The organism is Ruegeria haliotis (assembly GCF_013377785.1).
In the GTDB taxonomy this organism is placed as follows: Bacteria; Pseudomonadota; Alphaproteobacteria; order Rhodobacterales; family Rhodobacteraceae; genus Ruegeria; species Ruegeria haliotis.
The window spans coordinates 1-57671 of sequence record NZ_JABXWT010000014.1; the positions used below are offsets into that span (position 1 = coordinate 1).

A 57671-nucleotide genomic window follows, 5' to 3' on the forward strand; every position below is an offset into this window, starting at 1 on the left:
CCACAGCTTCTTGGCATCCGACACGTTCATGCCGCCAAACTTTGCTTTGTATTTGTAGAAAGTCGCATCACTGATGCCGTAGCGGCGACAAAGCTCCTGGGCTTTCACGCCCGCCTTGTACTCCTTGATCATTCCAATGATCTGTTCGTCTGAAAATCTGCGTTTCATGATCCATCCTTTTCTTGGACGGATTACTAACACCTCAAGGGCCTGATTTCAGGGGGCTGGGTCATGACCTGTCAGGCGGTGAAGAAACTGGAAGGCAGCAGGCGAAAGCTGCGTTATCGCCTGAACATTGACAGTGCACGGGTAGTTCAATTGTCAGGGCAAGTGTCGGGCATCCTGAGTGCAGCTAAAAGGCACTTGCTCAGGACACCCGGCTTTGACTAGCAAACTGTTCGTCTTGTCCGGCGCGACCCGGTGTCAGTTCTGGCGTTCAATCGGGGGGCAATTCCTGACTTCGTTCAAAATCAACTCAACCAATTCGAATTGCGACTGTCCGTTGACGTCTTCGAAATAGATATGGCTTGGCCAGGACTGTCCCACGTGGTTGTCATCGGGCAGATCCACGGATTCGCAGACCCGCTTGATCGCCGCCACGAAAAGCCCGGCCTTCGCCGCTGTCTCGGTCTTTACGGCCTGCAGGTCTTCGATGCTGTTCCGGTCGATCTCAGGCGAGCCGATGCCAATGGTCAAAGGCATGTTTCGCTGGATCGCCTGTTCTTCATAGAAGGACACGTCTACCTTGTCGGCTTCCAGTCGCATGATAAACAGCGGATTGACGCTGACCTTTGCCTCTGTCAACTCCAGCAGTCCGCCTTTGTCTCCAGCAGCTGTGTCGGCACTGACAGCCCCACGGCGGCGTGATGATCGGCCCTTTTTCTTGACCTCGGCTACGAAATCACCGCGATAGTTGTTGTCAAAAACACGGTCGGCATAGGGTCTGTCTCGGAGCATGTGCCGGATCGAACGGATCGACATGGTCTTGCAGTTCTCGGGCCCGATGAAAAAGGGTGAACCCGACGCGTCCGACAGTTCTACCCAGCCGTCGGGGAAGGTCTCGAAGTGGTGGTCCATCCAAGGCACCAATACCGTGTCGCCCAAGTGGTTTAACAGGGCGTTCACGTTGTCGGGATCATTGACGACATCGGCCAGCAAAGGTTCCTGACCGTAGATATCCGCAGCCAGGCTATAGGGGGCCGTAATCTGCAATGTCGGGCTGGCCCCCGTCAATTCCTGTGTAACCCGCAGGATATTATCGATTGCCAGCGGCACACCCGATGTGAAATCTGGCGTTGTCAATTCCCGCCAGTTGTCCTTGTTGATCAGCATGTTATCGGGGTCAGCGCCGGGTGGAAATTTGTCCGGATACATCATTGCCTGTCCCAGGGGTTCGCAGGTCCAGGCGTAAAGGGCCCAGGTCATGTAAAACTTGCTGATCCCCAAAAGGCGGCTGATGGCGAGATTGGCCCGCACATAACGATAGGGGTCTTCGTGGTAATACTCGTGCGTTTCAATTCCGTAGAGGTCATGCAGAATGGACAGTGCCAGCATGTGGACTGAAGCGGTTGAATGCACCTTGTCCGCAGGCGCATCGATTTTGAAATTCTCGTCGAATTCACCTGCGATGGCAGAATCAAGAAATTTGGTGATTTCTTCTTTGGCGGCCGGGTCATCAGCTTGCCAGCGTCGCAGAAGATGTAACCCCTTTGGGAATGGATAGTCTTCCAGATCGGTCATGGTTCAGCATCGCCTTTTGTCTTACTTCGGTCGCAACGGACCGGACCTAATTTTACAAAACGGCTATTCTGAATTGGATAGATAGAATATACCCAATTCAAGAATTTCTATAGACCCATTCTGAGAGCACTGATGCTGAAGCCTCCCAAAGACGCGTTACTGCAGAACATTCGCATAAATCGTGCTGCGCCCGTCCCGATATATCGTCAACTTGATAGTGCTTTGCGCAGGCTGATCCTTGATGGGACGTTGCGACCAGCACAGAAACTGCCGTCGACGCGCGACTTGGCGCTAGGCCTCGGCGTGTCACGCATTACGGTGAAATCCGTATATGAGCAGCTGGTCGCCGAAGGATATGTCGAAGCAAGGACCGGTGCTGGGACTTTCGTATCCCACGAGCTGGATCTGAAAACTGCGCCTGAAAATCAGCGACCACGACGTCGGATAAAATCGTCGGGCGTTGAGATTTCCGGGCGGGCAAGAACGATCATGTCGTCCAGAGCCACAGCCCGCCACGGAGAAACGGACCCGTTTCGGCCCGGCGTACCCGCGCTGGATTTGTTCCCCGTGAAAACATGGAACAGGTATCTTGCAGAGGCGATGGCCTGCGATGAGCGCCGCAATCTCAGCTATGGATCAGTCACTGGAAGCGCGGCTTTGCGGGCATCAATCGCCCGGCATCTGACGGACGCGCGCAGCATGCAGGTCGATCCTGATCAGATTGTCATCACATCTGGCGCGCAACAGGCATTTGTATTGATCTCCTTTGTGTTGCTGAACCAAGGAGACACAGTCTGGTATGAAAATCCCGGTCATATTGCCGGGCGCGACGTCATGCAGGCCATGGGGGCAAAGATTGCGCCCGTACCGATTGATAACGAGGGGCTGGATCTTGACCATGCGATATCCCGCCACCCCAGACCCACGATTATTTTCACGACCCCGTCGCACCAGCAGCCTTTGGGAACCACAATGTCCCTTACACGGCGATTGGCGCTCCTGAACTATGCGCAAGAAAACGGCGCGTGGATCATTGAAGATGATTACGACAGTGAGTTCCGGTACCGCGGTAGACCTTTGCCGGCCCTTAGCGCGCTGGATACGGAACGACGGGTTTTCTATGTCGGGACGTTTTCGAAATCGTTGTTTGCCTCTGTTCGGATTGGATACATCGTACTGCCCCCCGGGCTTACCGACACGTTCGCCAAGGCGCGAAATCTTCTGGGCCAGAGTTCCTCGGCGGTTGTCGAACACACTCTGGCCCGGTTCATGGATGATGGGTGTTTCGTCGAGCATATCCGCAGAATGCGCAGAATCTATCGCGATCGGCGCGACACCTTGTTTCAGTGCCTGAAGCAGGATTGTGCAGATCATGTCGATGTTCAGCCAACAGACGCCGGCATGCACATGCTGGCATGGCTCAGGGGCGGTTTAGATGATCAGGTGGCGCATTCCGCCCTGCTGGAGGCCGGGATAGACTCGTTGCCGCTGTCGGTCTACGCGACCGAGGCCATTGCCGATCCAGCCCTTGTTCTGGGTTTTTCCGGAGTCAGTGAAAACCGTATTCCGAAACTGGTGAAACGCCTGTCTGAAACGCTGGCTGACCTAAAGCGCTGGCGATAAATGCCGGTGAGGGTTGATGATGCTTACGATTGCCATCAGGGCGCTTCTCGCGTCACAGAAGACGGAGCGCCTTGCGTGTCGGTAAGCTCGGGTCGAAAGTCGACTGTTCCGCTTAGCAATTATGTCAGATCAAGCGCGGGCAGCGTGGTAGTTACCTCCTTGTCGTAGCGGAATGACCGAACATGGATCTGAACACGCAGGCCTTAAAGCCAGAGTATACCTGTGACACAAGGTTTTGCCCCACACCGACCCTCTTGAGACCCGAGGCAGAGATTTATGCTTCGACTTCGGCGCCTGGTTCGTGCTTTTTGAATTGCTGATCGAACAGGCTGCGGAACCTGCCATTCTTTTGCATCAGCTCATCGAGATTGCCTTGCTCGATAACCGCGCCGTCCTGTACGACCATGATATTGTCCGCCTCCAGAATAGTGGACAGACGGTGGGCAATCACGATCACGGTCACATCCTGCGTCAACGCATCAAGAGCCTCTTTGACCAAAGATTCGGACTCTGCGTCCAGCGCGCTGGTTGCCTCGTCCAACAGCAGAATTTCAGCTTTTCGCAATATGGCTCGGGCGATTGCAATGCGCTGCTTCTGACCGCCGGACAGGAACGTTCCGTTCTCGCCAACATGCGTGTTGTATCCTTCGGGCAGCTCACTGATGAATGTGTGCGCGTGGGCGGCCTGTGCTGCGGCGACGACTTCTTCATCCGTGGCATCCGGCGCGGAACAGCGCAGGTTCTCCATCACAGAAGTTGAAAACAGGAAGGTATCCTGTCCAACATATGAAATCTTTCGGCGCAGCGATGCAAAACTGATGCCACGCAAGTCCTGACCATCGATTTCAACGCCGCCTTGGTCGGGGTCATAAAACCGCATGATCAAGCCGAAAATCGTTGATTTGCCGCCGCCGGATTGCCCCACCAGCGCGGTTGTTTTGCGGGCTTCGAAGGTCACATCCATTTCTTCGATGACCGGAATGGCGCCGTGGTAGCCAAAAGTCACGTTGCGCAGGGCGATCTCACCCGGTCCGTCGAGCAGATCATGCGCGTCAGGGCTTTCCTGCATCGTGTCTTCCTGATCCAGCAATCCGAACAGCATGCCAACCCCGACCATACAGGCCTCGATCTTTACGCGCATCTTTGACAAGCGTTTGGCAGGCTCATACGCCATCAGCAATGCGGTAATAAAGGACATCAACTGACCGGCCGTGGGTTGCTCGCTACCTGCAAGCCCCATAGTGCTGACGACCAGAACGCCGGCAATGGCCAACCCGGCCAGAAACTCCATCAGCGGGCTGGCGATGGATTGCAGTTTGGCGATGTCGTTCGAGCGTTGTTCGACCTTGCGAATTGCGGTTTCCATGCGGTCGATCATCCGGTCTTCCAGCGAAAATACCTTGATTATTTTGATGCCAGCGGATGTTTCTTGCAGGACACGGATGATTTCAGCCAGCGATTTGAACTCTGCCTGCATAATGGCGCGCACGCTTTTCAACAGATAGCGAACCCCCAACAAGGCCACCGGACCCATGACGAAGAACATGATCGACAGTATGGGTTGTTGATAAACCATGACAACGACAAGCCCCACCAGCGTCAGCGCATCACGTACGAAACCTGTGACCAGCACATCGATAAGTTGACGCGCGGCTTGCGCGCCGTTGGTTGTTCGCATCAAAAGATCGGACGACTCGTTCGCACTAAAGAATGCGATGCCATGGTTCAGCAGTTTGCGGTAAACTCGTTCTTGTTGCGCAGCAACAATCCGATTGCCCGCGCGGGCAAGATACATGGACTGGATATACGACGCGACCGCCTTGGCAAGGAATAGGCCAACAACACCCAGAGCAATTATATGAGCCCAACCACGCATCTCGGGGTTGGTCATGGCGTCAACAATGTACTCCATCATGAAGGCCGAGCCTGCGGTCGTCACTGCGACCATGATCATTGCAAAAATCGCAACGCCGTACAGTCCGCCCTGCGCATAAAAGCTCTCGCCGATGAGGCGGCCCATATAGCCTGATCGCCACTTGTTCCAAGCGCGCTTTACCATTGCATTCTCCAGATCATGAAACCATGCGCTCGCTCAGATAGCCTATAATCGTTTCAGCCTAAAGGGTAGATGATGCAAGGTGGCGGACTTGCCCTTTCCGAACGCTTAGAGATCGCTAGTTAGTTACTGGGCTCGGGATAAGCAAGCGTGCAGAATTTAGCCGGGTTACCTGATACCGCCAATACGACGTCCGAATCCTTTCTTCGAGTCGTGTAAATGCCATGCAGTTGAACGGCCAATATTCCCTTTCTATTTGGTGCATCGGCCTGTCGATTTTTTGATGCACTTCGCTGATCAGGGTTCTGCGCGATTTACCTTGCGCAGATTGGGTGACTTCGAAGCCACAGCGACTTTTGCATCGGTAATTCAACTGCCATCCAGGATTTGATTTGGAAGTCTCAGTGTGGTAGTTTCCCGCAAGCTCTTTGTTGCACTATATTTTTCTGGATTGTCCGGTAAACTGCAAGTTTGAGTTGCAAATCAGAGCGGATTATTGCCGCTATGGGTTGCTGTGTTGGGTATTGGTTAATGGAGCCGTTATTATTGCTTGTACTTGTCAAATACGACTTCTAGTAACGCATCAAATTTTTTTCGGTGGTAGCAATTGTCAATCAAGGCCATCATTCTGAGTCTGCCAAAAGATGTGGCGCGGCGACGCTCCTGTGAGAGCGAGCTTGCGCATCTTGGCTTGGAGCATCAATTCTCTGATGCAATTCCCGGCGATCAGCTGGAAGAGGCTGACATGCGGCGGATTTATGATGCCGAAATGAACCGCAGTAAGTTCAAACGCCCGCTGAGCCGCAGTGAGGTCGCCTGCACGTTGGGGCATCGTCAGATCTGGCAGAAGGTCGCTGCCTCGGAGGATCATCTATGCCTTGTTCTGGAAGATGATGCGACATTTGTTCAAGACCCCAGGCCCTTTCTGGATGCCATTGGTCAATGTCCCGAGTGTTTCGAAGACGTCATGATCAAATTGGATGGCGTGCCTTGCAAAACTGCACAGGTGTTGAAAACGATCGGGAAACAAAACCTTATACTGTCTGATCGCCTGCCACCCAGAACCACAGGGTACATTCTTGGTCGACGCGCCGCAGCACGATTGGTGGAACTTGATGCTCCGATTTCGCGGCCGGTTGACATAGATCTGAAGTTCTATTGGGAGCACAAGGTGCCTATCCTGACGCTTCGGGAGCAGATGGTTGCAGAGCGCGAGGCGTTTGACAGCAATATCGAAGCGTGCCGTCGGGAGGCCAAAACCGGATCAACGCTAAGCAGATTTGTCCGAAACCTTCTCTATCAATCCAGATACACTTATGGACGGTTGAGCCATCCCTTGAAGCCAGAGATGATTGAAGGCCTTGGCCCCTTGTTGCGGGGCGAACATCAGGTTCGGAACCGTATATGAAGAAGAACCTTGTGGTTGTCCGCGCCGGCAGCAAGTCATTGCATCATCGGTGGCAAGAGATCGGGTATGAAGATCGTAACTATGATCTTCTGGTCAGCTATTTTTCAGATGACGCCTACGCAAGATTTGTACCGGAGCCCGGCGTCGAGGCTGTATTGGTAAAAGGCGGTAAATGGGACGGTCTGTTCGGAACGCTTTCTGATCGCGACCTGAGCCAGTATGACTATTTTTGGCTTCCGGATGACGATCTGGATATCAGTGCATCGGATGTGAACGCTTTGTTCGAGTCCATGCTGGTATATGGTTTGCGTATAGCACAACCGTCACTAACCCTGGATAGCTATTTCTCTCACTTCGTATTCAGTCAATGCCCGGGTTTCGTGTTGCGGTACACCAACTACATCGAGATTATGGCCCCGTGCATGCACCGGGATATCCTGATGAAAGCCCTGCCTTTATTCCGAGGCACGATGAGCGGGTATGGGTTGGACTATATCTGGTGTCGCTGGGCAGAAGCCGGAGCATTTCGCACTGCCATTCTCGATGAGATCGCAATGCACCATACCCGGCCGATCGGAAAGAACCTGAAGGCGGTTATGGCAGAGACCAGCAAGCTCAGTTCAGAAGAGGAAGAGGCGGTGCTCAAGGATATGTTTGATCTGTCGCGCCGCACTGTTCCTGTCGTGTATGCGGCGATTTTACAGGGAGGGCAGCCGATTTCGGGCCGGATCCAGGTAGGGTGGCGCATGTGTCGCGGCTGGATGTCGGTTCTGTCCAATTTTCGCAGCGCCAGCGAAGCGCGGGCGGGGATTTTCAAGATCGCCCGCCGTCAGTTGAGCAAGCCATTGGATATGACAACGATTTCGCTGAAATCAGCAAAGGTGCAAAACTGATCTGCGATTAACAGGTCAGTCTGCACTTCAAATAATGTGTTGTCCGCAGACAAAGCGGACGGTCAACGCCGAAATGAGAAGGTATCTAAATGAAAACGCGTCAATTCTTGATGGTTGGTGCCGGACTGTCCGGTGCGGTGATCGGTCGCGAGCTGGCAGAGCATGGGCACGAAGTCACGATCGTGGACAGCCGCAGTCATATCGGTGGCAATTGTCATACGGAACGTGATGCCGACACTGATGTCATGGTTCACGTTTATGGGCCACACATCTTCCATACGGACGACGAAGAAGTTTGGAATTACGTAAATCGTTACGCCAATTTTCTGCCCTACAAGAACCGGGTCAAGACAACCTCCAAGGGTCAGGTCTTTTCGCTGCCGGTGAATTTGCACACCATCAACCAGTTCTTCGGCAAGACCATGCGCCCGGACGAAGCGCACGCCTTTATCACGCAAGAACAGGCCGACACGTCGATCGCTGACCCGCAAAGTTTCGAAGAGCAGGCGATGCGCTTTGTTGGTCGTGATTTGTACGAGGCGTTCTTCAAGGGCTACACCATCAAACAGTGGGGCTGCCATCCGTCTGAACTGCCTGCGTCGATCCTCAAACGTCTTCCGGTGCGGTTCAACTACGACGACAACTACTTCTTTCACAAATTTCAGGGTATGCCCGAGAATGGGTACACGGACATGATCGCGGGTATCCTTGATCACCCGTCGATCACGGTGAAGCTGAACACCACTTTCGAGCGCAGCATGAGCGACGAGTTCGATCACGTTTTCTACTCTGGCCCGCTGGATGGTTATTTTGATTACGAGCTGGGTCGTCTTGGATATCGCACGCTTGACTTTGAACGCTTCACCTATGACGGAGATTATCAGGGCTGTGCGGTCATGAACTACGGCGAGGAAAAAGTGCCATATACCCGCATTACCGAGCATAAGCATTTTGCTCCTTGGGAAGCGCATGATGGGTCGGTATGCTACCGCGAGTTTTCCCGCGCGGCCGGACCTGACGATATTCCCTATTATCCAATCCGTCAGGTGAAAGAAAAAGCACTGCTGAACGAATATGTCGAGCGGGCCAACAAGGCGCAGAATGTTACCTTTGTAGGGCGTCTCGGCACGTATCGCTATCTGGACATGGACGTCACCATCCGAGAATCATTGGATACCGCAAAAGCGGCGCTGGAGGCAGTGTCCGAAGGCAAGGCGCTGACACCGTTTTTTGTTTCGGTCCTCTGAAAGGGTCCGAAATCACCTAATGTTACTAGTTTACGCGGGTTTCTAGGCGGCATCTGCATCTATTCGGAGATGCGTTGTACTTGACTGAGCCGCTCCACTAAGGAGCAGAAATTGAGACTATTCCATTAGTCTGTTTGACAAAGGAGTTAGAAAATGGCCGATCAGAGGCAAACGGGTGGAATGACCACGCTGCAATCGCTGATGTGGCCCGAGCTGGGAATCTGCACGGAACGCGAGCTGTATCTGCGCACCGAAGGGGCTGCGGCCGTCTCGGTCGAGCGCCAAAGCGTTCATTTGGCAACCGGGGCAGGCCTTTCATTTGATACTTGGTTCAACCTGTTCAATTTGGGGCGCTGGGTACAGGATTGTGCCCTTCAATCCCTCGTTTTGCAGTTGGAAGGGTCGGGGCAGTTCGAGCTGGCCGTAACGTTGGCGACAAATGCCGAGTCCAGAGAGCAGGTCCTCTGTGAATATGTCCAATTCCCCAAGGAGGAATTGCTGGAATTGGACCTATCCCATCTACTGCGCGCGCCATTTGGTAATGGTGTGTTGTTTTTTGAGTTGCGCGCGTTGAGTACGGGCGAACTGCGTTCCGCTCGCTGGCAGACTGCTGACCGAGCACAACGCGAGCCCAATATGGCTATTGCCATTACCACATTCCGCCGCGAAGCCGAAGTGACCCGCACTGTTGAACGCTTTACCGCCTTCCGGGAACAGTCATGGTTGAAGGACCATGTGCAGATGATCGTTACCGACAATGGTCAGACGGTTGATTTGTCTCCGCCGGAAGGCGTCAGCCTGATACCCAATGAAAACCTTGGCGGTGCCGGTGGCTTTACCCGCGGTCTTTTGGAAGCGCGCGCGCGCGGAGCCACGCATTGTTTGTTCATGGATGATGATGCCTCGATCCATATGGAAAGCCTTGAGCGGACCTGGATGCTTCTGGCGTATGCCCGTGATCCGAAAACGGCGGTTGCCGGGGCGATGATCAGTGAACACTGCCGTTGGAAGATTTGGGAAAATGGCGCGGTTTTCCGCAGCCGGTGCAGACCGCTGCACATGGGCTCAGACCTGCGGGAACTCGATCAAGTGGTTTCAATGGAAAACCAGACAATCGAACCGGCTCCAGATAATTTTTATGGTGCGTGGTGGTTTTTCGCCTTCCCGCTGGAAGAGGCAAAACATCTGGCTTTCCCATTTTTTGTGCGCGGCGATGATATTTCTTTTTCGTTGGCCAACGATTTTAACATCGTCACCCTCAACGGTGTGGTTTCTTTCCAAGAAAGCTTCACCGAGAAAGAAAGCCCGCAAACTTTGTATCTGGATTTGCGCAGCCATATGGCACATCACCTCAGCCTGCCGGTGCTCGATATTGGCCGTTGGGGCGTTCTGAAAATTGCCGTATCTTTTGTGATGCGCAATCTGCAACGGATGCACTATGACACTTTGGAAGCCCTCAATCTGGCGTTCGAAGACGTGATGGAAGGACCGGAGTTTTTTGATCGCAATGCCGATATGGCGCAACGGCGCGCCGACTTGAAGGCGTTGACCCGGGATGAGGCTTGGCAAGTACTGGAAAGCCCCTCGAAGTTGCGGCAAGTGCGTAAAAAGAAAGCACGTAAAGGTGTGCGATTGCTGGGTAAACTTACCTTGAATGGGCATTTGATACCCTGGTTCGGATACTTTGGTCGTAGGATTACCGTCAGGGCGGATGAGAGAGTCGATATCGCCTTTGCTTGGGGCGCGAGAGAGATCACCTACCTGAATTCTGCACAAGACAGATGTTACACCGTCCGCCATTCAAAGCGTCGCGCTTTGCAGCAGATCTGGCGCCTGATGGGGAATTCGCGGCGTTTTCTCAAGGACTATGACCGCCTGCTGTCCCTTTATCGAGACAAGTATAGTTACCTGACCAGTGAAGGTTACTGGAGAGAGAAACTGGCGATGACATCCGGAAGCGATGGGAAGCAAGAAGCTGCAGAATGAAATAAGCAGGCGGGTGTTTCCAATTTGATTGGCTCCCCGCCTTTTCAAGATGCGCTCATTTTCCACCCGGCTGGTTGCATGTCCATATCAGGGTTGAACAGCTTGGTCATGGCGTAGTGGAGGCGATTGGTATCGGTTGATAATCTACTCCACAATGTTTGAGCAGTTTCCGTATCGGTTCGTCCAATACCTCGCACAGCTGTCGGGGCCCAGTGTGTTTGATGTTCTCCAAAACGAAACCCTGCGAGGGTACCAGCCGATGATCGCGACAACATACAGCACCCCACGATGCATGGGCAGGTAGGTGATCTCGGTACACTAAATTTGGTTGCGGCGTTCGGCCAGCGGCCCTTTTGTTCTTCTCTTTCTGAGGTTCCTTTGTCGCGCTGTTTGAAGATATCAGAAACGCCTACCAACAGCACTCACTTCCAGCCATGGATCATCAAACGGTGCATTCCAACTGACGGACCCGTTCAACCACCGCCCGTTCGCCTTTCAGCGTGGAAAGGCGAACCAGACCTTGAATTCGAGTAAGTGCGTCCTCTGGTTTGGCGGCCGTCCGAAGCCAAGAGGACTTCGTAAATTTACCTAAGACAAGAGCAAGCTTGATAACTTCTGTGCTCCATCCTGCAAAATGTGCAGGAATTGCATCAAGCTGTCCAAATCATGGCGTTGGGTGGGCGCATGAACGGATAATGTAGCGACCAGTCTCTTTTGCCCATCTAAAATCGGAACCGCGATGGCCGCCATTCCGGGCATGAATTCTTCGTTGTCGGTCGAGTATCCGTTCTGCGAAATGCGTTGCATCTCATCGCGCAAAACCTCGGGATCAGTTAGTGTTCGCTCTGTATGAGGAAGCAATTTCCGCGCGGAAAGATAGCCATCCATTGTGTTCTGACGAAGGGTGGACAGATACATCTTCCCACTTGCGGTGCTATGAAAAGGCACCTGGGTCCCAATTGGCAACTGAATTCGCAGCGGCCACTTGGTTTCGACCCTGTCGAGATAGATCATCCCCTCTCTGTCAGGGATAGCAAGATTACAGGTCTCTCCGATCTCGTCGGCGACGCCCTGCAGAATCGCAAGGCGCGCGGTTCGCAGATGCTCGGCGGACATTGTGTTGACCGACAGTTGCCGCATACGGGGTCCGGGACCATAGGACCGGCCATCCAGATCACGTTGGAGAAACCCTTCAGCCTCGGCTGTTTGCAGCAACCGGTGGATCGTCGGCTTTGCCAAACCAAGTGCATCGATCAAATCCGACGGCTTTACTGCTACTCCACGCTTTGCCACTTCCTCGATGATAAGCAGCAAGCGCAGATTGGTCGGTATCTGGGTGTCTTTTTCTGGGGCGTCGGTATTTCTCATCCCGCTACAGTCTAGTTGTTTGGCAGCAGTATCAAGGCCAGATCCGGTACCAGTGAAACCAATATCCATACCGAAAGCAACGCAATCAAATAGGGCACCGTGTACCGCAGCAGGCGGAAGTAGGGCACGCCTGTTACGCCTGATGCGACATAAAGGTTAAGACCGTAAGGTGGTGTGATGAAACCGATCGAAGCGCCGACCAGAAAGATCACAGAGAAGTGGATGGGATCAACGCCGACGGATGCCGCAATGGGCGCAAGGATCGGAGCAAGGATGATTGTCACCGGAAGGCTTTCCAGCACCATCCCGGAGAAAAAGACAATGACCATCGACGTAAAAAGAACCGCGTAATAGCCGCCCATGGAAGTCACAAAGTCTCCGATGGTTTGTTGCGCACCCAGCAGCGACAGGATCTGTTGCATGACAACCGAAATGGCGATCAGTGGCGCGAGGATGCCGGTGATTTGGGCGGAGCGGATTACAATTGAGGGGATTTCCGGGATCGTGAACCCTTCGACGACCAGCATTTCCGCAAAGCTCTTGTCGACCGGCGAGACATCATCGCGCGCGCCCATGATGCGGTTGATCGGATAACTCACAAGGCCAGCAATCACGCAAAAGCCTACGGTAACGCCTGCCGCTTCGGTCGGGGAAAACTTGCCTGTGTAGATGCCCCAAAGCACCAGGCCGATGGCAAAGAAACCAAGCCATGCGCCGAATGCGGTCTTTAGGATGCGGTTCAGTTGCAAGGGGATCAGATAACCCCAGCCGTTGATCCGGCAGATGATCCAGCAGGCAAGCTGCATGCCGATCACCATCAAAGCTCCGGGTATTATGCCAGCTACGAACAATTCGGAAATTGGCAGGTTCATCAGGAACCCATAAACGATGAAGATGATCGACGGCGGGATAATGATCCCGACGGTGCCACCTGCGGCGGCAGTTGCGGCGCTGAAGCGTTCGTCATAGCCGCCTTTGACCATTTCAGGGTGCAACATCGAACCTATGGTCGCGGTGGTTGCCGAGTTCGACCCCGAGATTGCCGCAAACAGCCCGCAGGCCCCAAGCGAGGCCATGGCCAGCCCTCCGCGTAACCATCCCAGACAGGCATATGCAAAATCGCTAAGCCTGCGCGCGATGCCGGACTTGTTGATCAGATCGCCTGTCAGAATGAACAGCGGCATCGCCAGTAGTGCGAAACCTTTGTTGAAAACGTTCAACAATTCCGCGCCCATATTGTCCAGCGTCAGGCCAAGGACAAACGAACAGCCGATCACCCAATAGCCGATGACCAATAACACTGGAACGCCCAGCATGAAAAGAAAAGTAACCCCGAGAGAGATCAGTGTAACCCATGTTCCGTCTGTCATCAGTCTGCCCCGATCACGGCTTGCTTGATCAGCGGCTCACCGGTTTTCCAGTTGTGAAGATCGTCTGCCAGGTTCTGAAACACGCGCCCAACCATAAGGAAAAACGACAGGGGTGCAGCAAGTAAGAACCACCACTGCATGACGTTGTCGGTGCCCAGCACGATCTGAAAGTTAGAGGCCGATAAAGCCACCAGTCGCGAGGTCGTGACGATGACGATGACGGCAAAAATAAACCACAAGACAGCATCCAGAGAAAGGCAAGCCAGTTGCCCGCCACGCGGCATCGCAGAGCGGAATTCACTGAAACTCAGGTGGGTCCGCAAACGTACATTGTAGGACGCGCCGAACCATGCCATGACCATGAACAAAAGCGGGGGAATGGTCGTTGACCATGGCTCTTGATCGTTGAAAACAAAGCGGTCGATGACGCCCCAGAAAATGATCAATGCAATGGCCAGATAAGAATAGACCATCACGGACCGTTCGAAGTGTCGCTCGATGAGCGGGACTTTGCGATAGATCATCATCACCAGCAGCCCGCCTAAAGCGGCCACAACAGCGCCAAAGACCCATGTTGCGTCAGACTCCAATGCGGATTGTATCTCGAACGAATCCTGGCTGAGTAAGGCGCTGAATATTGCGCCGATATCTGCCCAAAACGACATGAACCCCGTCCTCCCAGTCGGTGTTTAGAGGAACCGACTTGATAAAAGCCGGTTCCACAATCTTTATCAGGCCTCGCCCTTCCACCAACGGCGGGGTTCGACGTTTTCGGCGCGGGTGTCTGCGGGAATTTCACGCGCGATGTCGAAGATTTCCTGATAGGTATCAATACCTCCGGCCCATTTGTTCAACCGCTCGCGCCATTGTGCCCAAGGTTCCGGGTTATGGTTCGGGGCACACATCTCTTCCGCCAGTTTGATCTGATCATCCGCCAAGAACGCCGGGCGCACGCCATTTTCAGCGAAAATAGTGTCAGGCAATTGCGGGTCCGAGAAGCCGACGGTATTAATCAATGCTGCCTCGTTGGCACCCTGAATAAGCGCCTGCGTAAAGTAGGACGATTCCATTACTGCGTCCTGAAGCTCACCCCCCAGACTATCAAAGACCTTGGACGACATCGATGTATGCTCGGTTCCGCAGAAGAACTTGAGGTTCACCGACTGCGAAACAACAGGTGACATATTGGCATAAGCGACAGCCGAGGCCCATGTTTCGGCGCCGTCGATCAGACCTGTTTTTAGCGCATCGAGAGTCTCCTCCCATGCCACAGGAACCGGGTTCAGGTTCAACAACTGCATGGCAATCCGGCCCAGCTGCGTGCCCGTCACACGGTTCTTGGTTCCAAACAGTTCCTCAAGTTTGGTCACCGTCGGTTTGTCCGAAAAAGTCGATCCCATCTGCAGGCCGCGCAGCTCGCAATGGGTAAACAGGAACTTCAGACCGTGCCGTTTTTCAAGCGGGTCACGCAGGATGCGCTGGCTCGCCGGGCTATAGAAGAAATGATACTGCGCCGCGCGGCTGGGGAACATATAGGCATAGTCCAGCACGTTCAGATATGGCGCACCACCCGCCGAATTCTGGGTCGACGCCGCATAGATGTCGACGATGCCCTGCTGGGTTTTCTCGACACAGCTTAGCTGACCGCAGATCTGATTGTCGCCGATGAACTCGATGCGAATCTCGCCGTCTGTGCGCTCTTCCAGATCGCGGGCGAATTCAATCGCACCTGCGCGTTCGATCAGCAGGTTACGTGTGTTGAACCCCGATGCTCCGAATTTCAGCGTGTGTTTCGCTTCTTTCGAAAACCGCTTTTCATAGGTCGATTCAGCCGCGTGTGCCAGATTCGCCAGGCTCATCGCCCCGCCAAATCCGCCGGCCGCCATGAGTGTCGAGCTCATGCCATAGCGCCCGGCCACACGGAAAAAATCCCGCCTTGAAATGCCACTTAATTTCTGTCCGATCTCCATTGCTTGCCTCCCTGTTCGCAATTATTGAGACGTTTTGTATCAAAAAAGGCTAGTATAGTTCTGGCAATTTGCATAGAGTTTTTTTCAACAACCTTGGAAGGAGATCGTCATGGAGGTAGATTATGCAGTCGTCGGAGCCGGGTCTTCAGGCTGTGTTGTCGCCAATCGCCTGAGCGCCGATCCCAACACAACGGTAGCCTTGCTTGAGGCAGGCGGGCGCGATTCCAATCCATGGATTCACATACCCGTTGGGTATTTCAAGACCATGCATAACCCGACGCTCGATTGGTGTTATCGCACAGAACCGGATCCGGGATTGAACGGACGGTCGATTGACTGGCCGCGCGGGAAAGTACTGGGTGGTTCGTCTTCGTTGAATGGCTTGCTTTATGTCCGCGGTCAGAAAGAGGATTATGATCGCTGGCGTCAAATGGGCAATGTTGGATGGGGCTGGGAAGATGTCTTGCCGCTGTTCAAGCGCAGCGAAGACCAAGAGAGGGGAGAAGACGAGTTTCATGGTGTCGGGGGGCCGCTCTCGGTCTCGAACATGCGCATCCAGCGCCCGATTTGTGACGCCTGGGTGGCAGCGGCACAGACAGCGGGATACCCCTTTAACTCTGATTACAATGGCGAAAATCAGGAGGGTGTGGGATATTTTCAGCTGACCACACGAAATGGTCGTCGTTGCAGTGCGGCGGTTGCCTATCTGAAGCCGATCCGAAGCCGGCAAAACCTGAACGTCATTACCCATGCTCTGGTCAGTCGCATTGTGCTGGACGGGAAAAAGGCGACCGGATTGGTATATCGGGATCGTTCGGGGAACGAGAAGACGATCAAGGTTCGTCGCGAAATCATCTTATCGGGCGGCGCGATCAACTCGCCGCAGATTCTGATGCTGTCCGGGATTGGCGATCCGGATCACCTGAAGGAAAACGGTATTGAACCTACACACGCGCTGCCAGGTGTCGGCAAGGGTCTTCAGGACCATTTGCAGGCGCGTCTGGTCTTCAAGTGTAACGAGCCAACGCTGAATGATGAGGTCCGAAGCTTGTTCAATCAGGCGCGAATCGCATTGAAATACGCTCTGTTCCGGGCAGGTCCGATGACCATGGCTGCCAGTCTCGCGACCGGGTTCTTGAAAACACGACCCGACGTCGAAACCCCCGATATTCAGTTTCACGTCCAGCCCTGGTCAGCAGACAGCCCTGGCGAGGGTGTGCATCCATTCTCGGCTTTCACGATGTCCGTTTGCCAGTTGCGGCCAGAGAGCCGTGGGCAATTGCGTCTGAATGGCCCGGATCCAATGCAACACGTCAAAATCATTCCGAATTACCTGTCTACTGAAACGGATTGCAGAACCATCGTCGATGGGGTGAATATTGCCCGGAAAATTGCACGTCATAGCCCTCTGATCTCAAAAATTTCAGAGGAGTTTCGACCCACATCCGAACTACAATGTGATGATTACACAGGCACATTGGATTGGGCGAGATCGAACTCGGTTTCGATTTATCACCCCGCTGGTACATGCGCGATGGGCACGTCAGAAAGCTCTGTCGTTGACCCGAGTCTCAAGGTGCATGGTATCGATAACCTAAGGATTGCTGACTGTTCAATCATGCCTGAGATCGTCAGCGGCAACACCAACGCGCCTGCGATCATGATTGGGGAAAAGGCAAGCGACCTGATCTCTGCAGAACCTTAGTTCACCGAGCTCCAAACTTGCAGATAATTAACGTTTCTGCTTCCCGTGCAGCCCTTTCACGGGAAGTCGTCCGTATAGATTGCTCACGCCGTTCCCAAGCTGAAGTCCAAAGGCAAGATGAACGACATCTAAGCTTTTGAAGGTTTGGTGAACCTGCATCAGATTGGCCGGAACCTGGCCTGTGTGAATTCGGTTGAATCTGCGGCCATTTCCTCCTAGTCACGGTCCCACCTCGGGGTGCGCGGTCTGTCGCGCTGAGACGCCTTTTGGTGAACCCGTTGAACCTGAACCGGCTAGAACCGGCGGAGGGAAAGGTGACGGTTTCAACCATCCCCACCCTCTCGCCGCAATGGAGGATGATATGAAACATCTGCTGATTGCTGCGGGGCTCCTGAGTGCGACATCGGCCATCGCTGCCGACAAACCTCAGTTAACCGTTTACACCTATGACAGTTTTGTCTCTGATTGGGGCCCCGGGCCGAAAGTCAAAGAGGCGTTCGAAGCGCAGTGCGATTGCGATCTGAACCTCGTCGGCGTCGAAGACGGTGCGGCGCTGTTGTCGCGGATCCGGCTCGAGGGAGAAAACTCTGACGCCGACGTCGTGTTGGGGCTCGATACCAATCTGATCACGGCGGCCAAGGAAACCGGTTTGTTTGCGCCAAGCGCGGTCAGCGCCGACTTTGCGCTGCCGGTCGAATGGACGGATGAGGTATTTGTGCCCTACGACTGGGGATATTTCGCCTTTGTTCATAATGCGGACGCCTCGGCGCCTGCCAATTTCCGTGAACTGGCAGATGGCGACACCAAGATCATCATTCAGGACCCTCGGTCATCCACACCGGGGTTGGGCCTGCTGTTGTGGGTCAAGTCCGCGTATGGTGACGAGGCCCCGGACATCTGGGCGGGTCTGGCCGACAATATCGTGACCGTCACCAAAGGTTGGTCCGAGGCGTATGGCCTGTTTCTTGAGGGTGAGGCCGACATGGTGCTCAGCTATACCACTTCGCCAGCCTATCACCTGATCGCCGAGGACGACGCCAGCAAAGCCGCCGCCGCATTTGACGAAGGCCACTATATGCAGGTCGAAGTGGCCGCCAAGCTGGCCGGGACCGATCAGCCTGAACTGGCCGATCAGTTTTTGGAATTCATGGTTTCGGATACGTTCCAGCAGATCATCCCAACGACAAACTGGATGTATCCTGCCGTTACGCCGTCATCAGGTCTGCCTGAAGGGTTTGAGACCTTGACCGTACCCGAAAAGTCCCTGCTCGTTGACCCGGAAAAAGCTGCTGTAATGCGGGATAAGGCGCTTGCGGAATGGCTGAGCGCACTCAGCCAGTAAACCCCTGGCCCGGTACCGGCGCGGCGGCATTGGTTGCCGCGCTGATTCTTGGTACATTGGTCACGATCGGACTGCGGGCCGAAACGGGTGGTCAGTTTGGCCCGGCCGATTGGTCCGCTCTTCGGTTTACCCTGACGCAGGCGGTGTTGTCTGCGGTGCTGAGTGCTGTGTTGGCAGTGCCCGTTGCCCGGGCGCTGGCCCGGCGACGGTTTCCCGGCAGACGCGTGTTGATCGCGTTGATGGGCGCGCCATTTATTCTGCCGGTCATCGTCGCCATTCTGGGGTTATTGCAGGTCTTTGGCCGTGCAGGGTGGATATCTGATGCACTGGGTGTATTTGGTTTGCCGCCGATCCGGATATATGGGTTGCACGGGGTGGTTCTGGCGCATGTGTTCTTTAACCTGCCGTTGGCAACGCGTCTCGTGCTGCAGGGGTGGCAAGAAATCCCCGCCGAAAGATTCCGGCTCGCCGCGCAGTTGGGATGTGACGGAATGGCGATGTTCCGTCTGATCGAATGGCCGATGTTGAGACGCATTCTGCCTGGCGTATTGGCTGTGGTTTTTGCTATATGCCTGACCAGTTTTGCCGTTGCTCTTACATTGGGTGGGGGGCCCCGTGCGACCACGATCGAGCTGGCGATCTATCAGGCCTTCACGTATGATTTTGACCTTGGCCGCGCCGCGCTTTTATCAGGGCTGCAATTGGTGTTGACCGTTGCAGCCGCAATGGCCGCCCTGAGGTTTTCGCGTGGCGACGGGTTGGGTGCCGGGCTTGATCGTGCGATCCGTCGCTGGGATGGGGGTATTCCGGTCGCTGATACACTCTGGATTGCAGCAGCCGCAATTTTCCTGCTTTTGCCTCTGGCTTCAGTGGTGATTTCCGGATTTGCAGGGTTTTTTGACATGCCAGTGCTGGTGTTTCGTGCAGCCCTCACGTCAATTCTGGTGGCTGCAGCCAGCACCGCAGTTTTGCTGTTGCTGGCCTTGCCAATGGCAACTGCAATAGCGACCGGACGTTATGGAATTATCGAGCTTTGCGGCATTCTTGGTCTTGCAGCTTCTCCACTGGTGATTGGGACGGGGTTGTTCATTCTCATCCGCCCTGTGGTCAACCCCGCGGCGCTTGCGTTGCCTGTGACTGCAGTTGTGAATGCGGTCATGGCCTTACCATTCGCATTACGCATTCTTGTGCCAGCCGCACAAGATAACGTAGCACGGTACGGACGACTGGCGCTTTCGCTGGATATGAACAACCGAACCTTCTTTTCACGAATTCTGTTGGCCCGCATGCGCCCGCAGATCGGCTTTGCCGCAGGTCTTTCGGCGGCGCTTTCCATGGGGGATCTTGGTGTAATCGCGTTGTTCGCGGACCCTCAGATCGCCACATTGCCCCTGCAGATTTATCGCTTGATGGGGGCTTATCAGATGCAGGCGGCAGCGGGTGGCGCGTTGTTGCTGCTGATTTTGTCGATGGGGGCGTTCTGGATTTTGGATCGCGGAGGGAGGCGTCATGCTGAAACTTGATGATTGCAAGATCGCAAACGGTGATTTTGTACTACGCGCCAGCCTTGGTATCGAGGTCGGAGCTAGTGTTGCGATCATAGGACCTTCGGGGGCGGGAAAATCCACACTTCTTGAGGCGATAGCTGGTTTCCGCGACCTGAAAAGCGGTCGAATCTTATGGAAGGGCAAAAACCTGACGGATTTGCCGCCGGGGAAACGTCCATTGGCCATGCTGTTTCAGGATGGCAATACGTTCCCTCACCTGACTGCTGATCAAAACGTTGCCTTGGGCGTGCGTCCAAACGGACGCCTGTCCCGGGCCGAGGAAGCCAGAGTTCAGTCGGCTCTTGCCCGCGTTGGTCTGTCCGGATTGGGTGCGCGTAAACCTTCCGAGTTATCAGGCGGGCAGCAAAGCCGAGTGGCTTTGGCCAGAATTTTGGTTCAAAGGCGTCAGGTTCTTTTGCTGGATGAACCCTTTGCGGCTCTGGGACCTGCGCTGAAGGCTGAAATGTTGGATCTTGTCGCTGATCTTGTTGCAGAGACCGAAACCACCCTGCTGATGGTCAGTCATGATCCGGGGGATGCACGTCGTATCGCTGGGCAAACGATATTGGTTGCAGACGACATGGCACGTCCTCCGGTTGCGACTGCTCAGTTGTTTGAAAACCCACCTGCTGCCCTACGCGACTATCTGGGTTGACCGACATTCGTGAAAAGAGGTCATGATCCATTGGCAAAGACACCTCTGTTTGGTCCTTGGGCCGTTTAAATCCAAACGTGGCAATGTTCTTGAAGGGTGCGTGCTTAGCTGTGAAATCCGGCTTGGCGTTGGTGTCAGAATAAAATCTTGACAGCTCATCCACTTGATTACACCATGGTATCAACATTCGGCACATTGCTGAACTTGGCATCAGAGCCCCATACTTGCCCACTTTCGTTGTGGCCAGGTGTGGGGCTTTTGCGTTTCGGAGAGCTATTATGGCTAAGCGGCAGATCGAACTTGGAGTGCTTTATTCCCGCTCGGGGAATTACTCGCTTATCTCGGAGGCTTGCCGTATCGGTGCGCTCGGCGCCATTGCACATGTCAATTCCGACCCATCGCGGGATTTCACTTTTCACGCGATTGAACGCGATCCGATGGGCAATATCGACAATTACGAACCGCTGTGCACGGATATCCTGACAAACACCACTGCGCGGCATGTGATTGGGTGCATCACATCTTGGAGCCGCAAAGAGGTTATTCCGTCGCTCGAGCGTCATGGCGGTACCTTGTGGTACACGGTTCCTTATGAAGGCTTCGAAGCCTCCGATCGGGTAGTATATACGCATGCCTGTCCAAACCAGCATCTGCTGCCGCTTCTGGACTGGGCCTTTCCCACTTATGGCAAGCGCGCCTTCCTGACCGGCTCCAACTATATCTGGGGCTGGGAGATGAACCGGATCGCCCGCGAGACCATCACCGGTGCCGGTGGCACAGTTCTGGGCGAACGTTACCTGCCAATCGGCTCCTTCGATATCGAAAGGATGATTGAAGAGATCGAAGCCACAAGACCCGACTTCATTTTGAATTCACTGATCGGCCCATCGCAATACCGGTTCATATCGGCGTATCACGAGCTTGGTCAGCGGGATCCGCACTTTCGTCCCGAAACCTGCCCGGTCATGTCCTGCAACCTGACCGAATGTGAACTGCCGGCCTTGGGCGAAGCTGCCGAAGGGTTGATCGCGGCAGGACCTTATTTCCGAAGTGATACGTACTCCTCAGAGCACCGTAATTTTGGGTCTTCGCACGAAGCGATGTCCTATGCGGCGGTGATGGAGTTGGCACGGCTGCTTTCGCTTGGTGCCAATGGCGAAACGCTGAGTATTTCCGCCCTTCTGGAACAGGATCAGACGGGCACGGGAATCGTCGATCCACAGACGCATCACACCAGTCTTCCGGTCCTGATCGCGCAGGTGGAAAACGGAGAGTTCGTGATCCGGCGCCGGTTCGCTCCGGTCTTGGGGGATCCGTACCTGTCACGCGGCAAAGGGGTCCTGCAAGAAATAGGTCCCGACTTGAAGGTGGTGTCATGACCCGACGTTTTTCCGCACGAGAGCTGGGCGGCGCGCGCGCGGTCATTCTGCACCGGGAACACACGACCGTTAAGGCATTGTCACGGCAATTGACGGCGATCGGGCTTCGAGTGACACAGCAATGGCCATCTCTGGGTGCGGCGGCCCTTGGGGCGGATTTCGTCTTTTTCGATGCCGATCTGGGGCATGATGAGCAGTTCCCCTGGGCACGCGGCCAGTCACCCATGCCGTTGATCGCCCTGATTGGTAGTGAAGCGCCGGGACGGATTGAATGGGCGCTGACGGCGGGCGCGAATGCGCAGCTGATCAAGCCCATTGGTGACAACGGCGCATACAGCGCGCTGCTGATCGCGCGCGCGGCTTATGACGAGGCGCTGGCCTTGGCCGCCGAAGTCACCGATTTGCGCCACAGGCTGAGCGAGCGGCAAACGGTCGTGCAGGCTGTCAATTTCCTGATGTCCGAAGGGGCGGATGAAACCGCAGCCTTTGACCGGCTGCGTCGCATGGCGATGGATTGGCGCGTCAGCTTTGAGGTGGCCGCCCAACGTGTTGTCGCCCGCCATACTGGAAAACGAGGGTCTGATGAGCGACGCAACAGCCGCAGCTGACACAACACTCGCCGAACCCGGCCCCTGGCGTCGCATCCTGCGGCGTAAACTGGCGGTGTTTGGATTGATCCTGATAGCTCTGGTAGTGATCGGAGCTGTCTTTGCACCATGGATCGCCCCCTACGCGCCCGACGAGCAGCATTTCGAGGGGCTGACGCTGGAGGGCGCGCCTTTGGGCCCAGGCGGAGAGTTCCCGCTCGGGACCGATCTGCTTGGGCGGGATCTGTTTTCGCGCATATTATATGGTGCCAGAACATCCTTGATCATTGGCGTCGTTGCCAACGGGCTGGCCCTGATCATCGGCACGCTCATCGGTCTGACCGCCGGTTATATGCGCGGTTGGTTGGGCACCGTACTGATGCGGTTCACGGATCTGATGATGGCCTTCCCAGCGCTTTTGCTGGCGATTTGCCTGGCCGCGATTTTTCAGCCATCGCTGTGGATTGTTGCGCTGGTGATCGCACTGGTAAATTGGGTGCAGACTGCGCGGGTCATCTATACGGAGACCACGTCCCTATCCGAACGTGACTTCATTGCTGCCGAAAAGACCTTGGGCGCGGGCACCGGGCGTATCCTGTTTCACCACATCCTACCCCATCTGGTGCCGACCCTGATTGTGTGGGGCACTCTGGGTATTTCGACCACGGTTCTGCTCGAGGCGACACTCAGCTTTCTTGGCGTTGGGGTGCAGCCGCCGACGCCATCCTGGGGCAATATCATCTTTGAAAATCAGACCTATTTTCAGGCAGCGCCCTGGCTGGTGTTCTTTCCCGGTCTCGCCATTCTACTGCTGGCGCTGGCATTCAATCTGGTTGGCGATGCCCTGCGGGATGAGCTTGATCCGACACAGCGGGGGCGGAACTGATGGTTGCCTATCTGCTTCGCCGTATCGTGCAGTCGGTTCTGATTTTACTGGGCGTATCGTTCATCACCTTCCTGCTGCTCTATGTTTTGCCCGCCGACCCTGTCCGGCAGATCGCAGGCCGTTCCGCTACGGCCCAGACGGTGCAGAATATACGCGAGCAACTGGGGCTGGATCAGCCATTCTTTGTCCAGTACTGGCGTTACCTTTCGGGCCTCGTGCAAGGTGACATGGGCCGCAGCTATTTACAAAAAACTGAGGTCAGCACCCTGATTGCGGCCCGTCTTCCAGCCACTTTGTTGCTGATGGGGGCTGGAATCCTGTGCGAGCTGGCCATCGGGTTGTCGATGGGGGTAGTCGCCGCGCTCCGTCGTGGTCAGACATCCGATCAGGCCCTGATGATTGCCTCATTTGTTGCTGTTTCGGCACCGCAATTCGTGGTGTCGCTGCTGCTGCTTTATGTCTTTGCGGTGCAGCTGGGATGGTTCCCGATCGGCGGTTATGGAACCGCGTCCCATGTGGTGCTTCCTGCGCTGGCGCTGGGGATCATGGGGTCGGGCTGGTACAGCCGGATGATGCGGTCCTCGATGATTGATGTGCTGAGGCAAGACTTTATTCGCACTGCACATGCCAAGGGGCTGACCCGCTCGCGTATCATTCTACGCCATGCTCTGCCGAATGCGATCTTGCCGGTTATTGCAATGATCGGGATTGATATCGGCATCTTCATGGGCGGGTTGGTAGTTGTCGAAAGCGTTTTTGGCTGGCCGGGCATCGGTCAGCTGGCCTGGCAGGCCATTCAACGCGTCGACATTCCCATCATCATGGGCGTCACCCTTGTGACGGCCTGCGCCATCGTCATCGGCAACCTGCTGGCGGACATTATTGCGCCGCTCATCGACCCGCGCATCAAACTGCGCTGAGGAATGAACAAAAAGACCAAGACCAACCTGGAGGAGATCAAGATGAAGAAAATTCTGTGCACAACAGCGCTGGCATTCAGCCTTACGATGCCTGCTTTTGCAGAAGATTATCAGCCCGATCCAAATGCGAAGCCGGGCGGTGGAATTGTCATTACTTACAAGGATGACGTGGCAACACTTGATCCGGCCATTGGGTATGACTGGCAGAACTGGTCGATGATCAAATCCATTTTCGACGGTTTGATGGACTATGACCCCGGCACGACTGATCTGCGCCCCGGACTGGCGGAAAGCTATACCGTTTCAGACGACGGTATGACCTTTACCTTTAAGCTGCGCGGGGGGGTCACGTTCCACAATGGTCGCGAAATGACGGCGGACGACGTCAAGTTTTCGCTGGACCGCGTTACCAATCCGGCCACGCAATCGCCCGGGGCCGGGTTCTTTGGCTCGATCAAGGGTTATGACGCCATGGCGGATGGCAGTGCCGACAACCTCGAAGGGGTGAAAGTTGTCGATGATGGCACGATCGAGATCACCTTATCGCGGCCCGATGCCACCTTCCTGCATGTGATGGCGTTGAACTTTGCTTCTGTCGTGGCGCGCGAAGCGGTCGAGGCCGCAGGCGATGATTTCGGCAAGCAGCCGGTGGGTACGGGGGCCTACAAACTTGGCGAATGGACACTGGGCCAGCGGCTGGTCTTTGAAAAGAACGCTGATTATTGGCGTGATGGTGTTCCCTATCTCGACAGCATTACCTTCGAAGTGGGTCAGGAGCCGGTAGTGGCCCTGCTGCGGTTGCAAAACGGCGAAGTCGATGTGCCCGGAGACGGCATTCCGCCTGCGAAATTCCGCGAGGTGATGTCGGACCCGGCACAGGCCGAACGTGTTGTCGAAGGCGGGCAACTGCATACGGGCTACATCACGCTGAATGTGAACACCCCACCAATGGACGATGCGCGTGTGCGCCAGGCCATCAACATGGCCATCAACAAGGATCGTATCGTGCAGATCATCAACGGGCGTGCCGTTCCGGCGACCCAGCCCTTGCCGCCGTCGATGCCGGGTTACACGGATGGCTATGCGGGGTATGGCTTTGATCCCGAAGGCGCAAAGGCTTTGCTGGCCGAGGCGGGGCAGGGTGATGGCTTTGCGACCGAGTTGTATGTCATGAACACCGATCCGAACCCGCGAATCGCGCAGGCCATTCAACGCGATCTTGCCGATATCGGTATTGACGCGGCGATCAAGTCGCTGGCGCAGGCCAATGTTATCGAGGCAGGTGGTAACGGGTCGGCGCCGATGATCTGGTCGGGCGGCATGGCCTGGATTGCCGATTTCCCGGATCCGTCAAACTTTTATGGCCCGATCCTGGGCTGTGACGGTGCGGTAGATGGGGGTTGGAACTGGTCGTGGTATTGCAACGCAGATCTGGACGCGATGGCAACCAAGGCAGACGCGATTACCGACGCCGCCAAACAGGATGAGCGCATGCAGATGTGGTCGGATGTCTATATGGGCGTGATGGAGGACGCGCCCTGGGTGCCGGTGTTCAACGAACAGCGCTATACGATGAAATCGGCGCGCATGGGTGGCGCAGATGCCTTGTATGTTGATCCGGTCTCGATCCCGATCAACTACGATTATGTCTATGTGACCGAGTGATCGTATGTGCCAGGCTTGCAACTACACGATCCATCATGCGCAACACCACTTTGGCTGGGACAATTCTATTGTCCCAGCTGAAAGGGTGACGCCCGGATCGACCATCCTGTTTCATTGCGCCGACAGTTCGGCGGGTCAGCTAGGCCCGTCGTCGACGGTGCAGGATATAGTCGATCTGGACTTTGGCAAAATCAATCCGGTGTCGGGCCCGATCTATATGGAAGGGGCCGAACCTGGCGACAGCCTGAAGGTGACGATTGACAGCTTTGCCCCCTCGGGCTGGGGATGGACTGCCAACATTCCCGGCTTTGGGCTGTTGGCTGATCAGTTTACCGATCCGGCGCTGACGCTGTGGAAATATGATCCTGAAACCTTGGCCCCGTCCCTGTGGGGCGATCAGGGACAGGTGCCGCTCAAGCCCTTCTGCGGCACCATCGGGAATGCTTTGGCGGAACCGGGTCAGCACAGCATTGTGCCCCCACGCCGCGTTGGCGGAAATCTCGATATTCGCGATCTTGCGGCGGGCACGGTGCTATATCTGCCGGTCGAGGTTGCTGGCGCGCTGTTTAGCGTCGGCGACACCCATGCCGCCCAAGGTGACGGAGAGGTGTGCGGTACCGCCATCGAAAGCCCGATGGATGTGGTCCTGACACTGGATCTGGTGAAGGGGGAGAACCTGAAATTCCCGCGCTTTACCACACCTGGCCCGGTGACACAGCATTTCGATACCAAAGGCTACGAAGTGACGACCGGAATTGGCGACAACCTGATGCAGGCGGCCCGCGATGCGGTGTCCGGCATGATCGATCTGCTATGCAAACAACGCGGCATGGCGGCGGTCGATGCCTATATGCTGGTATCCACTTGCGGAGACCTTCGGATATCGGAAATCGTGGACATGCCGAACTGGGTTGTCAGTTTCTACTTCCCCCGGGTGGTCTTCGAATGACGGTGTCGGCAAAACAAACGTCCGGGGCGGCCAGCGCCGCTGCCCCGGATACGCAGGTGCTGGATGTCAGCCGTTTGTGCGTTTCAGTGCGTGCGCAGGGAGTTCTCAAGCCCTTGGTGTCGGATGTCAGCTTCCAATTGCGAAAGGGGCAGACACTGGCCTTGGCCGGGGAAAGTGGATCAGGAAAATCACTTACATCGCTCGCGATCATGGGCTTGTTGCCGCCGCCTGCGGTACAGGTCACTGGCGGGGCAATCCGTTTGGGCGATCAGGACCTGACCCAGATCAATGAAGCAACGATGCGCGATATTCGCGGCAACCGCATCGCGATGATCTTTCAAGAGCCGATGACATCGCTCAACCCGGTTCTGACCATAGGAACGCAGCTGGTCGAGGCGATCCGGGCTCATGATCCGGTCAGCCGGAACGAGGCGCGCAGCCGGGCATTGGAGGCGCTACGCGCCGTTCGTATCAACCAGCCGGAACAGCGCATGATGCAATACCCGCATGAACTGTCTGGTGGGATGCGTCAGCGGGTGATGATCGCAATGGCCTTGGCGCTGGAACCCGAGATCCTTATCGCCGACGAACCGACAACGGCGCTGGATGTCACTGTGCAGCGCGAGGTGCTGGACCTGTTGCGCGATCTACAGGCCGAACATGGCACCGCAATCCTGCTGATCACGCATGACATGGGTGTTGTGGCCGAAATGGCAGATCAAGTTATCGTGATGAAGGACGGAAGCGTCGTCGAAGAAAATGACACCAAGTCTCTGTTCGCCGCCCCGACACACCCATATACGCAGGCGCTTTTGTCAGCTGTCCCACGCATGGGGGACGGTGTGAAACCTGCGAAGGATGCGGCAACGGACTCAGTTCTGCGCCTCGACAATCTGGAAGTCAGGTTTGACATTCATGGCGGTTTGTTGGGCCGTGTGACACACCGCGTCCATGCCGTTGAAGGCGTCAGCCTCGAGATAAATCGCGGCGAAACTTTTGCGCTTGTTGGCGAAAGCGGGTGCGGTAAATCCACCATCGCGCGGGCGATTGTCGGGTTGGCGCCGTATACCGGGCGGATCGAACTCAAAGGTCAGTATCTTGAGGGGGCCGACGCCCAAGAGCGTATGTCACGATGCCGCAATGTGCAGATGGTGTTTCAGGACCCCATGGCGGCCTTAGACCCGCGCATGCGGGTGGGCGATCTGATTGCCGAGCCTCTGGTCATCCACGGGATTGGCACTCCTGCTGAACGCGCGACACAGATCGCTGACTTGCTGCACCGGGTCGGGCTGCCTGCCGAAGCGGCCCAGCGGTATCCACATGAGTTTTCTGGGGGGCAACGTCAGCGGATCTGTATCGCCCGCGCTTTGTCGTTGAAACCGGACCTGATTATCGCCGACGAATCCGTATCGGCGCTGGATGTTTCGGTTCAGGCCCAGGTTTTAGACTTGCTGCAATCGCTGAAACGGGAACTCGGCATCGCCTATCTGTTCATTTCCCATGATATGGCCGTAGTTGAAAACGTCGCGGACCGGGTCGGGGTCATGTATCTGGGGCAGATCGTTGAGATGGGGACCGGTGCGCAGGTCTTTGGCAATCCGCAACATCCCTATACCCAACGGCTGATCCAAGCGGTCCCGGTGCCCGATCCGCTGCATGTTCGTATGTCGGATGTCCGCCTGACGGGTGAGGTACCAAGCCCTGTCTACCCTGTTGGAAAGTCGCCGCGTCGGGTAAAGCTGGTCAACCACGGGGAGGGCCATCTTGTCTCGCGCTCTAAACCGGAAGTCGTAGAGTGAATCCTGACGGTATCGCCAAAGTGTTGGCTGAAACGTGCCCGCGATTCTCCAACTGAAATCTTATCCAATGTTGCTCTAGCCATATTTTGACCGACGCCGTGGATCGGCCACATACAGCTTGACGCTGGAAAGTGAGTCCTCTCCACGACAAGTCGCAGATCACCCTTTCGTTTTGTCCTGAAGGTAGGCGATCACATTGACTATATCCTCGTCTTTTTTCAGGCCGGGAAACTGCATTCGATTGCCAGGAATGTTCCCCTTGGGATCTGCCAGGAATTCAGTCAAACTCGCTGCTGTCCAGGTGATCCCGGATTCTTGCAGTGAGGACGAGAATTTAAACCCGTCCGACTGTCCGGCAGTTGCGCCGATAACCCCGTGCAAGGATGGTCCGACGCCATGGCGGCCTTCTTTGGTCTGGTGGCACGCCTTGCATTTACGAAAGACCTTTTTGCCCGCCTTTATGTCACCACCAGTGACTGCGTCGACCTTTTTGTCATCCATGTTAAAGACTAGACGGGCGGTCACTGGCGCCGTTCGGGTGATGCCCGGTAGATCGGCCAGTTCCATCAGCTTGTCGACGCCGGCATTCACGCCTGCGTCTTCGGTACTGATGAACACCATGTTGTTGGTCGATACCATCACCGAAGTTTCGGACAGGCGGGCGACGAACATCTCGGTGTCAATTTCGACGGCCGTACCGACCAGCGACAAAACAGCTTCGGCATCGACAATGGAGGTTTCGCCAACGCCCAGTTTGGACACCTCCTGCATGTCGAACTCTGCAGTCAGGGTCGCGGTTCCGGCCTTTCGGAACACGTATTCGATCATTCGTTCGTTTCGGATGTCGATATTGGTTTCGACCGAGGACAGGTCGATCTCGATTTCGACCTTGCCGTCCGGACTGACATGACCGCTGAGATTGGTGAAGCTGTTGACCTCACCCACGGTGTCTTTCTTGATGGTCCCATAAGCCAGATGCGAGCTTTCGGGGGCCAATGTCCAGCTTGTCGCCAAGGCCGGGGTTGCAACAATTGCCGACGCAATCGTGACTGCTTTCAACAGAAGTTTCATTTCATTCCTCCACGGTGTATGTCAGTCCTGACCTCGCGGGCCCGGTCCGTGAAAGACAAACACACACAGGTCGCATTTTATTCGATGGGTGGTGAGATGAGTTCCGAACAAGCCGTGCGCGGCGCGGTACAAGCGCATTCAAAACGCGTCTGGCGGTTTGCCCTGGCGCTGTCGGGCGCGTCGGACGTGGCGGACGATCTGATGCAAGCCACATGCGTACGCGCGTTGGAGCGTCACCACCAGGTGACGTCCCATGATCGGCTGGATTCCTGGCTGATGACAATATGCCGGTCAATCTGGTTGAATGAGGTGCGATCACGCTCGGTTCGGCGGGCTCAGGCACTGTCTGTGACACCCGAAGCAGAATTAATCGCGACCGTATCCGATTCAGAAACGAATATTTTCGCTGCTGAAGTGTTTACACAAGTGATGCAGCTACCAGAAGCGCAGCGGGAAACGGTCATGCTTGTGTTCGTCGAAGGATACAGCTACCGCGAAGCCGCCGCCCTACTGGAAGTTCCAATAGGCACAATCATGAGCCGGCTTTCGAACGCCCGGCAGAAACTGAAGACCGTAATGCAGCATGATGCGGCAGACGCCGTGCAACGGAGTGGCAAATGACGTTTTCCGACGAGACGCTTCTTGCGTATCTGGAAGGCAGCCTGGACGAGGCCCAAAGCCGCGCCATTGAGGCTGCGGTGGAAGATGACGCCCAGTTGGAGCGTCAGCTGATGGCGCTCGACCCATTTGCGCCTGTCGTGCAAGAGGTTTTCGAAAGGTTGCCCGCTGAGTCGCCTCAGGTTAATCTGCCGGATTCGGTTGCACCTGCGCGGTCTGGTGGGTTTTTGCGTTTGGTGGCTGTTGCTGCGACGACCGCGATTGCCGCGGTTGCCCTGACGTTCTGGGCGACGCGTCCGGCTGATCTGGGTTGGGCTCAACAGGCTGCAATTTATCAATCGCTTTATGTGCCTGACACCATCGCGTCGCTGGACAGCTCACCCGCATCATTGACCGCGCAATTCGCGCAGGCCGAGGCCGAGCTGGGTCAATCATTGAACCGTGATGTGCTGGAGGCTTTACCGGGGCTGGAGTTAAAGCGTGCGCAGATTCTGTCGTTCAAAGGCAAGCCACTGGTCCAGATCGTCTTTGCCGATGATCAGGGACGGCCGTTCGCCTTCTGTGTCATTCGACAAGGTCCAGCTGCGGCAAACAAAGACGTCAAACAGGCCGTTCTGAGCGGTTTGGCCACCGCGACATGGGCGCAGGACGGTTATGGTTACATGCTGTTGGGTAGTGACGCCCAGGTGGATTTGGGCGGTGAATTGAACGTTCTGACCGAGACCTTTTCTGGTTAACAGAAAACCCCTTGTGAACCGATGGAAATGCCCAAAGAATACCGGGTATGAAATCGAAACGTGTCATACCTGATCCAGATGACGAGGCCACAGATGTGGGACCTCGTAGCATCTATGACACTGATCCACCCGAAGACGACGATCTTTGGTTTTTGCCCCCCGAGGAGGAAGAGGCGCAGGACGCGTTCCTGCCGCCCGGTCCGCGCGTCGATCAGCGCATGTTGTTCGACCCGCGGGACTGGCGCAGTGCGCAGGCGGGATTGTCGACCGAGCTTGCCGATTTGGCAGTGACCTTTGGCGCCCTGGACGAACGGTTGCGTGCCGGACCTGACGGATGGGCCCATCGACTGGCGCTGATGGACGTTTCCGATCTGGGTTGGTGGACCGGTGACAGGATCAGCGTGGACCGTCTGGCCCTTTGGACCGGCCTGCGGATTGGCGCAACCAGCGATGACGTGCAGGCCCTGTTCCGCGCCGGTTGGGCCGTGCGTCGGCTGACCTCGGGCGCGGCGCCTTCGGCTGGCGGGTGGGAGACCGGGCTGACCGCGTTTCTGGACCGGATGGCTCAGGGGATTGAAGATGTTCCCGAAGCGATCGCCGATCTGGCCGAGGTGATGCGCAACGCCGAAGGGTTGCACCCCGTGACCCAAGCCGCCATTGCGTTCCACGCTTGGCGCGCGTTGTCGCAAGGGATTGGGCAAGATACCGAGGCCGCCATTATTGCTGCCCGCCACGCGGCATCTATGGGACGCGGCGGCGCGATGTTCATGCCGCTGGCCTTGTCAGGGCCGGGTGCCTTGCGAGGTGTTGGAGAGCCCGAAGAAAAGCTTGCCGCATGGATACGCGGGGCAGGGCAGGCCGCCCTGGCCGCTTTGCTGCATCTGGATCGGGTCAGCGCGTGGGAAACACGGGCCCGCGAAGCCACAGCAGATCTGAGCGGGCGTACGCCACCTGTTTTGGTCGAGGTTTTGGCGGCCTGGCCCATGGTCTCGGCCCCGTTGGCGGAGGAACTGACGCAGGCGTCGCGGGCGGCTGTCCAGCGCAATATTGATCGCTTTACCCGCCGCGGGCTGATCCGCGAAGTGACGGGGCAGGGGCGTTACCGCGTGTGGACTGCCGCACTGTAATCCAGCAGCCAATCGCGAAACGCGCGTGCCGGAGGGCGCAGAGCCGTGCGGGACGGGTAGATCAGGTGATAAGCCTCTTGCCCTGCCACGTCGATGTCGGGCAGGCAGGGGGTCAAGCCTGTTATTTTCATGATCCGGTTCGACGCGGGCGCCCGGGCTAATGCGATGCCACCCCCGCTTGCAGCGAGTTCTGCTGCCATCAGTGAGTTATCCGCAAAGAAGTATCGCGCCTGGCCTGCAGGCAGGCGCAGGGTTTCGAACAGATGTGGCCAGCTTGCGCGATGGGTCGAAACCTCAATCAGGTTGAATTGAAACAAATCTTGCGGCGTGTGGATTTGGGCGGCGACATCTGGCGGGGCAACGGGATACAGGCGCTCTCGCAACAGCTCATCCCCTTCGGTGCCAAATAACGCTGGGTTGCCGAATACGATCTGCAAATCGGTGAATCGGTTCGCAAAGTCCGAGATCAGGTTTCCGGTCGCCAGTGACAGGTTAATCTGAGGGTACGCCGCCTGGAACTCCGGTATGCCGCTGGCAAGAATGCCATGCGCGAAAAGCAATACGGATTGGACATATAGCCTTTGTTCGCGTGTCTCGCCGAACAGGCCGGTTGTTGCGGTTTCCAGCATCAAAAGAGATTGTTGAACCGAAGGCAGATAGGCGCGCCCCGCTTCGGTCAGCGTGACCGCGTGGGGATGACGGTGAAACAAGGGCGTACCCAGACGGATTTCCAGCGCCTTGACCTGCTGACTGACGGCAGCGGCCGACATGTTCAGCTGTGCCGCCGCGCGGGCAAAACTCTCGGTGCGCGCTGCGGCCTCGAACACACGCAACCAGTTGAGTGAGGGGATTCGGGTCGTCATCCAGAGAGGCTAAGCAAAACTTAGCCTGACCAGCAAGACAATACGTTCTGAGCATTTTGGGCGCCGCCCTAGAATTACCATCAGCGAACAGAAAGGACGAGTCACGCCATGTCAGATTCCGGCCTACCGCCGCGCCCCAAGCGCAAGATCTGGAACTTTACCCCGCAGTTGCCGATCCAAACCTCACCCTATTGGGATTGGCCGACGAAACCATTGGCAATACTGAGGTACCTGCTGCAGAGTTGGAACCCCTTGGCATTGCGCGCATTGTTGTTGATCTTCGCGATCATCACCTGGAACTATTTGACGCCGTCCTTGACGCGCATTGAGACGCTCAGTTGGGATTGGGTGGCCGAGATCTGGTTTCGCAATTTCTGCATTCTGATGGTGGTCGCCGGTGGGCTGCATCTGGCCCTGTGGAAGTTTCGCACACAACAAGACGAATACCGCTATGATATGCGCCCGATGATGAAAGGGGCCAAGGTCTTTACTTTCAGGAATCAGGTCTGGGACAACATGTTCTGGACGCTGGGACCGGCATTGGCGTTCTGGACATTTTGGGAATGCCTGATCCTATTTTCTTACGCCAATGGTTGGATCACGATGATCACATTCGACGGCAATCCGTTTTGGTTCGTCGGATTGGTCGTGTTCATTCCGATCTGGGCGGGCTTTCATTTCTACTGGCTGCACCGGCTGCTGCATGTTGGGCCGCTATATACCAAAGTCCACGCTTGGCATCACCGCAACATCAATACCGGGCCATGGTCGGGGTTGGCGATGCACCCGGTCGAGAGTTTCTTCCTGATGTTCGATACGATGATCTTTTTTCTACTGCCGTCGCACCCGATCCATGCGATTTTCCTGCTGTTTCATCACGGGATCGGCGCGCCCACTTCTCATGCCGGGTTCGAGCATGTGAAGTTCGGCAACAAGGCTAAATTCCTGGTTGGCGACTTCTTTCACCAATTGCACCATAAATTCTTCGATTGTAACTACGGCACCTGGGAAACGCCTTGGGATGAATGGTTCAACACCTTCCATGATGGAACCGATGAAGGCAACGAGATGGTCAAGGAACGCCGCCGCAAAATCTGGGCAGCCGACTAAACCGAAAGAACTTCGCAGTGCAGAAAACGTCCTGTTGTCCTGCGCAACCCACCTCACGGCATGAAAGCAAGTCGACGGAAGCGCGGGACAAGGTTTGATCGAACGGTCGGACGCCTTTAGCGCCCGACACCCACATAGGTTTCAAAACCGGATTTCAGCGTTGTGCTTTCCGAATAGATGTTGCGCAGATCGACCATCCGGGCGGTTCTCATAGTCCCGGCCAATTCGGTCAGGTTCAGCGCGCGAAACTCGTTCCATTCTGTCAACAACACCACGACATCAGCGTCCATCGCAGCGGCATAGGGATCATCGCACCATTCCACACCGGGAAGTAGTGCCTCGCCTTCGGACATACCCTGCGGATCAACCACGCGAACTTTGGCTCCGCCCCCGATCAGCGCGGGTACGATGGTCAGAGACGGTGCATCGCGCATGTCGTCGGTGTTGGGTTTGAAGGTCACGCCGAGTATGGCCACGGTCTTGCCGTTGAAACGGTCATCACACGCCTCGCGGATTTTCTCGATCATCCGTTTCTTGACCTCGTCATTCACCCGAATGACAGTTTCGGTGATCTGCATCGGATGGGCATGCTCTTGCCCGATCCGCGCCAACGCAGCGGTGTCCTTGGGAAAGCACGAGCCGCCATAACCGGGACCTGCATGCAGGAATTTGTTGCCGATGCGCCCATCCAGGCCAATGCCGCGCGCGATCTCTTTGACATCCCCGCCGACCCGTTCGCACAGGCCCGCAATTTCGTTGATGAAGGTGATCTTGGTCGCAAGAAAGGCGTTCGCGGCGTATTTGATCATTTCAGCGCTTTCCAGATCGGTGGTCAGGATCGGGAAGTCGCGCAGATAGAGGGGGCGGTAGATCTCGGCCATCACCTCGGTCGCGCGGTCGTTTTCTACGCCGACGACGACCCGGTCAGGGCGCATGAAATCGTCAATCGCCGCACCCTCGCGCAGGAACTCCGGGTTCGAGGCCACGTCGAAATCCGCCGCTGGATTGGCGGCTGCGACCACCTCGTGCACTTTGCGGTTGGTGCCCACTGGCACGGTCGATTTGGTGACAATCACCGTATAGCCGGTTACCGCGCGCGCGATCTCTTCAGCGGCGGCCATCACATAGGTCAGGTCCGCATGGCCGTCACCGCGCCGGGTCGGAGTACCCACGGCAATGAACACCGCATCCGCGCCAGCCACGGCGGTGGTCAGATCGGTTGTAAAGCTAAGACGGCCAGCAGCAACGTTCTTGGCCATCAGAACGTCCAGACCGGGTTCATAAATTGGAACATCACCGGCCTGAAGCATTTGGATCTTCTGCTCGGCCTTGTCGACGCAAACCACGTCATGACCAAAATCTGAAAAACACACTCCCGACACCAAGCCGACATAGCCGGTGCCGATCATCGCAATACGCATACTTGAAATCCTTTTACCAATTGCCGCCGACGGCGCGCACACAATCAAAGAAACTGGCGCCGGTTTCAATGCCTGTCGGTCGCCTTGGGTTGCATTCCATACATTCTTGCTGTTTTTGAGACAACAAACGGGCACATTGGATTTTGCGAGGCACAGTTATGACCAAAACGGCATTGATAACGGGCATCACAGGCCAGGACGGATCCTATCTGGCCGAGTTTCTGCTTGAAATGGGTTACGAAGTACACGGCATCAAACGGCGGGCATCGTCTTTCAACACGCAGCGGATCGATCACATCTATCAGGATCCGCACGAACCTAACCCCAAGCTTCACCTGCATTACGGTGATCTGAGCGATACTTCGAACCTGACGCGAATCATTCAGCAGGTTCAGCCGGACGAGGTTTACAACCTCGGTGCACAGTCCCATGTGGCAGTCAGTTTTGAATCCCCTGAATATACTGCTGATGTGGACGCACTCGGCACTCTGCGTCTGCTTGAAGCAATCCGGTTTCTGGGGCTTGAGGAGAAAACTCGGTTCTATCAGGCCTCGACGTCTGAACTGTATGGGCTGGTGCAGGAAACCCCGCAGCGTGAAACAACGCCGTTTTACCCGCGCTCGCCCTATGCCGTGGCCAAGCTGTATTCCTACTGGATCACGGTGAACTACCGCGAGGCGTATGGAATGTATGCCTGCAACGGCATTCTGTTCAACCACGAGAGCCCGCGCCGGGGTGAGACCTTTGTGACCCGCAAGATTACGCGCGGTCTGGCCAATATCGCGCAAGGGTTGGAGGATTGCCTATATATGGGCAATATCGACAGCCTGCGCGATTGGGGCCATGCCAAGGACTATGTACGGATGCAGTGGCTGATGTTGCAACAGAACGCACCCGAAGACTTTGTGATTGCGACGGGCAAGCAGTATTCGGTTCGTCAATTCATCGAATGGTCGGCAGCCGAGCTTGGTGTCTCACTCGAGTTCTCCGGCACAGGTGTGGACGAGGTTGCAACTGTGACAGCTGTTCAGGGCGACAATGCACCCGCGCTGAAGCAAGGTGATGTCATCATGCGGATCGACCCGCAGTATTTCCGACCGGCAGAGGTGGAGACTCTTTTGGGTGATCCGACAAATGCCAAGACCAAGCTGGGCTGGGTGCCTGAGCTGACGGTGCAGGAGATGTGCGCCGAGATGGTCACGGAAGATTTAAAAACAGCCAAACGCCATGCGCTTTTGAAAGAGCATGGGATGGACGTGCCGGTCAGCTTGGAAAACGGTTGAGGGGTGGGCGTTATGCGCAAGGTCTATGTGGCAGGTCATCGGGGCATGGTCGGTGGTGCAATTCTGCGCCGGTTGCGTGACCGACGGGCCGCAGGCGAAGCGCTTGAGTTGGTCACGCGAACGCATGCAGAATTGAACCTGACGGATCAGGCCGCCGTGCGAGACTTCATGCAGGCAGAAAAGCCGGATGTTGTCATTCTGGCTGCCGCCAAAGTTGGTGGCATCCATGCAAATAACACATACCCAGCTGATTTCATTTATGAAAACCTGATGATCGAGTGCAATGTGATCCATCAGGCTTTTGCAACTGGGGTCAAACATCTGCTGCAATTGGGCAGTTCGTGTATCTACCCTCGCGAGGCGTCGCAGCCGATGCGCGAAGATGCTCTGTTGACCGGTGTCTTGGAGCCTACCAACGAACCTTACGCAGTGGCCAAGATCACAGGGATCAAGCTGTGCGAAAGCTATAATCGGCAGCACGGGGTCGACTATCGCTCTGTCATGCCGACGAACCTCTATGGTCCGGGCGACAATTTTCATCCCGAGAACAGCCATGTGCTGCCCGCCTTAATCCGTCGCTTTCACGAAGCGCAACGCGATGGGCTGGACGAGGTCGTGATCTGGGGTACAGGGAAACCTCGGCGCGAGTTTCTGCATGTGGATGACATGGCCCAAGCGTCTCTGTTCGTGCTCGATCTTTCGCGTGATGTCTACGATGCGAATACTCAACCGATGCTGAGCCATATCAATGTTGGTTGTGGGACAGATATCTCGATCGCGGAACTGGCAACTTTGGTTGCTAAGGTCACCGGGTTTTCCGGGCGCATTACGCAGGATACCAGCAAACCTGATGGTACGATGCGCAAGCTTATGGATGTGTCGCGGTTGGCAGATATGGGTTGGCGCGCAAGCGTCGGACTCGAGGACGGTATTCGCGAGACCTATGCGTGGTTCCTGGATCAGGCAGGAACGGATCTACGCGCCAAGTAACCGCCCAGATTTTGGCCCGGGCGGTTGGTCAGATCAAAACCAACGGCCAATTGCGGTGGCGGTTGGGGACAGGGACGCCGTGTCTGAAACTGACGATAGAACCTTGTAAGCTACCTGCGAGACCGTAGGTGAATCAAATCCCGTGAACCGCTCAATTGCCCCTCCGCTGCCACTGATTGAGGGAGGCGACGCAAAGGTCAATGGAAAGTCCCAAGTCATTGAAGAACTTGCGAAAAGAGCGCCTTCACTGACGGTGCAAGTGACTGCACCCAGCGTCACAGTGCAGATTTGAGTGCCATCCGCAAACCGGACGTAGTCACCATTCGAATTGCTTCCACGTTCGATGACGGCACCTGTTGGGGTGCCTGAAGTCTCGGACACTGAGCCCAACAGATTGCCCGGCCCGTATCCGAAATCCGCACGCATCAGGCGCCCTGCTGTGATGTCGTCTGCACTGGTCTGCACTGCTGCACCGCTGGCAGTTCCGGTCGCGGGGTCAAATGCAAGTGCTTCGGTCCAACTGCCACCGTCAGGCGATACCTTAATGGCAAAGCTAGTGCTGCCGGACAGGCCCATTTCTGCGTGTCCCGACCAGTTGGACTGAAACAGCAAGGATGCTGTGTCGCTCGCGCTGGCCTTATTGATCTTCAGCTGATGCCCACCGCCCTCGTGACTGAGCAGCGTTGCCGGGCTGCGTACGGCCAACCGGTTTATGCTGTCATAGCCCGTCGCGATGCCAACGCCGTCCAGATTCTGAGTCGCCACTGGCGGATCAATCCATGCAGAACTATCCCAGATCTTAAGTTGACCGGTTGATTGATCCCAGGCGCGCCAACCGGCGTCGGGCGTCACGAAGTGCCAAGCATTGTCCAGCCATGCGGCCAACTCGCCCGCGTGACCATTCCAATCCCCGGATGGGGCTGTTCCCAAGGCATGGATTTCGCCCTGATCTGGCACAGGCGGGGGAGTTGACGCACCCATCGTCGCCACGCTCAGCTGAACCACCAGATCCAGTTGGCGCAAAGCTTCGTTATGGGTGACGTGCTTCTGCGCCTGAGATGGTTGTAAGAAAGGCAAGTTCAATCGGGGTGAAGTCTGAGACACGGGCGTCCTCCTGTGGCTGTCGGTCCGACATTTAGGTTGCGCGCCACCCTGCCGTGATGCGTCTGAATCCTGTCTGACCAAGCCGAACGCCCGGAGAATTTTCTGTTAACTTCAGGTTTCCGATATGGAGACAGTCGCGCGAAGTATGGCACTCTGTCTCCGTAGCGCAGATAACTGATCCACTTAGGTGATTCTGCTACGATCCAAAATCCCAAGGGCGGCCCGGCGACCACCAAACAATCTGCCGCAGAACTTAGTTGCGCGCGTAGATGTCCTCGTACCGGATGATGTCATCCTCACCCAGATAGCTGCCGGTTTGCACTTCGATCAGCACCATGGGCACCTTGCCCGGGTTCTCCATCCGATGGACGGCACCCAGCGGGATGTAGACCGACTGGTTCTCGGATATGAGCCGGACATCATCGTCGATTGTGACTTTTGCCGTGCCTTCGACAACAATCCAATGCTCGGACCGATGATGGTGAGATTGCAGACTCAGCGATGCGCCGGGGTGAACGTGGATACGTTTGACCTGAAACCGGTCCCCGATCACCAGACTTTCGAACCAACCCCACGGGCGATGATCGACCGGCAGTGATTCCGCCTGTTTCGCACCTTTGGCCTTCAGAGCGGCTACGGCTTGTTTGACATCCTGCGCCTTGTCCATGCTGGCCACCAGAACCGCATCGGGCATGGCAACCGCGATTACGTTCTCAAGCCCCATGGCGACCACTTGCTGTGAAGACGACTCGGAACGCACCAACACGTTGCGGCAGTCGATGGCAGTGACCTCTCCGGTGGTGGCGACACCGTTGGCGTCGGGATTGGTCAGCTCTTGTACGGCCGACCAGCTGCCCACATCCGACCAGCCAGCTGAATATGGCACGACACTCAGGTTCGTGGCCTTTTCCATCACTGCATAGTCGATCGAGATATCTTCGACGGTTGCCCATGCTTCGGCATCAAGGCGTAGGAAACCCAGATCGGTCTTTGCACCGCTCACGGCCTGTTTCACGGGTTCAATCAGGGCAGGGGAGTATTGTTCGAAGGCGGCGATTATGTCACGTGCGGCAAACAGAAAGATGCCCGAATTCCAAAGATAGCTGCCATCTGCCAGCATTGATTTGGCGCTTTCCAGATCGGGCTTCTCAACGAACCGATCCAGAGGGACTGCGGCACTGGATCCGTCCGGTGCGTGATTGAGTTTTAGATAGCCGTATCCTGTTTCCGGTCGATCCGGGCTGATGCCAAATGTCACGAGATCGCCGCGCGCGCCAATGGCCTGTAGCCCTTCGGAAACGGCCTGATGAAACGCCGAATTGTCCGGAATCACATGGTCGGACGGGGCAACCAGCATCACAGCTTCCGGATCGCCGGCGGCCAGATACAATGCAGCCGCCAGAACGGCGGGGGCGGTATTGCGCCCCTCAGGTTCGATAAGGATCGGGCCGGGATCGACGTCGATAGCTGTCAATTGTTCCGGAACTACAAAGCGGAAGGCTTCGTTGGTTAGAATTAATGGCTTGGCATAGGGGTTATCCGACGGGCCACGCATTCGTTCTGCGCAATCCTGTAGCAGACTCGTCTCACCAATCAGCGGCACAAATTGTTTGGGATAGCTTTTGCGGGACAGGGGCCACAAACGGGTCCCCGACCCACCGCAAAGAATGACGGGATAGACGGTATTCATCATGCATGTGCCTTCGAACTGCTATTGGCAGATGGTATCGCTTTAATCACAGTCGAGGGAAAGGGCATATGATTACTGCGCCGCTTTCCCCGTTGCAACGATGTCATGCAGATATTGGCTCAGGTCATCACGCAGATCGCTGCGGGCCAATGCAAAGGCTACAGTGGCCTGCAGGAAGCCTGCCTTCGAACCGCAATCGAACCGCTGACCGTCGAATTTGTATCCAAAGACCGGCACGCCGTTTCCGATGTCTTCCGCAATCGCATCCGTCAGCTGAATCTCGCCGCCGCTGCCGGCCTTCATTTGATTCAGGTTATACAGAACCGAAGGGCCAAGGACATAGCGCCCAATCACGGCCAGATTTGACGGCGCCTCTTCAGGTTTGGGTTTTTCGATCATACCTCGGGCGCGCACCACGGTACCGACGTTTTTACCAACATCCAGAACCCCGTAGGAGCTGGTTTTTTCCGGCGATACTTCCATTGTCGCAACCATGTTGCCGCCGGTTTCTTCGTATGCTTCGACCATTTGTTGCAGGCAGGGTTTGTCTGCCGCAATGACATCATCCGGCAGCATAACAGCAAAAGGTTCGTCCCCGATCAGTCGGCGGGCGCACCAGACAGCGTGCCCCAACCCCAGCGCTTTGTGCTGGCGGATGTAGGCAATCGCGCCACTTTCCATATTGGTCGCGTTCAGGGTCTCAAGCAGCGCGTCCTTGCCTTTGGCCTTCAGCTCTTGCTCCAGTATCAGATTGTGGTCGAAATAATCCTCAAGCGCGGATTTTCCACGCGACGTGACAAAGATAAATTCTTTAATCCCTGCTGCGCGCGCCTCGTCAATGGCGTACTGGACCAGAGGGCGGTCAACCAGAGTCATGATCTCTTTCGGGACCGACTTTGTGGCCGGCAGAAACCGTGTGCCCATCCCCGCTACGGGGAAAATCGCTTTGGTGACCTTGCGTGTCATGATGCCTCTCAAATTCAAAATTCAGCCGGAAGATCAGTGGGCTTCCGGAATTTCCTCATAGGCTGCGAAGCCAGATCAATCAATAAACCCCGGAGATCCGAGCGTTAATCGGTCAAATCGTGCCACCTCGGAGGGATAGAGTCAAAGCAACTGTCTCTGCGTCCGAAATGCGGGTTTTGCTTTCTCGGTTTGTTTATGGTGTCTACAAGCGGCTTTCAGTCACTCGGTTGCGGACCCGAGGCGTTTGAATATGGGCCAAAAATGCCCCAAAGCCGCGTCTTCGGCCGTGGGGCACTGGATCAGGCGTTTGCCATGATCTTTTCAAGCGGATCATGCTCGGCCACGAAGTGATCTGGCGCAACTTCGCTCAGCTTTGGTACGTAGTCTGTTTCACCAACCGACAGCCGGCTGGGCAGAAACCGCAGCGCAGCCTTTGGATCCATGGGCGAAGGTAACTCACCCGGCAGCTTTAACCGCTGGCGGCTGCGTTCTACATCCGGGTCTGGAATAGGCACAGCCGAGATCAGTGATTTGGTGTAGGGATGGATTGGTTCGGAACAGATCACTTCCCCGTCGCCCAATTCGACGATCCGGCCCAAATACAGGACCATGATGCGGTTGGATATCGCACGCACCACTGACAGATCATGGCTGATGAAGATCATCGACAGGCCGAATTCCTGCTGCAGTTCGCGCAGCAATTCAACGATCTGTGCCTGAATGGATACGTCCAGTGCCGAGACCGCCTCGTCACAGATGATCAGCTTGGGTTTGTTGATCATCGCGCGAGCAATGCCGACACGCTGGTTTTGCCCGCCGGACAGCTCATGCGGATAGCGATTGATCATGTTGGCGTTCAAGCCCACACGCTCCATCATCGCGGCGACCATTTCCTTGCGTTCCCGTTCGGTCAGATCAGGGCGATAGGTCTTCAGCGGCTCGGCAATTGAGGCTGAGATCGTCATGCGCGGATCGAGGCTGGCCAGCGGGTCCTGAAACACGATCTGCAGATCTTTGCGGTACTTATTTAGTTCTGCCCGCTTCAGCCCGACGATAGGATGGCCCAGCCAGCTGACATTGCCGCCGCTGGGCTCGATCAGTTGCAAAACAGCGCGGGCCAGCGTGGACTTGCCGCAGCCGGATTCGCCAACGACGCCCAATGTCTCACCTTTGCGAATGTCAAAGCTGACGCCATCGACGGCCTTCAGTGGAACTTTGCGTCCGAACAAACCGCCTGAGACGTGAATTGGGAAGTGAACTTTGACGTCATCAACTTTAAGCAGCGGTTCGTCCACTTGCTCTAACGCCTTGGGCGCATCACCAGCATCGATCCGAGGCATCGCATCCAACAGGGTGCGCGTGTATTCGTGCTGTGGCGCGTGGAAAATTTCGCGCGTGTCTCCGGCCTCGACGAATTCGCCCATGCGCATGACTTGAATACGGTCACACATCCGTGCAACGACACCCATGTCATGGGTGATCAGCGCAATCGCTGTACCCTCGTCTTTTTGCAACCGGACCATCAGGTCCAGAATGTCAGCCTGAACGGTCACATCCAGTGCGGTCGTGGGCTCGTCCGCAATCAGTAGTTTGGGATTGCACAGCATCGACATCGCGATCATCACCCGCTGGCGCATGCCGCCGGACAATTCGTGCGGATACTGGTCCAGCCGACGCTTGGCCTCGGGGATACGCACACGTTCCAACCACTCCAGGCAGCGCGCACGTGCAACTGAGCCTTGCAGCCCTTCGTGCACCTGCAACACTTCCCGCATTTGCTGGCCGACCCGCAAATGCGGGGTCAGAGCTGTCAGAGGGTCCTGAAAGATCATGCCCACGTCGGAACCGCGTATCTGGTTCAGCTTGCCTACGGGCAGATTCAAGATTTCCTTGCCATTCAGCAGGGCTGATCCGGATGCACGCCCGGCACGGGGCAGCAAGCCCATCGCAGCCATGAAGGTCTGGCTTTTGCCCGAGCCGCTTTCGCCCACGATGCCCAGACACTCGCCGGGATTGATGTCGAAACTGATGCCTTTGACGGCCTCGACTACACCATCAGGAGTGTCGAATTGGACGCTCAGGTCTTTTACGGAAAACAGGCTCATATCAGCGATCCTTCGGGTCCAGAGCGTCACGTAGTCCATCGCCGATGAAGAACATCGTGATGATGATGGCGACATAGAAGGTTAGCGGGTACATCAGTTGCCAAAGTGTGCCGTAGCCCATTGTCCCGGCCCCTTCGGCGATCAGACGACCCAGTGAGGTGTAAGGTTCCGAAATCCCAAGACCAAGGAACGAGATGAAGCTCTCGGTCAAGATCATCTCGGGCACCAGCAGCGAGGCATATACGATCACCACGCCCAGCAGGTTCGGCAGGATGTGGCGATACATGATGGTGAACTCACTTACGCCGGCGGCGCGGGCGGCTTCGATGAACTCGCGGTTCTTCAGGGTCAGGGTCTGCCCTCGCACGATCCGCGCCATGGTCAGCCACCCAACCGCGCCAAGGGCGATGAACAGCATGAAGAAGGACCGTCCTGCCACGACAAGTAGTAGAATGATGATCAGCGTTGCCGGGATCGCCAAAAGGATGTCGACAAAGCGCATCATGACGCCATCGGTGCGCCCGCCGATATACCCGGCGGCGATGCCGTAACACGTGCCCACGATCAAGGCTGTCGCGGCTCCGATAAGACCAACCAGAAGTGACGTGGTGGTCGCCTGAATGACCCGGCTGTACAGATCACGGCCCAGGTCATCGACGCCGAAATAGTGCCCCGTCTCGATTGACGGCATGCCCATGCCGCGCACATCGCCCATGACGTTCCAGTCGATTTCCTCGTTGCTCCAGACAGCAAAGTAAGGACCGATAATCGTGAACAACACGATCATGGCCAGAATAAAGATACTCGCCATAGCGGCTTTGTTGCGGACAAACCGCATGCGTGCGTCCTGCCAGAGTGATCGCCCCTGAATGACCGTGTAATCGGTGATTTCTTCGGCCAGGTGGGCGGCTTTTTGTGATTTTCCAAGCATTGCCTGCCCCTCAGTAACGGATTTTCGGATCGAACCAGGCATAAGCCAGGTCGGTCAGCAGGTTCACGACAACGGTCAGGGCCCCGTACAGGATCGTTACTCCCAGTAGCACGGCATAGTCCCGCGATAGGGCGGAGCCGACGTAGGCTTGCCCCAAACCGCCAGTTGAAAAGTAGATGTCTACAAAGACCGAACCGGTCAGTACGTATACAAAGACCGGTCCCAGATAGGACACAACCGGCAACAAGGTAGGCTTCAACGCATGGCGCCAGATCACGGTTCTTGTGGGCAAACCCTTGGCTCGCGCGGTCCGGATGAAGTTCGAATTCAGAACCTCCAGCATCGATGACCGGGTGATCCGCGCGATTGACCCCATATAGGATGTCGCGAGTGCGATCACCGGCATGACCAGATACTGCCACTGGCCCCCATGCCAGCCACCACCCGGCAGCCATCCCAGCCACAGGGTGAAGGTCAGGATCAGGATTGGGCCCATGATGAAGTTCGGCAGAGCTTGCGCCGCGATCCCCAGACCTACGGCGAAATAGTCGATCCAGCTGTTGTGTTTGATCGCGGCTGCAATCCCGAGGCTGACACCCACAGCGGTCGCAACCAGAAACGACAGCGAGCCATAGGTCAGCGAGATCGGGAACCCTTGCGCGATGATGTCATTGACGTCCCGGTCCTTGAACTTGAAGGACGGGCCAAAATCAAAATGCACGACGATATTGTACAGGTAGTCCCAAAGCTGCTTCCACAGCGGTTGGTCCAGCCCGTACCGCGCCTCGATATTGGCCAGAACCTGCGGCGGCAAAGGCCGCTCCGAGGTGAATGGCCCACCGGGCGCAAAGTGCATCAGAAAGAAACAAGCGACGATCAGCAACAGAATCGTCGGAATGGCGATCAGCAATCGCCGCAAACTGTAGGCAAGCATTTCATGCCCCCGTATTTATTGGCCCTGCCCCGGACAGCTCCGGGGCAGGGCGCGGTTCAAGGACAATTATTCGGCGAGCTTGTAGAGGTTCTTCGAATACCAGTTCTGCTCGACGTTATCGACTGGCCAGTTCCCCACGTCGCTGTCCATCATGTAGACACCCGCATAGTGATAGATCGGGATAACGGGGGTTTCCTGCGCGATGATCCGCTCGACCTCGGTGTACAGTGGTGCCGGATCATCGGATGTCTTGGCTTCAGCCAGCAATTCGTCAACACGGGCATTGGCATATTTGCCGTCGTTATAGCCGGACTGGGACTGCAGCAGGTCGAGGAATGTGGATGCCTCGTTGTAGTCGCCACACCATGCGCCACGTGCTAGATCGAAGTTCTGGTTGCCGCGCTCTTCCAGGAAGACCTTCCACTCCATATTGGCCAGCTCAACCTGAACGCCCAACTTCTGTTTCCACATCTGGCTCAGGGCAACGGCGACTTTTTTGTGGTCTTCGTTTGTGTTGTAGACCATGTCAAAGCTCAGCGGGTTGTCCGGGCCATACCCGGCTGCGGCCAACAGTTCCTTGGCCAGCTCATCGCGCTCTGCCTGGTTCATGGACGCCATTTCGACTTCTGGTACGGTGAAGCCGGCTGTTGCCTCGGGTGCAAAAGTGTAGGCAGGAGGTTGACCACCGGCCATCACTTTTTCCGCTATGATGTCGCGATCTACTGCCAGCGACAGGGCTTGGCGGATGTTCGGGTCCTTGAAGGCCTCAGGGCCGGTGTCCGACACGTTGAAGGTGTAGTAATAGTTGCACAAGCGCGGGAAGCTGATGGCTTCTTCGGGGTGTTCCTGGCTTAGCCGGGGGAATTGGCCGGCGGGGATCTCGGTGCGGTCCAGTTCGCCTGCCAGATAGCGGGTCAAGGCCACGTTTTCGTCATTGATGACCAGCGTCACGACCTTGTCGAGGATAGTATTGTCATTGTCCCAGTACATTTCGTTACGCTCACGCACGGAACGTTCCTGTGGTAGATGCTCGGTCCAGATATAGGCGCCATTCGATACAATGTTTTCCGGTTTGGTCCAGGCATCCCCGAATTCCTCAATGACTTTCTGTGGTGCAGGGAAGGTGGTCGAATGTGTTGTCATCTGCGGGAAATACGGCAGCGGCGCGCTCAGGCGAACCTCAAGCGTCTTGTCATCAATGGCCTTGACGCCCAGATCGTCGATCGGCGCGTTGCCCGCAATGATCTCGGCGGCATTCTCGATCGACATCAGTTCCATGAACCATGCATAGGGCGAGGACAGCGCGGGATCGACAGCACGTCTCCACGCGTAGACGAAATCGCTCGCAGTCACAGGGTCGCCATTCGACCACTTCGCATTGTCGCGCAAGGTAAAGGTATAGACGTCCTTGGTGTCGTTGGCGGTAAAGCCAGTGGCAACACCCGGAACCAGATTACCGTCCTCGTCCTGATTCATCAGACCTTCGAACAGGTCACGCACGATTTCGGCGCCATAGGTGTCCTCGACAACCTGTGGGTCGACCGAGGTGTGTTCGTCCCCAAGGCGATAGATAAACGTCTGATCATCTGCCAGCGCTTCGCCGGTTTCAGGATGCGTGCCAGCGGCGAACGCGGCACCAGTGATGATGGTCGAGGTCAGCAGCCCCGCGATTGAAGTTCGGATGTGTTTGTTCATGTTTTTGTCTCCCACTTATTGAATCCGGGCACACGCCATCCCTGTGGGTGACGCCCGGAAACCGCTTTTGTCCGACATGGACCGAAACACTGCGTTGATTGATTTGGGTTTTGCCAAGTGCAATGAACACTGCGTCGCAGCCTTCCAATTTCCTGTCGGGAACGAATGTGCAAAAGTTGCCTTTCACTGCGGTGAAAGGTGGCATTTTTTGGACAGTGGATAAAGGTTTGGTTGTGGGTGCGTTCAACCAAAGGAGGAAAAGAACAAAACCAAAGGGGCTCGCTGAAACTTTGTGACCGATCAGGGGTTTGTTGTAATATATATGTGAAGAGAGCGTTATAACGTCCGACTGGGCAACAGAGATTTTGAGGCTTTAGCTGGCAAAATACACCGGTGAAGGTGCGAATCATCGGTCGAAATTCAACCTTGAGGTGGCCAAGAACTTTGCTTGGGGCATTCCGGACAAGGTTAAGGAGCCAAGGCGCCTTTCATTCGTTTTTCCGGAAAGCAAGTCGGGCTTTGTCCGGTTGCCTCTTGCCAGCGCCCAATCGACCTACGAGTCTTGAAGCCGGGCAGACCATCGGCTCCTCCAACGTCGTGGCCTTGCTGTTCCAGCGCGCGTTGCATCGCAGCGATGTCGGACCGGTAGAGCCCGCCAACCTTTCCCCAGCGCCCGCTGAAATTACCGACACCGAATTGAATGCGATCTCCCACATGGCCGACGAACAAGGCGTATAAGTCGCTCTTGTTGTATTCCTTAAGCACGTAGAAATTGGGCGTAACCAGAAACGCCGGACCATTTCTTCCAGCGGGCATCATCAAAAAGCCCTCTCCAGCCATCTCGTGCGCAGGGAAGGGTTTGCCCGATACCCGACGGATACCCATCGCCGCCCAATCGCGGATAGGCCGTCCCTGATCGGGCCCCTCCCATGCGCATGATACTGCGTCAGGTACGGTCACTTCAAAGCCCCAATCACGCCCGGCGATCCAGCTATGCCGTGCCAAGTAATTTGCGATTGATGCAATTGTGTCATCTGGTGAGCCCCAAATATCGGCACGTCCGTCGCCGTTTCCGTCGGTGGCATATGTCAAAAAGCTGGTTGGCATGAATTGCGGCTGTCCCAAAGCGCCTGCCCAACTACTTTTCATTGCGCTGCCTCGCAGGTGGCCTGCATCGGCAATCTGAAGGGCGGCCACAAGCTCTTCGGTAAAATACTCGTCCCGTGTGCTCATGAATCCTTTGGTCGCCAGAACCTGAAAGGCATTGTGGCGGATAGGCACTTGTCCGTATCCGCTTTCGCGGCCCCAGATCGCCAGAATGATGCGGGCCGGGACACCTGTTTCCGCTTCGACCCGAGCTAATGTGGCGGCGTGGCGTTTGGCCATTTTGCGACCCACCGATGTAGCGCCCTGAACGGAACCGGTGTTGAAATAGCGGCCAGGTGAACCAAATTCCGCTTGTTTTTGTGTCTTGGGCGTTTTCGCCGAACTGCCGGGGGGAACCAGATCGGGCAATTTCCAGTTTAGCGTCACGCCCGAAAGCGCCTGCTTCATCGTGCGGCGTGAGACACCCTTGGCCTGAGCTTGCGGCCAGACTGTTTCTTGCAGCCAGGACTGAAATTGTCGCTCAATCGCCGCTCGATCTTGTGCGAAGGCACCGTTTGTCAGCAATGTCAGGCTGAGGATCAATGAAAGCATGCGCATGATCGAAATGTGTGTCGCGACCAGTGCTTTAAGTCAACTGAAAGACTGTTTAGCTCCGTGTCAGGATGTGAAATTGGAAATCCTCGGTTGATCCGCCGTTGGATCATGCAATCGTTGGTTCGGAAAACCCTTGAGAAATTTGCTGTCTCTGTCGATAGTTGGACGGAATCGTGGGCAGAGAAGGCAGTACAGCATGGTTACCATCAAAATGTTGCCCGCGCCCGTTCCGTTACTGGCGGCATTCGCGGTTCTAATGGTCTCGGCTCAGACGGTTGGCGCAAGCGGAAGTTTTATGGACCCACAGGGACCGATCGCAGCAATTCAGAAAACACATCTGCTGCGGGCAACTGCCTTGATCCTGATTGCGGTCATTCCGGTTCTGGTTCTGGTTCCACTTATCGCGCTGCGGTATCGACGTCGAAAAGGCGGCAACGCCAGCTATCGGCCAAATTGGGATTTCTCGGGCCCGCTTGAGTTTCTGATGTGGGGCATACCCGTAGTAATTGTGGCGATCTTGTCCTTCTATCTATGGAAGGCCACCTACCGGCTTGATCCATACACTGCGGCGTTTGGAGAAGAGCCCGCTCTGCGGGTGCAGGTTGTCGGTCTGGATTGGAAATGGCTGTTCATCTACCCCGACCTGGGTATCGCCAGCGTCGGAGAGTTGGGTATTCCTATCAAACAACAAGTGGCGATGACACTGACGACCGATACGGTAATGCAATCGTTCATGATCCCTGCATTGGCCGGTCAGATATATGCCATGCCGGGAATGACCACAAAGCTGCATCTAGTGGCGGACAAGCCCGAGCAAATGCTGGGTGAGAATACTCAGTACAATGGCCGCGGCTTTACCAAACAGAAATTCGAAACACTGGCCATGCAGCCGGATGCGTTCAACGCATGGGTCGAAAAGGTCAGATCCAATGGCATCGTTCTGGACCCGGCGACGTATCAGACCCTTGCGATGCGCACGGACCGGGATGAGGTGCAGGAGGCACTAGGGACAGCTCAGATGCCGGACAACGCGCTGTATTTCAAGCTCGCTGATGGTGATCTGTTCCGCACTGTTTTGCACAGATATCACAGTGGCAAACCTGTGCTGCTGGACCAGCAGCCCGGTACGAAGGCATACGGCCAGGAGGCAAGCCAATGACATCCACAGTGTCCAGCTTCTTTGGTCGCCTGAATTGGGATGCGCTTCCTATTACAGGGCTGATCCGGGACCCTAATGCGAATGAAATCGTTGCCAACGTTGCGGCAGGTATAGTGATCGTTGGGGTTGTTGCGGTTGTGGGCTTGCTGACCGTGTTCCGGTTGTGGGGGCCGCTCTGGCGCGACTGGCTGACCAGTGCAGACCACAAGAAGATCGGTATCATGTATGTTGTCTTTGCCATCGTGATGCTGGCGCGGGGCGTCCTTGAAGGTGTCGTGATGCGCGCGCAACAGGCCGCTGGACCGGGTGATGGTTTCCTCGAGGCGGAACACTTCGCCGAGCTTTTCAGTACCCACGGTACGATCATGATCTTCTTTGTCGCAGTGCCCTTTGTTTTTGGCATTGCGAACTTTGTGGTCCCTCTGATGATCGGTGCGCGGGATGTGGCCTTTCCGGTGATGAACCAAATCAGTCTTGGCCTGACAGTTTCGGCGGGCATGATGCTGATGGTGTCATTGGTTGTCGGAGAGTTCTCGACCGGCGGTTGGACGGCCTATCCCCCCTATACCGGGGCGGCCTTCAATCCAGGCGTGGGGCCGGATTACTGGATTTGGGCCATCGTGGTATCGGGCATCGGAACAACTTTAACCGGCATCAACTTTGCCGTGACGATCTACAAGCTGCGCGCCCCGGGGATGGGGTTCATGCGGATGCCGATGTATTGCTGGACGATCATCTGCAGCTCGATCCTGATCATCTTTGCGATGCCGCCCTTGGGCGTTGCAGCACTGTTGCTGGCCGCAGACCGATATCTGGATTTCCATTTCTTCACCAATGACCTGGGTGGCAACATGATGAACTATGCCAACCTGTTCTGGCTGTTTGGTCACCCCGAGGTCTATCTGCTGGTCTTGCCTGCCTATGGCATTTATTCCGAGGTCTTCGCGACGTTTTCCGCGAAACGCCTTTACGGTTACAACTCGCTGGTCATCGCCACGATGTCGATTGCGATCATGTCGTTTACGGTTTGGCTGCACCATTTCTTCACAATGGGTCAAAGTGCGCTGATCAATGCGGTCTTCGGTATCGCGACAATGCTGATTGCGATCCCGACCGGTGTTAAGGTCTATGACTGGATGGCAACGCTTTGGCGTGGGCGTATCCGGTTTTCAGTGCCGATGCTCTATGGGCTGTCGTTCCTGATGTTATTTGTCATTGGCGGCCTCAGTGGCGTGATCCTTGCCAACCCGACTGTCGATTATCAGGTCCACAACACGTTGTTTCTAGTTGCTCACTTTCACAATGTGCTGCTGCCGGGCGTGCTGTTCGGACTGCTGGCAGCCTATAATTACTGGTTCCCCAAAGCATTCGGTTTCCGTCTGAACGAATTCTGGGGCCGGGTGACAGTCGCATTGTGGACCTTTGGGTTCATGCTGACCTTCCTGCCATTGTACTTCGTGGGTCTGATGGGCATGCCGCGCCGGTCGTTCAGCTGGGAGGACCCTAGCTTTCATCCCTACATGATCGTTGCGGTGATTGGGGCTATGGTCATTCTGGCCGCGCTACTTTCGGTCCTCGTCCAGCTTTGGGTCAGCATCCGTGACCGCAACAAGACCCGCGTTCCGGTAGGCGACCCGTGGGACGGACGAACGTTAGAGTGGTCCATCCCGTCGCCACCGCCACCCTATAATTTCGCCATTATTCCGCAGGTCACTGACCGGGACGATTTTGCCGCCACCAAAGAGCGGCGGATGGCCTATCCGACACCTGACGCTTATGAGGATATCGAGATGCCGCGCAACACCGGGATCGGTTTCATCCTCTGTGTTTTAAGCGGTATCTGGATGTTTGCGCTGGTCTGGTGGATCTGGTGGCTGGCCGCGCTGATGACGGTGCTGATCATTTTGGCCATAATTGTTTGGAGCTTTGACACCAGCACTGAATTCATAATCCCCGCCGAAGACGTCCGCAAGGAACATGAGGCTTGGTTGGCGTTGGCGCATAGCGCGGCGGCAGTTGATCGTGATCTTGAGGAAGCGCCAGAGAACCGCGGTCTTGCCCGCCCTGATCTGGAGGTCGCGACATGAAACGTGCTCCCACCCACAGTTATCCGGGCATAAACCTGGGCGAACGCCACGCCAGCGCGCATAAAGCCAGCGAAGTCGTCACATTCGGTTTCTGGGTCTTTTTGATGAGCGATCTGGTCTATTTCGGCCTGATGTTCGCCACCTACATTACGATGATCGACGCGCAGGCGGGCGGCCCAGGACCGCATGAACTATTCGATCTGAAAAGCATCTTTGCGCAGACATTGATCCTGCTGACCAGCAGTTTGACGGTCGGGCTGGCGATGCTGGCCCTGAAATACAACCTGCCTCGGGCGCGCATTGTTCTGTGGTTTGGTGTGACGCTTGCGTTGGGGGTCAGCTTTTTGGTTTTGGAGATGCGTGATTTTCTGGCCATGGCGGAAAAGGGCGGAATTCCTCAGCGCAGTGGTTTTCTATCTGCATACTATGGCCTTGTGCCATTACACGGTCTGCATGTGGCGGCGGGATGTTTGTGGTTGATCGTGCTAGGCGTCCAATTGCGGGTCATGGGGATGACCGATCTGGTAATCTCGCGTGTGATGCGATTGGCGTTGTTCTGGCACTTCCTCGATCTGATCTGGATTGGCATCATCACCATCGTTTATTTCGGAGGGCTTACCTATGGATAAACGCACCGAAATGCACCGACGCGAGCGCCGTCGCTATGTCATCGGTTATGGGGGTTCGCTGCTTCTGACGTTGGCTGTGTTTGCCATCGCTTATCACTTTGGCATTGAAACCACCGGAGTTTATTTGACCATCGGGTTGCTCGGGCTTGCTCAGCTTATCGTGCAGCTTGTTTATTTCCTGCATATCGACCGCAGGCGCAGCAGCCGCGAAGATCTGGACCTGATCTTGTTTTCAACTCTTGTCCTGTTGATCATTATTCTCGGGACCGTCTGGATTCTGGGCAATCTCGCAATTCGCATGCACGGGATGTAAGCCGGACAGAAGGAAGCCGCGAATGAAGTCTCTAAAAACTGTCGCAGTTGTTGTCATGCTTGGTGCAATTGGCATCGGCCTGTTCCTGTTTTGGCGTCACGAAGAGCGTTACCCTTCGACCAAGGATGCTTATGTTGGCGCAAACATCATTTACGTGGCAGCACAGGTAACTGGTCAGGTTTCCGACGTGCATGTGATCGAAAACCAGCCCGTCAAGAACGGGGATCTTTTGTTCGCCATCGATGAAACTCAGTTCAAGGCGTCGGTTGATCAGGCTAAGGCCGATCTGGACAGCGCCGCCCAACAAGCCAAATCCTATTCCACGCAAATTGCCGCTGCTCAGGCCGCGGTTGAAAGTGCGCAATCGGCTTTCGACACAGCCGGGAAAAGTCTGGAGCGCGCCAAAGTCCTTTTCGCGACCGGGGATGTCGCGCAGGCCTCGCTGGATCAAACTACCTCAGCTTTTGCGCAAGCGTCAGCAAGGCTGACCACCAGCCAGTCCAGTCTGCTGGCCTTGCAAAGCGGGCTGGCGGCAAAACAGGACGATGTTCTATCCTCAAAGGCACAGTTGGAGATTGCTACGGCTGATCTGGCGTGGACCAAGGTATTTGCCACGTCGGATGGTTGGATCGCCAACCTGACTTTGCGTCCGGGCTCATCCGTCTCGGCCAACGCTCCGCAGTTTTCGATTGTCGAGTCGTCGGATTGGTGGGTGGATGCCAATTTCAAGGAAACCTCGCTGCCGCGTATCCGTCCGGGCCAACCGGTGAAGATCGAGGTCGATATGCTGCCGGGTGTCACCCTGACGGGCAAAGTCGCCTCGATCGGGCGCGGGTCCGGGGACACTTTTTCCCTGCTGCCGTCTGAAAATTCCAGTGGCAACTGGGTCAAGGTCACCCGCCGATTTCCGGTCCGGATCGAGCTTGATCCGACCGATGCTCCCTTGCGCGTCGGAGGCAGCAGCAAGGTCACTGTAAACACAACAGTTTCCGCGACCGGAAAATGACCACTGCGGCGACCAGCCATGTCAATCCGGTGATCGTGATCGCCGTTGTCCTGAGTGCCATTCTCGAGGTGCTGGACAGCACGATCGTCAACGTAGCGCTGCCGCATATCCAAGCAGCATTTGGCGCAACGACTGATCAGGCAACGTGGATTTTGACCAGCTATATCGTCTCGGCCGTGGTTGTCATGCCGCTGACCGGCTTCGTGGCACGGAGGATTGGACGTCGGCGGTTGATCCTGACCGCAGTGACCGGTTTTGCCGCCATGTCAGTGATGTGTGGCCTATCCTGGAGCCTTGAGACCATCGTTGCCTTCCGGTTGGCGCAGGGCATGTTTGGCGCGTTTCTGATCCCTTTATCGCAGTCCATTTTATTCGATTCTTTCCCACGTGAAAAACGCGGGCAGGCGATGGGGATTTTTGGACTAGGTGTTGTGGTGGCCCCGGTCTTGGGGCCGACCGTAGGTGCGCTTCTGACCGAATATTTCTCGTGGCGGATGGTGTTCTTCGTCAACCTGCCTGTGGCGGCCATGGCGCTATTGCTGCTGGCCGGGGAATTGCCAGACGATGAAACTGAGGATGTCAAAATCGATTGGAAGGGCCTTGCGATGCTGGCCGTCGGGATCGGGTGTCTACAGTTCGTTCTGGATCAGGGGGAAACCAAGGACTGGCTGTCTTCGCGTGTCATTCAGATGACCGTGATAGCCTCGGTTCTCGGGGCGTTAGGGTTTGTCATTCACGCTCTGACATCCAAGAATTCGGTCGTTGACCTTCGCCTGTTTGCGGATCGAAACTTTGCCCTGTGTAACCTGATCATTGCCGGGTTTGCCATTTCCCTGTTCGGAGGGATCGCGATTTTGCCAACATTCGTTCAAAGTCTGCTGAATTATCCTGTCATCGATTCCGGCCTCTTGTTTATTCCACGTGGCCTGACAGCTGGCCTGTCGATGGTCGCAACCGGAGCAGTGCTGGTCACGCGGTTCGATCCCCGTATGTTGGCGGGTATCGGGCTGTTGCTGACGGCTATCGGGAACTTCATGTTGGGTGCGCTTAACCTGAATGCAGGCTTCTGGCAGTTGGCTTGGCCGGGCGCGGTCAGTGGGCTGGGCATGGGTCTGGTGTTTGTTCCAATGTCCATCTTGGCCTTTGAGAGCATCAGCAAAACCCGACAGGACGAGGCCTCGGGCTTGTTTAATGTCACCCGCCAACTGGGGTCGTCTGTTGGTATATCTATTGTCGGTACTTGGGTCGTTCGTGGGTTGCAGACGAATACCGCCGCGCTGAGTCAGAATGTGACACCGTACAATCCGGCGGCACAAGCTTATCTTCAGCCTTTAGGATTGACACCAGACAGCGCCGAAGGGGCTGCGATTTTGGGGCAGGAAATCTCGCGGCAGGCCGAGATGATTTCTTACCTCACTGTGTTTAACAATCTGGGAGTAATGGCTTTGGCAACGATACCCCTGCTGTTCTTCTGCCGGGCCCAAAAGCCGGGAACGCAGGCCGCAGTTCAAGCGCATTAGCGTGTTAAGGTAAGACCCAGCCACAACGCGATCCAACACAGGGCAAGGCTGACCATGATGTTAGCTACTGCAACGACAATCGTGCGTTCGCGCCGCAATTCGAGTGATTGATAGGCAAAGCTGGAGAAGGTGGTAAAGCCGCCACAAAACCCGAAAACCAAACGCTTTTCTTCGTCACCCATTTCCACGGCTCCACCTAGATAACCGATCCAAAGCCCAAGCAGCAGGCTGCCCAGTACGTTCACGATCAAAGTGGAAAGTGGCAGGTCGTGATTGACCCGCAATGCAAGCCAATGCCGCAGAACAGCGCCTAAACCACCGCCCAAACCAAACATCGCGTGCAAGTAGATGTCCGTCATTCCGCGCGCCGCCCGGAATGAAAGCGACGGCCTATGGCTTCACCCAAGATTGCAGCGGCAAGGCCAAAGAGTATTTCCAGACTTGCGGCGGCAGGGACGGCCCAGATGTTGGTATCGACCATGACTTCAAGTTCAGCGACAAATGACGAAAAGGTGGACAGACCGCCGCAAAACCCGACCGCGCCCAGATGCAGAACATGGGCATGGACACGGTGGCGCACCGAGTAGAGCCAGCCCAGAACGAGGCATGCTGCCACGTTGATGCCGAAGGTTGCTGTCAGAAATGGAACACCGGGGATCTCCAGCGAAAAGGCCTCGCGCAGCAGAGAGCCAGCAGCTCCGCCGACAAACACGGCCAAAAACATCAGGGTCCGGCCTTGGTTTGTTGGTCGGGATTTGGTCTCTGCCAAGGATACGGCCTCGCTGCGTGGTCTGATCGGCATACAGAGTGTCCCGGTCCGGATCAACAGGTGCCAAACCTGTAACGCCGTTTCACGATTTTGTCTGTGCGGAGAGCTATTCCCACAAATGCTTGCAATCAAACGCCGATCTGTTCCACTTTGGGTTCGATATCTGGGCGTCTTAGTCCCAGACAGTCAAGGCCACGCGAAGTTTCCGCGTCACCCAGGGAGATCAGGAATGTTTGTACGCAGGCTCTATTATTTTCTGAGTTATGTGTGTCTGCCGTTGGTGGCAATCTGGGGTTTTTTCTGGCCACCGGCGCATTGGCTTTTGTTTTTTCTTGTACCCTATGCGGTCGTCGGTCTCTACGACATGCTGACGACCAAGCACAACGTGCTGAACAACTATCCGGTCTTAGGTCATTTCCGTTACATGCTGGAATTTGTCAGCCCGGAAATCCGCCAGTATTTTGTGGAAACCAACGAAAGTGGCCGACCCTACAACAGGATTATTCGGGCACTAGTGTATTCCCGAGCAAAGGGGCAGGTGGATACACAGGCTTTTGGCACGCAATACGACATCATGACCGTTGGATATCACCGCGCCAATCACTCAATGGCGCCCAAGGACGTATCAGAGAGCGAAGAGCGCGTCATGCTGGGCGGACCGCAATGCGAAAAACCCTACAGCGCCTCGCGCCTGAATGTCTCGGCCATGAGTTTCGGAGCGCTCAGCGCGAACGCGATCCGCGCATT

Annotated in this window: 49 protein-coding genes and 1 riboswitch (1 of these 50 running past the window's edge); of the genes, 29 read left to right on the forward strand and 20 right to left on the reverse strand. The window is 56.0% G+C overall.

The window, feature by feature from the left end; translation table 11 throughout:
* Nucleotides 1-168: transposase (locus HW561_RS18070; RefSeq protein ID WP_176866775.1), on the reverse strand; the 168-nt coding region annotated here is incomplete at its 3' end.
* Between the two features lie 255 nt (nt 169-423).
* Nucleotides 424-1740 (reverse strand): uroporphyrinogen decarboxylase/cobalamine-independent methonine synthase family protein, encoded by a 1317-nt coding sequence (locus HW561_RS18075; RefSeq protein WP_176866776.1) that lies wholly within the window; start codon nt 1738-1740, stop codon nt 424-426.
* Between the two features lie 132 nt (nt 1741-1872).
* On the opposite strand from HW561_RS18075, the gene pdxR reads away from it, so the two are divergent.
* On the forward strand, nt 1873-3363 hold the full coding sequence (gene pdxR / locus HW561_RS18080) for a MocR-like pyridoxine biosynthesis transcription factor PdxR (protein ID WP_176866777.1): 1491 nt from the start codon (nt 1873-1875) through the stop codon (nt 3361-3363).
* A 274-nt stretch (nt 3364-3637) separates the two neighbouring features.
* On the opposite strand, the gene HW561_RS18085 is transcribed toward pdxR, so the two are convergent.
* The gene (locus HW561_RS18085; RefSeq protein ID WP_176866778.1) at nt 3638-5422 is read right to left on the reverse strand and encodes an ABC transporter ATP-binding protein; all 1785 of its coding nucleotides are present in this window, start codon (nt 5420-5422) and stop codon (nt 3638-3640) included.
* A 604-nt stretch (nt 5423-6026) separates the two neighbouring features.
* On the opposite strand from HW561_RS18085, the gene HW561_RS18090 reads away from it, so the two are divergent.
* The 4 genes from HW561_RS18090 (at nt 6027) to HW561_RS18110 (ending at nt 10953) form a co-directional block, all read left to right on the forward strand.
* On the forward strand, nt 6027-6827 hold the full coding sequence (locus HW561_RS18090) for a glycosyltransferase family 25 protein (protein WP_176866779.1): 801 nt from the start codon (nt 6027-6029) through the stop codon (nt 6825-6827).
* Entirely contained in the window at nt 6824-7720 is an 897-nt protein-coding gene (locus tag HW561_RS18095; protein ID WP_176866780.1) for a hypothetical protein, read from the forward strand. The genes HW561_RS18090 and HW561_RS18095 overlap by 4 nt, the downstream gene beginning before the upstream one ends.
* A gap of 89 nt (nt 7721-7809) precedes the next feature.
* The gene (glf, locus tag HW561_RS18100; protein WP_176866781.1) at nt 7810-8967 is read left to right on the forward strand and encodes a UDP-galactopyranose mutase; all 1158 of its coding nucleotides are present in this window, start codon (nt 7810-7812) and stop codon (nt 8965-8967) included.
* Nucleotides 8968-9120: 153 nt separating this feature from the next.
* On the forward strand, nt 9121-10953 hold the full coding sequence (locus HW561_RS18110) for a glycosyltransferase (RefSeq protein ID WP_235962973.1): 1833 nt from the start codon (nt 9121-9123) through the stop codon (nt 10951-10953).
* Nucleotides 10954-11541: 588 nt separating this feature from the next.
* On the opposite strand, the gene HW561_RS18115 is transcribed toward HW561_RS18110, so the two are convergent.
* The 4 genes from HW561_RS18115 to HW561_RS18130 form a co-directional block, all read right to left on the reverse strand.
* Nucleotides 11542-12321 carry an IclR family transcriptional regulator gene (locus tag HW561_RS18115; protein WP_176866784.1) on the reverse strand — a complete coding sequence of 260 codons (780 nt, stop codon included), beginning with the start codon at nt 12319-12321 and terminating at the stop codon, nt 11542-11544.
* A gap of 11 nt (nt 12322-12332) precedes the next feature.
* Nucleotides 12333-13691 carry a TRAP transporter large permease gene (locus tag HW561_RS18120; protein WP_176866785.1) on the reverse strand — a complete coding sequence of 453 codons (1359 nt, stop codon included), beginning with the start codon at nt 13689-13691 and terminating at the stop codon, nt 12333-12335.
* Nucleotides 13691-14356: a TRAP transporter small permease gene (locus HW561_RS18125; RefSeq protein WP_176866786.1), complete on the reverse strand. Its 666-nt coding sequence runs from the start codon at nt 14354-14356 to the stop codon at nt 13691-13693. Before HW561_RS18125 ends, HW561_RS18120 begins: the two co-directional genes overlap by 1 nt.
* Before the next feature lie 66 nt (nt 14357-14422).
* Nucleotides 14423-15661: a TRAP transporter substrate-binding protein gene (locus tag HW561_RS18130; protein WP_176866787.1), complete on the reverse strand. Its 1239-nt coding sequence runs from the start codon at nt 15659-15661 to the stop codon at nt 14423-14425.
* A gap of 109 nt (nt 15662-15770) precedes the next feature.
* Here HW561_RS18130 and HW561_RS18135 point away from each other — a divergent pair, with 109 nt between their 5' ends.
* The 11 genes from HW561_RS18135 to HW561_RS18185 all read left to right on the forward strand — a co-directional run bounded on the left by HW561_RS18135 (nt 15771) and on the right by HW561_RS18185 (nt 29095).
* A complete protein-coding gene (locus HW561_RS18135; protein WP_176866788.1) occupies nt 15771-17366 on the forward strand; it encodes a GMC family oxidoreductase in 1596 nt (531 codons plus the stop codon).
* Between the two features lie 223 nt (nt 17367-17589).
* A riboswitch (TPP riboswitch) is annotated at nt 17590-17695 on the forward strand.
* 32 nt (nt 17696-17727) lie between these two features.
* The gene (gene thiB / locus HW561_RS18140) at nt 17728-18708 is read left to right on the forward strand and encodes a thiamine ABC transporter substrate binding subunit (protein WP_176866789.1); all 981 of its coding nucleotides are present in this window, start codon (nt 17728-17730) and stop codon (nt 18706-18708) included.
* Nucleotides 18684-20231 carry a thiamine/thiamine pyrophosphate ABC transporter permease ThiP gene (locus HW561_RS18145; RefSeq protein WP_176866790.1) on the forward strand — a complete coding sequence of 516 codons (1548 nt, stop codon included), beginning with the start codon at nt 18684-18686 and terminating at the stop codon, nt 20229-20231. The genes thiB and HW561_RS18145 overlap by 25 nt, the downstream gene beginning before the upstream one ends.
* On the forward strand, nt 20218-20910 hold the full coding sequence (locus HW561_RS18150) for a thiamine ABC transporter ATP-binding protein (RefSeq protein WP_176866791.1): 693 nt from the start codon (nt 20218-20220) through the stop codon (nt 20908-20910). Before HW561_RS18145 ends, HW561_RS18150 begins: the two co-directional genes overlap by 14 nt.
* A 278-nt stretch (nt 20911-21188) precedes the next feature.
* Nucleotides 21189-22289: a transporter substrate-binding protein gene (locus HW561_RS18155; protein WP_176866792.1), complete on the forward strand. Its 1101-nt coding sequence runs from the start codon at nt 21189-21191 to the stop codon at nt 22287-22289.
* Nucleotides 22286-22897 (forward strand): ANTAR domain-containing response regulator, encoded by a 612-nt coding sequence (locus tag HW561_RS18160; RefSeq protein ID WP_176866793.1) that lies wholly within the window; start codon nt 22286-22288, stop codon nt 22895-22897. Before HW561_RS18155 ends, HW561_RS18160 begins: the two co-directional genes overlap by 4 nt.
* Nucleotides 22872-23762 carry an ABC transporter permease gene (locus tag HW561_RS18165; RefSeq protein ID WP_176866794.1) on the forward strand — a complete coding sequence of 297 codons (891 nt, stop codon included), beginning with the start codon at nt 22872-22874 and terminating at the stop codon, nt 23760-23762. Before HW561_RS18160 ends, HW561_RS18165 begins: the two co-directional genes overlap by 26 nt.
* Nucleotides 23762-24682 carry an ABC transporter permease gene (locus HW561_RS18170; protein WP_176866795.1) on the forward strand — a complete coding sequence of 307 codons (921 nt, stop codon included), beginning with the start codon at nt 23762-23764 and terminating at the stop codon, nt 24680-24682. The genes HW561_RS18165 and HW561_RS18170 overlap by 1 nt, the downstream gene beginning before the upstream one ends.
* Nucleotides 24683-24724: 42 nt before the next feature.
* Entirely contained in the window at nt 24725-26347 is a 1623-nt protein-coding gene (locus tag HW561_RS18175) for an ABC transporter substrate-binding protein (protein ID WP_176866796.1), read from the forward strand.
* 4 nt (nt 26348-26351) lie between these two features.
* Nucleotides 26352-27296 carry an acetamidase/formamidase family protein gene (locus HW561_RS18180; RefSeq protein WP_176866797.1) on the forward strand — a complete coding sequence of 315 codons (945 nt, stop codon included), beginning with the start codon at nt 26352-26354 and terminating at the stop codon, nt 27294-27296.
* On the forward strand, nt 27293-29095 hold the full coding sequence (locus HW561_RS18185; protein ID WP_176866798.1) for an ABC transporter ATP-binding protein: 1803 nt from the start codon (nt 27293-27295) through the stop codon (nt 29093-29095). Before HW561_RS18180 ends, HW561_RS18185 begins: the two co-directional genes overlap by 4 nt.
* A gap of 159 nt (nt 29096-29254) precedes the next feature.
* On the opposite strand, the gene HW561_RS18190 is transcribed toward HW561_RS18185, so the two are convergent.
* Nucleotides 29255-30166, reverse strand: a complete 912-nt coding sequence (locus HW561_RS18190; protein WP_176866799.1) for a c-type cytochrome — start codon at nt 30164-30166, stop codon at nt 29255-29257.
* A 48-nt stretch (nt 30167-30214) separates the two neighbouring features.
* Here HW561_RS18190 and HW561_RS18195 point away from each other — a divergent pair, with 48 nt between their 5' ends.
* Genes HW561_RS18195 through HW561_RS18205 form a run of 3 tightly spaced genes read left to right on the forward strand, consistent with a single transcriptional unit; the run spans nt 30215 to nt 32648 of the window.
* Entirely contained in the window at nt 30215-30787 is a 573-nt protein-coding gene (locus HW561_RS18195) for an RNA polymerase sigma factor (RefSeq protein WP_328803304.1), read from the forward strand.
* Nucleotides 30784-31521: a hypothetical protein gene (locus HW561_RS18200; protein ID WP_176866800.1), complete on the forward strand. Its 738-nt coding sequence runs from the start codon at nt 30784-30786 to the stop codon at nt 31519-31521. Before HW561_RS18195 ends, HW561_RS18200 begins: the two co-directional genes overlap by 4 nt.
* A gap of 47 nt (nt 31522-31568) precedes the next feature.
* Nucleotides 31569-32648, forward strand: coding sequence for a helix-turn-helix domain-containing protein (locus HW561_RS18205; protein ID WP_176866801.1), 1080 nt, complete (start codon nt 31569-31571; stop codon nt 32646-32648).
* Here HW561_RS18205 and HW561_RS18210 read toward each other — a convergent pair.
* Complete coding sequence (locus HW561_RS18210; protein ID WP_176866802.1) at nt 32621-33511, reverse strand: LysR family transcriptional regulator; 891 nt, start codon at nt 33509-33511, stop codon at nt 32621-32623. The two genes, HW561_RS18205 and HW561_RS18210, sit on opposite strands and share 28 nt — an antisense overlap.
* Nucleotides 33512-33619: 108 nt before the next feature.
* On the opposite strand from HW561_RS18210, the gene HW561_RS18215 reads away from it, so the two are divergent.
* Nucleotides 33620-34621 carry a sterol desaturase family protein gene (locus HW561_RS18215; RefSeq protein ID WP_176866803.1) on the forward strand — a complete coding sequence of 334 codons (1002 nt, stop codon included), beginning with the start codon at nt 33620-33622 and terminating at the stop codon, nt 34619-34621.
* A 116-nt stretch (nt 34622-34737) separates the two neighbouring features.
* On the opposite strand, the gene HW561_RS18220 is transcribed toward HW561_RS18215, so the two are convergent.
* Nucleotides 34738-36042 (reverse strand): UDP-glucose dehydrogenase family protein, encoded by a 1305-nt coding sequence (locus tag HW561_RS18220; protein WP_176866804.1) that lies wholly within the window; start codon nt 36040-36042, stop codon nt 34738-34740.
* 158 nt (nt 36043-36200) lie between these two features.
* Between HW561_RS18220 and gmd the strand changes: the two genes are divergently transcribed.
* On the forward strand, nt 36201-37325 hold the full coding sequence (gmd, locus tag HW561_RS18225) for a GDP-mannose 4,6-dehydratase (protein ID WP_176866805.1): 1125 nt from the start codon (nt 36201-36203) through the stop codon (nt 37323-37325).
* Between the two features lie 12 nt (nt 37326-37337).
* The gene (gene fcl, locus HW561_RS18230) at nt 37338-38315 is read left to right on the forward strand and encodes a GDP-L-fucose synthase (RefSeq protein WP_176866806.1); all 978 of its coding nucleotides are present in this window, start codon (nt 37338-37340) and stop codon (nt 38313-38315) included.
* A 33-nt stretch (nt 38316-38348) separates the two neighbouring features.
* Here fcl and HW561_RS18235 read toward each other — a convergent pair whose 3' ends face one another.
* The 8 genes from HW561_RS18235 to HW561_RS18270 form a co-directional block, all read right to left on the reverse strand.
* Nucleotides 38349-39419 carry a DUF2793 domain-containing protein gene (locus HW561_RS18235; protein ID WP_176866807.1) on the reverse strand — a complete coding sequence of 357 codons (1071 nt, stop codon included), beginning with the start codon at nt 39417-39419 and terminating at the stop codon, nt 38349-38351.
* Between the two features lie 253 nt (nt 39420-39672).
* Complete coding sequence (locus HW561_RS18240) at nt 39673-41109, reverse strand: mannose-1-phosphate guanylyltransferase/mannose-6-phosphate isomerase (protein ID WP_176866867.1); 1437 nt, start codon at nt 41107-41109, stop codon at nt 39673-39675.
* Nucleotides 41110-41181: 72 nt separating this feature from the next.
* On the reverse strand, nt 41182-42075 hold the full coding sequence (gene galU / locus HW561_RS18245; protein ID WP_176866808.1) for a UTP--glucose-1-phosphate uridylyltransferase GalU: 894 nt from the start codon (nt 42073-42075) through the stop codon (nt 41182-41184).
* Between the two features lie 299 nt (nt 42076-42374).
* Nucleotides 42375-44180 (reverse strand): ABC transporter ATP-binding protein, encoded by a 1806-nt coding sequence (locus HW561_RS18250; protein ID WP_176866809.1) that lies wholly within the window; start codon nt 44178-44180, stop codon nt 42375-42377.
* Nucleotide 44181: 1 nt separating this feature from the next.
* Complete coding sequence (locus tag HW561_RS18255; RefSeq protein WP_176866810.1) at nt 44182-45111, reverse strand: ABC transporter permease subunit; 930 nt, start codon at nt 45109-45111, stop codon at nt 44182-44184.
* A 10-nt stretch (nt 45112-45121) separates the two neighbouring features.
* The gene (gene oppB, locus HW561_RS18260; protein ID WP_176866811.1) at nt 45122-46045 is read right to left on the reverse strand and encodes an oligopeptide ABC transporter permease OppB; all 924 of its coding nucleotides are present in this window, start codon (nt 46043-46045) and stop codon (nt 45122-45124) included.
* A 66-nt stretch (nt 46046-46111) separates the two neighbouring features.
* The gene (locus HW561_RS18265; RefSeq protein WP_176866812.1) at nt 46112-47740 is read right to left on the reverse strand and encodes a peptide ABC transporter substrate-binding protein; all 1629 of its coding nucleotides are present in this window, start codon (nt 47738-47740) and stop codon (nt 46112-46114) included.
* Between the two features lie 468 nt (nt 47741-48208).
* The gene (locus tag HW561_RS18270; RefSeq protein ID WP_176866813.1) at nt 48209-49444 is read right to left on the reverse strand and encodes a lytic murein transglycosylase; all 1236 of its coding nucleotides are present in this window, start codon (nt 49442-49444) and stop codon (nt 48209-48211) included.
* Between the two features lie 193 nt (nt 49445-49637).
* Here HW561_RS18270 and HW561_RS18275 point away from each other — a divergent pair, with 193 nt between their 5' ends.
* Genes HW561_RS18275 through HW561_RS18300 form a run of 6 tightly spaced genes read left to right on the forward strand, consistent with a single transcriptional unit; the run spans nt 49638 to nt 56155 of the window.
* Nucleotides 49638-50600, forward strand: a complete 963-nt coding sequence (locus tag HW561_RS18275) for a cytochrome ubiquinol oxidase subunit II family protein (protein ID WP_176866814.1) — start codon at nt 49638-49640, stop codon at nt 50598-50600.
* Nucleotides 50597-52687, forward strand: coding sequence for a cbb3-type cytochrome c oxidase subunit I (locus HW561_RS18280; RefSeq protein WP_176866815.1), 2091 nt, complete (start codon nt 50597-50599; stop codon nt 52685-52687). The genes HW561_RS18275 and HW561_RS18280 overlap by 4 nt, the downstream gene beginning before the upstream one ends.
* On the forward strand, nt 52684-53316 hold the full coding sequence (locus tag HW561_RS18285) for a cytochrome c oxidase subunit 3 (protein WP_176866816.1): 633 nt from the start codon (nt 52684-52686) through the stop codon (nt 53314-53316). Before HW561_RS18280 ends, HW561_RS18285 begins: the two co-directional genes overlap by 4 nt.
* Nucleotides 53309-53629, forward strand: a complete 321-nt coding sequence (locus HW561_RS18290) for a cytochrome o ubiquinol oxidase subunit IV (RefSeq protein WP_235962974.1) — start codon at nt 53309-53311, stop codon at nt 53627-53629. The genes HW561_RS18285 and HW561_RS18290 overlap by 8 nt, the downstream gene beginning before the upstream one ends.
* Nucleotides 53630-53651: 22 nt before the next feature.
* Nucleotides 53652-54635: an HlyD family secretion protein gene (locus tag HW561_RS18295; RefSeq protein ID WP_176866817.1), complete on the forward strand. Its 984-nt coding sequence runs from the start codon at nt 53652-53654 to the stop codon at nt 54633-54635.
* Nucleotides 54632-56155, forward strand: coding sequence for a DHA2 family efflux MFS transporter permease subunit (locus HW561_RS18300; RefSeq protein WP_176866818.1), 1524 nt, complete (start codon nt 54632-54634; stop codon nt 56153-56155). Before HW561_RS18295 ends, HW561_RS18300 begins: the two co-directional genes overlap by 4 nt.
* On the opposite strand, the gene crcB is transcribed toward HW561_RS18300, so the two are convergent.
* Complete coding sequence (gene crcB / locus HW561_RS18305) at nt 56152-56514, reverse strand: fluoride efflux transporter CrcB (RefSeq protein ID WP_176866819.1); 363 nt, start codon at nt 56512-56514, stop codon at nt 56152-56154. The genes HW561_RS18300 and crcB overlap by 4 nt on opposite strands.
* A complete protein-coding gene (locus HW561_RS18310) occupies nt 56511-56957 on the reverse strand; it encodes a fluoride efflux transporter FluC (RefSeq protein WP_235962975.1) in 447 nt (148 codons plus the stop codon). The genes crcB and HW561_RS18310 overlap by 4 nt, the downstream gene beginning before the upstream one ends.
* A gap of 196 nt (nt 56958-57153) precedes the next feature.
* On the opposite strand from HW561_RS18310, the gene HW561_RS18315 reads away from it, so the two are divergent.
* Nucleotides 57154-57671: the start of an FMN-binding glutamate synthase family protein gene (locus tag HW561_RS18315; protein ID WP_176866820.1), read on the forward strand. Its footprint extends 1063 nt past the window's final position; the window shows 518 of its 1581 coding nt (coding positions 1-518); the start codon lies at nt 57154-57156; its stop codon lies beyond the right edge, outside the window.

Excerpts from the sequence above, each read along its gene's own strand:
- HW561_RS18180 (WP_176866797.1), top strand. The coding sequence starts at position 26,352 with ATGTGCCAGGCTTGCAACTACACGATCCATCATGCGCAACACCACTTT.
- HW561_RS18130 (WP_176866787.1), bottom strand. The coding sequence starts at position 15,661 with ATGGAGATCGGACAGAAATTAAGTGGCATTTCAAGGCGGGATTTTTTC.
- crcB (WP_176866819.1), bottom strand. The coding sequence starts at position 56,514 with ATGACGGACATCTACTTGCACGCGATGTTTGGTTTGGGCGGTGGTTTA.
- HW561_RS18290 (WP_235962974.1), top strand. The coding sequence starts at position 53,309 with ATGGATAAACGCACCGAAATGCACCGACGCGAGCGCCGTCGCTATGTC.
- HW561_RS18300 (WP_176866818.1), top strand. The coding sequence starts at position 54,632 with ATGACCACTGCGGCGACCAGCCATGTCAATCCGGTGATCGTGATCGCC.
- HW561_RS18205 (WP_176866801.1), top strand. The coding sequence starts at position 31,569 with ATGAAATCGAAACGTGTCATACCTGATCCAGATGACGAGGCCACAGAT.
- HW561_RS18110 (WP_235962973.1), top strand. The coding sequence starts at position 9,121 with ATGGCCGATCAGAGGCAAACGGGTGGAATGACCACGCTGCAATCGCTG.
- HW561_RS18200 (WP_176866800.1), top strand. The coding sequence starts at position 30,784 with ATGACGTTTTCCGACGAGACGCTTCTTGCGTATCTGGAAGGCAGCCTG.
- HW561_RS18145 (WP_176866790.1), top strand. The coding sequence starts at position 18,684 with ATGGCTGAGCGCACTCAGCCAGTAAACCCCTGGCCCGGTACCGGCGCG.
- HW561_RS18135 (WP_176866788.1), top strand. The coding sequence starts at position 15,771 with ATGGAGGTAGATTATGCAGTCGTCGGAGCCGGGTCTTCAGGCTGTGTT.
- glf (WP_176866781.1), top strand. The coding sequence starts at position 7,810 with ATGAAAACGCGTCAATTCTTGATGGTTGGTGCCGGACTGTCCGGTGCG.
- HW561_RS18155 (WP_176866792.1), top strand. The coding sequence starts at position 21,189 with ATGGCTAAGCGGCAGATCGAACTTGGAGTGCTTTATTCCCGCTCGGGG.
- HW561_RS18220 (WP_176866804.1), bottom strand. The coding sequence starts at position 36,042 with ATGCGTATTGCGATGATCGGCACCGGCTATGTCGGCTTGGTGTCGGGA.
- pdxR (WP_176866777.1), top strand. The coding sequence starts at position 1,873 with ATGCTGAAGCCTCCCAAAGACGCGTTACTGCAGAACATTCGCATAAAT.
- HW561_RS18275 (WP_176866814.1), top strand. The coding sequence starts at position 49,638 with ATGGTTACCATCAAAATGTTGCCCGCGCCCGTTCCGTTACTGGCGGCA.
- oppB (WP_176866811.1), bottom strand. The coding sequence starts at position 46,045 with ATGCTTGCCTACAGTTTGCGGCGATTGCTGATCGCCATTCCGACGATT.
- HW561_RS18175 (WP_176866796.1), top strand. The coding sequence starts at position 24,725 with ATGAAGAAAATTCTGTGCACAACAGCGCTGGCATTCAGCCTTACGATG.
- HW561_RS18255 (WP_176866810.1), bottom strand. The coding sequence starts at position 45,111 with ATGCTTGGAAAATCACAAAAAGCCGCCCACCTGGCCGAAGAAATCACC.
- HW561_RS18250 (WP_176866809.1), bottom strand. The coding sequence starts at position 44,180 with ATGAGCCTGTTTTCCGTAAAAGACCTGAGCGTCCAATTCGACACTCCT.
- HW561_RS18085 (WP_176866778.1), bottom strand. The coding sequence starts at position 5,422 with ATGGTAAAGCGCGCTTGGAACAAGTGGCGATCAGGCTATATGGGCCGC.
- HW561_RS18150 (WP_176866791.1), top strand. The coding sequence starts at position 20,218 with ATGCTGAAACTTGATGATTGCAAGATCGCAAACGGTGATTTTGTACTA.
- HW561_RS18075 (WP_176866776.1), bottom strand. The coding sequence starts at position 1,740 with ATGACCGATCTGGAAGACTATCCATTCCCAAAGGGGTTACATCTTCTG.
- HW561_RS18295 (WP_176866817.1), top strand. The coding sequence starts at position 53,652 with ATGAAGTCTCTAAAAACTGTCGCAGTTGTTGTCATGCTTGGTGCAATT.
- HW561_RS18270 (WP_176866813.1), bottom strand. The coding sequence starts at position 49,444 with ATGCGCATGCTTTCATTGATCCTCAGCCTGACATTGCTGACAAACGGT.
- HW561_RS18210 (WP_176866802.1), bottom strand. The coding sequence starts at position 33,511 with ATGACGACCCGAATCCCCTCACTCAACTGGTTGCGTGTGTTCGAGGCC.
- HW561_RS18115 (WP_176866784.1), bottom strand. The coding sequence starts at position 12,321 with ATGAGAAATACCGACGCCCCAGAAAAAGACACCCAGATACCGACCAAT.
- HW561_RS18120 (WP_176866785.1), bottom strand. The coding sequence starts at position 13,691 with ATGACAGACGGAACATGGGTTACACTGATCTCTCTCGGGGTTACTTTT.
- fcl (WP_176866806.1), top strand. The coding sequence starts at position 37,338 with ATGCGCAAGGTCTATGTGGCAGGTCATCGGGGCATGGTCGGTGGTGCA.
- HW561_RS18185 (WP_176866798.1), top strand. The coding sequence starts at position 27,293 with ATGACGGTGTCGGCAAAACAAACGTCCGGGGCGGCCAGCGCCGCTGCC.
- HW561_RS18240 (WP_176866867.1), bottom strand. The coding sequence starts at position 41,109 with ATGAATACCGTCTATCCCGTCATTCTTTGCGGTGGGTCGGGGACCCGT.
- HW561_RS18125 (WP_176866786.1), bottom strand. The coding sequence starts at position 14,356 with ATGTCGTTTTGGGCAGATATCGGCGCAATATTCAGCGCCTTACTCAGC.
- HW561_RS18095 (WP_176866780.1), top strand. The coding sequence starts at position 6,824 with ATGAAGAAGAACCTTGTGGTTGTCCGCGCCGGCAGCAAGTCATTGCAT.
- HW561_RS18170 (WP_176866795.1), top strand. The coding sequence starts at position 23,762 with ATGGTTGCCTATCTGCTTCGCCGTATCGTGCAGTCGGTTCTGATTTTA.
- HW561_RS18265 (WP_176866812.1), bottom strand. The coding sequence starts at position 47,740 with ATGAACAAACACATCCGAACTTCAATCGCGGGGCTGCTGACCTCGACC.
- galU (WP_176866808.1), bottom strand. The coding sequence starts at position 42,075 with ATGACACGCAAGGTCACCAAAGCGATTTTCCCCGTAGCGGGGATGGGC.
- HW561_RS18285 (WP_176866816.1), top strand. The coding sequence starts at position 52,684 with ATGAAACGTGCTCCCACCCACAGTTATCCGGGCATAAACCTGGGCGAA.
- gmd (WP_176866805.1), top strand. The coding sequence starts at position 36,201 with ATGACCAAAACGGCATTGATAACGGGCATCACAGGCCAGGACGGATCC.
- HW561_RS18280 (WP_176866815.1), top strand. The coding sequence starts at position 50,597 with ATGACATCCACAGTGTCCAGCTTCTTTGGTCGCCTGAATTGGGATGCG.
- HW561_RS18190 (WP_176866799.1), bottom strand. The coding sequence starts at position 30,166 with ATGAAACTTCTGTTGAAAGCAGTCACGATTGCGTCGGCAATTGTTGCA.
- thiB (WP_176866789.1), top strand. The coding sequence starts at position 17,728 with ATGAAACATCTGCTGATTGCTGCGGGGCTCCTGAGTGCGACATCGGCC.
- HW561_RS18310 (WP_235962975.1), bottom strand. The coding sequence starts at position 56,957 with ATGCCGATCAGACCACGCAGCGAGGCCGTATCCTTGGCAGAGACCAAA.
- HW561_RS18160 (WP_176866793.1), top strand. The coding sequence starts at position 22,286 with ATGACCCGACGTTTTTCCGCACGAGAGCTGGGCGGCGCGCGCGCGGTC.
- HW561_RS18215 (WP_176866803.1), top strand. The coding sequence starts at position 33,620 with ATGTCAGATTCCGGCCTACCGCCGCGCCCCAAGCGCAAGATCTGGAAC.
- HW561_RS18165 (WP_176866794.1), top strand. The coding sequence starts at position 22,872 with ATGAGCGACGCAACAGCCGCAGCTGACACAACACTCGCCGAACCCGGC.